Annotated in this window: 51 protein-coding genes (1 of these 51 cut by a window edge); 26 read left to right on the top strand and 25 right to left on the bottom strand. The window is 69.8% G+C overall.

What is annotated here, in order from left to right; all coding sequences use genetic code 11:
* A partial coding sequence (locus ASG80_RS07880) for a substrate-binding domain-containing protein (RefSeq protein WP_235508236.1) occupies positions 1 to 1,777 on the bottom strand: 1,777 nt, incomplete at its 3' end.
* A gap of 337 nt (positions 1,778 to 2,114) precedes the next feature.
* Between ASG80_RS07880 and ASG80_RS07875 the strand changes: the two genes are divergently transcribed.
* Positions 2,115 to 2,480: a metalloregulator ArsR/SmtB family transcription factor gene (locus ASG80_RS07875; RefSeq protein ID WP_056729619.1), complete on the top strand. Its 366-nt coding sequence runs from the start codon at positions 2,115 to 2,117 to the stop codon at positions 2,478 to 2,480.
* On the opposite strand, the gene ASG80_RS24410 is transcribed toward ASG80_RS07875, so the two are convergent.
* Positions 2,450 to 2,599, bottom strand: coding sequence for a hypothetical protein (locus ASG80_RS24410; RefSeq protein ID WP_235508235.1), 150 nt, complete (start codon positions 2,597 to 2,599; stop codon positions 2,450 to 2,452). The two genes, ASG80_RS07875 and ASG80_RS24410, sit on opposite strands and share 31 nt — an antisense overlap.
* Positions 2,600 to 2,635: 36 nt before the next feature.
* On the opposite strand from ASG80_RS24410, the gene ASG80_RS07870 reads away from it, so the two are divergent.
* Positions 2,636 to 3,613, top strand: a complete 978-nt coding sequence (locus ASG80_RS07870) for a cation diffusion facilitator family transporter (protein ID WP_235508234.1) — start codon at positions 2,636 to 2,638, stop codon at positions 3,611 to 3,613.
* Positions 3,614 to 3,689: 76 nt separating this feature from the next.
* On the opposite strand, the gene ASG80_RS07865 is transcribed toward ASG80_RS07870, so the two are convergent.
* Both ASG80_RS07865 and ASG80_RS07860 read right to left on the bottom strand, forming a co-directional pair.
* Positions 3,690 to 5,501, bottom strand: coding sequence for a substrate-binding domain-containing protein (locus ASG80_RS07865; RefSeq protein WP_235508233.1), 1,812 nt, complete (start codon positions 5,499 to 5,501; stop codon positions 3,690 to 3,692).
* A gap of 326 nt (positions 5,502 to 5,827) precedes the next feature.
* On the bottom strand, positions 5,828 to 6,376 hold the full coding sequence (locus tag ASG80_RS07860) for a hypothetical protein (protein ID WP_235508232.1): 549 nt from the start codon (positions 6,374 to 6,376) through the stop codon (positions 5,828 to 5,830).
* Positions 6,377 to 6,486: 110 nt separating this feature from the next.
* Here ASG80_RS07860 and ASG80_RS07855 point away from each other — a divergent pair, with 110 nt between their 5' ends.
* The gene (locus ASG80_RS07855) at positions 6,487 to 7,092 is read left to right on the top strand and encodes a nucleoside deaminase (protein ID WP_056729615.1); all 606 of its coding nucleotides are present in this window, start codon (positions 6,487 to 6,489) and stop codon (positions 7,090 to 7,092) included.
* On the opposite strand, the gene ASG80_RS07850 is transcribed toward ASG80_RS07855, so the two are convergent.
* Positions 7,062 to 7,532, bottom strand: a complete 471-nt coding sequence (locus ASG80_RS07850; protein WP_056729614.1) for a hypothetical protein — start codon at positions 7,530 to 7,532, stop codon at positions 7,062 to 7,064. The genes ASG80_RS07855 and ASG80_RS07850 overlap by 31 nt on opposite strands.
* Positions 7,533 to 7,599: 67 nt before the next feature.
* Between ASG80_RS07850 and ASG80_RS22850 the strand changes: the two genes are divergently transcribed.
* Positions 7,600 to 8,112: a MarR family winged helix-turn-helix transcriptional regulator gene (locus tag ASG80_RS22850; protein ID WP_235508231.1), complete on the top strand. Its 513-nt coding sequence runs from the start codon at positions 7,600 to 7,602 to the stop codon at positions 8,110 to 8,112.
* A 9-nt stretch (positions 8,113 to 8,121) separates the two neighbouring features.
* Here ASG80_RS22850 and ASG80_RS07840 read toward each other — a convergent pair whose 3' ends face one another.
* The 6 genes from ASG80_RS07840 to ASG80_RS07815 form a co-directional block, all read right to left on the bottom strand.
* Positions 8,122 to 9,228, bottom strand: a complete 1,107-nt coding sequence (locus ASG80_RS07840; RefSeq protein WP_056729613.1) for an ABC transporter ATP-binding protein — start codon at positions 9,226 to 9,228, stop codon at positions 8,122 to 8,124.
* Positions 9,225 to 10,256, bottom strand: coding sequence for an ABC transporter permease (locus ASG80_RS07835; protein WP_082589916.1), 1,032 nt, complete (start codon positions 10,254 to 10,256; stop codon positions 9,225 to 9,227). The genes ASG80_RS07840 and ASG80_RS07835 overlap by 4 nt, the downstream gene beginning before the upstream one ends.
* Before the next feature lies 1 nt (position 10,257).
* Complete coding sequence (locus ASG80_RS07830) at positions 10,258 to 11,238, bottom strand: ABC transporter permease (protein ID WP_056729612.1); 981 nt, start codon at positions 11,236 to 11,238, stop codon at positions 10,258 to 10,260.
* Complete coding sequence (locus tag ASG80_RS07825) at positions 11,235 to 12,263, bottom strand: ABC transporter ATP-binding protein (RefSeq protein WP_056729632.1); 1,029 nt, start codon at positions 12,261 to 12,263, stop codon at positions 11,235 to 11,237. Before ASG80_RS07825 ends, ASG80_RS07830 begins: the two co-directional genes overlap by 4 nt.
* A 65-nt stretch (positions 12,264 to 12,328) precedes the next feature.
* The gene (locus ASG80_RS07820) at positions 12,329 to 13,987 is read right to left on the bottom strand and encodes an ABC transporter substrate-binding protein (protein ID WP_056729611.1); all 1,659 of its coding nucleotides are present in this window, start codon (positions 13,985 to 13,987) and stop codon (positions 12,329 to 12,331) included.
* Positions 13,988 to 14,041: 54 nt separating this feature from the next.
* On the bottom strand, positions 14,042 to 16,606 hold the full coding sequence (locus tag ASG80_RS07815) for a beta-glucosidase (protein WP_235508230.1): 2,565 nt from the start codon (positions 16,604 to 16,606) through the stop codon (positions 14,042 to 14,044).
* Positions 16,607 to 16,825: 219 nt separating this feature from the next.
* Between ASG80_RS07815 and ASG80_RS07810 the strand changes: the two genes are divergently transcribed.
* Entirely contained in the window at positions 16,826 to 17,461 is a 636-nt protein-coding gene (locus ASG80_RS07810; RefSeq protein ID WP_056729610.1) for a TetR/AcrR family transcriptional regulator, read from the top strand.
* Between the two features lie 24 nt (positions 17,462 to 17,485).
* Here ASG80_RS07810 and ASG80_RS07805 read toward each other — a convergent pair whose 3' ends face one another.
* Entirely contained in the window at positions 17,486 to 18,913 is a 1,428-nt protein-coding gene (locus ASG80_RS07805) for an MFS transporter (protein ID WP_056729609.1), read from the bottom strand.
* 102 nt (positions 18,914 to 19,015) lie between these two features.
* Here ASG80_RS07805 and ASG80_RS07800 point away from each other — a divergent pair, with 102 nt between their 5' ends.
* Together ASG80_RS07800 and ASG80_RS07795 are read left to right on the top strand one after the other, a co-directional pair.
* The gene (locus tag ASG80_RS07800; protein ID WP_082589911.1) at positions 19,016 to 19,471 is read left to right on the top strand and encodes a DUF2255 family protein; all 456 of its coding nucleotides are present in this window, start codon (positions 19,016 to 19,018) and stop codon (positions 19,469 to 19,471) included.
* A 114-nt stretch (positions 19,472 to 19,585) separates the two neighbouring features.
* Positions 19,586 to 20,581, top strand: coding sequence for an IS481 family transposase (locus ASG80_RS07795; RefSeq protein WP_082589909.1), 996 nt, complete (start codon positions 19,586 to 19,588; stop codon positions 20,579 to 20,581).
* A 51-nt stretch (positions 20,582 to 20,632) separates the two neighbouring features.
* Here ASG80_RS07795 and ASG80_RS07790 read toward each other — a convergent pair whose 3' ends face one another.
* Positions 20,633 to 21,505 (bottom strand): serine protein kinase RIO, encoded by an 873-nt coding sequence (locus ASG80_RS07790; protein ID WP_082589907.1) that lies wholly within the window; start codon positions 21,503 to 21,505, stop codon positions 20,633 to 20,635.
* Between the two features lie 262 nt (positions 21,506 to 21,767).
* Here ASG80_RS07790 and ASG80_RS07785 point away from each other — a divergent pair, with 262 nt between their 5' ends.
* Complete coding sequence (locus ASG80_RS07785) at positions 21,768 to 23,351, top strand: MFS transporter (protein WP_056729606.1); 1,584 nt, start codon at positions 21,768 to 21,770, stop codon at positions 23,349 to 23,351.
* Positions 23,352 to 23,435: 84 nt separating this feature from the next.
* Entirely contained in the window at positions 23,436 to 24,026 is a 591-nt protein-coding gene (locus tag ASG80_RS07780; RefSeq protein ID WP_056729605.1) for a TOPRIM nucleotidyl transferase/hydrolase domain-containing protein, read from the top strand.
* Between the two features lie 119 nt (positions 24,027 to 24,145).
* Here the strand turns inward: ASG80_RS07780 and ASG80_RS07775 are convergent, their stop codons facing one another.
* Positions 24,146 to 24,412 carry a hypothetical protein gene (locus tag ASG80_RS07775; RefSeq protein WP_056729604.1) on the bottom strand — a complete coding sequence of 89 codons (267 nt, stop codon included), beginning with the start codon at positions 24,410 to 24,412 and terminating at the stop codon, positions 24,146 to 24,148.
* A 109-nt stretch (positions 24,413 to 24,521) separates the two neighbouring features.
* Positions 24,522 to 25,073: a hypothetical protein gene (locus ASG80_RS07770; RefSeq protein WP_056729603.1), complete on the bottom strand. Its 552-nt coding sequence runs from the start codon at positions 25,071 to 25,073 to the stop codon at positions 24,522 to 24,524.
* A 305-nt stretch (positions 25,074 to 25,378) separates the two neighbouring features.
* On the opposite strand from ASG80_RS07770, the gene dnaK reads away from it, so the two are divergent.
* The 4 genes from dnaK (at position 25,379) to ASG80_RS07750 (ending at position 29,448) form a co-directional block, all read left to right on the top strand.
* Positions 25,379 to 27,277 carry a molecular chaperone DnaK gene (gene dnaK / locus ASG80_RS07765; protein ID WP_056729602.1) on the top strand — a complete coding sequence of 633 codons (1,899 nt, stop codon included), beginning with the start codon at positions 25,379 to 25,381 and terminating at the stop codon, positions 27,275 to 27,277.
* A gap of 3 nt (positions 27,278 to 27,280) precedes the next feature.
* On the top strand, positions 27,281 to 27,958 hold the full coding sequence (grpE, locus tag ASG80_RS07760; protein WP_056729601.1) for a nucleotide exchange factor GrpE: 678 nt from the start codon (positions 27,281 to 27,283) through the stop codon (positions 27,956 to 27,958).
* A 75-nt stretch (positions 27,959 to 28,033) separates the two neighbouring features.
* Complete coding sequence (locus ASG80_RS07755; RefSeq protein WP_056729629.1) at positions 28,034 to 29,029, top strand: DnaJ C-terminal domain-containing protein; 996 nt, start codon at positions 28,034 to 28,036, stop codon at positions 29,027 to 29,029.
* A 2-nt stretch (positions 29,030 to 29,031) separates the two neighbouring features.
* Positions 29,032 to 29,448, top strand: a complete 417-nt coding sequence (locus ASG80_RS07750; RefSeq protein WP_056729600.1) for a heat shock protein transcriptional repressor HspR — start codon at positions 29,032 to 29,034, stop codon at positions 29,446 to 29,448.
* 43 nt (positions 29,449 to 29,491) lie between these two features.
* Here ASG80_RS07750 and ASG80_RS07745 read toward each other — a convergent pair whose 3' ends face one another.
* The gene (locus tag ASG80_RS07745; protein ID WP_235508229.1) at positions 29,492 to 30,220 is read right to left on the bottom strand and encodes a hypothetical protein; all 729 of its coding nucleotides are present in this window, start codon (positions 30,218 to 30,220) and stop codon (positions 29,492 to 29,494) included.
* 69 nt (positions 30,221 to 30,289) lie between these two features.
* Here ASG80_RS07745 and ASG80_RS07740 point away from each other — a divergent pair, with 69 nt between their 5' ends.
* The 3 genes from ASG80_RS07740 (at position 30,290) to ASG80_RS07730 (ending at position 32,316) form a co-directional block, all read left to right on the top strand.
* Positions 30,290 to 31,468: a class I SAM-dependent methyltransferase gene (locus ASG80_RS07740; RefSeq protein ID WP_056729598.1), complete on the top strand. Its 1,179-nt coding sequence runs from the start codon at positions 30,290 to 30,292 to the stop codon at positions 31,466 to 31,468.
* A gap of 66 nt (positions 31,469 to 31,534) precedes the next feature.
* A complete protein-coding gene (clpS, locus tag ASG80_RS07735) occupies positions 31,535 to 31,825 on the top strand; it encodes an ATP-dependent Clp protease adapter ClpS (RefSeq protein WP_056729597.1) in 291 nt (96 codons plus the stop codon).
* A complete protein-coding gene (locus ASG80_RS07730; RefSeq protein WP_056729596.1) occupies positions 31,822 to 32,316 on the top strand; it encodes a DUF2017 family protein in 495 nt (164 codons plus the stop codon). Before clpS ends, ASG80_RS07730 begins: the two co-directional genes overlap by 4 nt.
* Positions 32,317 to 32,420: 104 nt before the next feature.
* Here the strand turns inward: ASG80_RS07730 and ASG80_RS07725 are convergent, their stop codons facing one another.
* Complete coding sequence (locus ASG80_RS07725) at positions 32,421 to 32,822, bottom strand: SHOCT domain-containing protein (protein ID WP_056729595.1); 402 nt, start codon at positions 32,820 to 32,822, stop codon at positions 32,421 to 32,423.
* 122 nt (positions 32,823 to 32,944) lie between these two features.
* Between ASG80_RS07725 and ASG80_RS07720 the strand changes: the two genes are divergently transcribed.
* The 8 genes from ASG80_RS07720 (at position 32,945) to ASG80_RS07685 (ending at position 39,988) form a co-directional block, all read left to right on the top strand.
* Entirely contained in the window at positions 32,945 to 34,240 is a 1,296-nt protein-coding gene (locus ASG80_RS07720; RefSeq protein WP_056729594.1) for an ion channel protein, read from the top strand.
* Between the two features lie 45 nt (positions 34,241 to 34,285).
* The gene (locus ASG80_RS07715) at positions 34,286 to 34,957 is read left to right on the top strand and encodes a GAP family protein (RefSeq protein WP_056729593.1); all 672 of its coding nucleotides are present in this window, start codon (positions 34,286 to 34,288) and stop codon (positions 34,955 to 34,957) included.
* A 2-nt stretch (positions 34,958 to 34,959) separates the two neighbouring features.
* Positions 34,960 to 36,039 (top strand): AI-2E family transporter, encoded by a 1,080-nt coding sequence (locus tag ASG80_RS07710; RefSeq protein WP_056729592.1) that lies wholly within the window; start codon positions 34,960 to 34,962, stop codon positions 36,037 to 36,039.
* A gap of 129 nt (positions 36,040 to 36,168) precedes the next feature.
* Complete coding sequence (locus tag ASG80_RS07705; RefSeq protein ID WP_056729591.1) at positions 36,169 to 36,597, top strand: DUF6325 family protein; 429 nt, start codon at positions 36,169 to 36,171, stop codon at positions 36,595 to 36,597.
* 3 nt (positions 36,598 to 36,600) lie between these two features.
* Positions 36,601 to 36,957 (top strand): SHOCT domain-containing protein, encoded by a 357-nt coding sequence (locus tag ASG80_RS07700; RefSeq protein WP_056729590.1) that lies wholly within the window; start codon positions 36,601 to 36,603, stop codon positions 36,955 to 36,957.
* Entirely contained in the window at positions 36,954 to 38,096 is a 1,143-nt protein-coding gene (locus ASG80_RS07695) for a type III polyketide synthase (protein WP_056729589.1), read from the top strand. The genes ASG80_RS07700 and ASG80_RS07695 overlap by 4 nt, the downstream gene beginning before the upstream one ends.
* 4 nt (positions 38,097 to 38,100) lie before the next feature.
* Entirely contained in the window at positions 38,101 to 38,838 is a 738-nt protein-coding gene (locus ASG80_RS07690) for a methyltransferase domain-containing protein (RefSeq protein WP_056729628.1), read from the top strand.
* Complete coding sequence (locus ASG80_RS07685) at positions 38,831 to 39,988, top strand: NAD(P)/FAD-dependent oxidoreductase (protein ID WP_056729588.1); 1,158 nt, start codon at positions 38,831 to 38,833, stop codon at positions 39,986 to 39,988. The genes ASG80_RS07690 and ASG80_RS07685 overlap by 8 nt, the downstream gene beginning before the upstream one ends.
* Before the next feature lie 7 nt (positions 39,989 to 39,995).
* Here the strand turns inward: ASG80_RS07685 and ASG80_RS07680 are convergent, their stop codons facing one another.
* Together ASG80_RS07680 and ASG80_RS07675 are read right to left on the bottom strand one after the other, a co-directional pair.
* On the bottom strand, positions 39,996 to 40,436 hold the full coding sequence (locus ASG80_RS07680) for a nitroreductase family deazaflavin-dependent oxidoreductase (protein WP_056729587.1): 441 nt from the start codon (positions 40,434 to 40,436) through the stop codon (positions 39,996 to 39,998).
* Between the two features lie 77 nt (positions 40,437 to 40,513).
* Entirely contained in the window at positions 40,514 to 41,209 is a 696-nt protein-coding gene (locus ASG80_RS07675; RefSeq protein WP_056729586.1) for a YceI family protein, read from the bottom strand.
* Positions 41,210 to 41,454: 245 nt separating this feature from the next.
* Here ASG80_RS07675 and ASG80_RS07670 point away from each other — a divergent pair, with 245 nt between their 5' ends.
* On the top strand, positions 41,455 to 43,680 hold the full coding sequence (locus ASG80_RS07670) for an ATP-dependent Clp protease ATP-binding subunit (RefSeq protein WP_082589928.1): 2,226 nt from the start codon (positions 41,455 to 41,457) through the stop codon (positions 43,678 to 43,680).
* Between the two features lie 9 nt (positions 43,681 to 43,689).
* Here ASG80_RS07670 and ASG80_RS07665 read toward each other — a convergent pair whose 3' ends face one another.
* The 4 genes from ASG80_RS07665 to ASG80_RS23890 form a co-directional block, all read right to left on the bottom strand.
* Complete coding sequence (locus ASG80_RS07665) at positions 43,690 to 44,958, bottom strand: MFS transporter (protein ID WP_235508228.1); 1,269 nt, start codon at positions 44,956 to 44,958, stop codon at positions 43,690 to 43,692.
* Positions 44,959 to 45,082: 124 nt separating this feature from the next.
* Positions 45,083 to 45,685: a hypothetical protein gene (locus tag ASG80_RS07660; RefSeq protein ID WP_056729585.1), complete on the bottom strand. Its 603-nt coding sequence runs from the start codon at positions 45,683 to 45,685 to the stop codon at positions 45,083 to 45,085.
* A gap of 169 nt (positions 45,686 to 45,854) precedes the next feature.
* Positions 45,855 to 46,268, bottom strand: coding sequence for a PIN domain-containing protein (locus tag ASG80_RS07655; protein ID WP_235508227.1), 414 nt, complete (start codon positions 46,266 to 46,268; stop codon positions 45,855 to 45,857).
* Entirely contained in the window at positions 46,250 to 46,528 is a 279-nt protein-coding gene (locus tag ASG80_RS23890) for a type II toxin-antitoxin system Phd/YefM family antitoxin (RefSeq protein ID WP_056729583.1), read from the bottom strand. The genes ASG80_RS07655 and ASG80_RS23890 overlap by 19 nt, the downstream gene beginning before the upstream one ends.
* Before the next feature lie 90 nt (positions 46,529 to 46,618).
* Between ASG80_RS23890 and ASG80_RS07645 the strand changes: the two genes are divergently transcribed.
* Positions 46,619 to 48,190: a carboxylesterase/lipase family protein gene (locus ASG80_RS07645; protein WP_056729582.1), complete on the top strand. Its 1,572-nt coding sequence runs from the start codon at positions 46,619 to 46,621 to the stop codon at positions 48,188 to 48,190.
* 11 nt (positions 48,191 to 48,201) lie between these two features.
* Here ASG80_RS07645 and ASG80_RS07640 read toward each other — a convergent pair whose 3' ends face one another.
* The gene (locus ASG80_RS07640) at positions 48,202 to 48,789 is read right to left on the bottom strand and encodes a hypothetical protein (RefSeq protein ID WP_056729581.1); all 588 of its coding nucleotides are present in this window, start codon (positions 48,787 to 48,789) and stop codon (positions 48,202 to 48,204) included.
* Between the two features lie 215 nt (positions 48,790 to 49,004).
* Positions 49,005 to 50,193, bottom strand: the 3' portion of a protein-coding gene (locus ASG80_RS07635) for a Fic family protein (RefSeq protein WP_082589903.1). Its footprint extends 2 nt past the window's final position; 1,189 of the gene's 1,191 nt are visible here — the last part of the coding sequence; the start codon is cut by the window's right edge — 1 of its three bases falls inside, at position 50,193; its stop codon occupies positions 49,005 to 49,007.

Here is a 50,193-nt window from a genome sequence, read left to right as displayed (position 1 = left end):
TCGGGTCGGTCGCGTCGTAGAAGTGTGCGCCGGTGGCGCTCGAGATCGACTGGAGGGCCGCGACATCCGCGTCGGCGCCGTAGGCGAGCGTGAAGATGAGCACCGGGTTGTGGTGGTGCATCTCGCCGAGGTTCGCGACCATCTGTTCCGCGGTGATCGTTGGCGTCATGGTCTCGTTCTTCCCGTCGCTCAACACCACGATCGCGTTGATGCGGTCGGCTTGCCAGTCGGCGGCGCGCTCGCGGGCGAACGTGTCGACCGCGGCGTAGAGCGGCGTGAATTCGACGGGACGCAGCGCGCCGAGGGCGTCGAGGAAGTCGGTGCGGCTGCTCCCGACGTCGGCGACCGGGCTCACCAGGCCCGGGGTGATCGGGCCGTCGTCGACCGACGAGAAGCCGGCAAGGCCGACGTTGTCGCCGGGGGTGAAGTGACCGAGCGCCTCGGTGATCGCATCCTTCGCCGCGGCCAGCTTCGTCTTGCCGCTCGGGATCGTCTCCTGCATCGACCCTGAGACGTCGAGGAGGAACAGCACCTCGGCGCGCTTGCGCACGCCGGGGAACACGTTCTGGGTCGCGCGGATCACGCTCGCACCGGGGAAGGGCAGTGCGCCCGGCTCCTCGGCGGCGAGCTGGCCGACCTCGGCGACGAGCGGGTCGAGCTCGCCGTTCAGGTCGCGATACCCGGACTCGCGCACGATCTGCTGGCCCTGCTTGGTCCCGGTGTAGCGCACGAAGTCCTGGGCGGCCGCGTTCTCGGCGTCATCGACCCAACGGCCGGTGAGCACGTGCGCGGGATTGTCGGAAACGTAGAAGCCGTCGCTGGGATAGATCGGCACGAGCTTCTCCTCGGGCGGCGCGCTCTCGATCCGGTTGATGCCGTCGCGGCTCGTGATGCCGCGGTTGTAGTCCCACACCGACTTCTCGTCGACGATCACTGCAGAGAGGAAGTCGGCCACGGAGCCCTTGTCCTCGGACTGGCGGGCGTGCCAGAGGAAGTGCTCGGGCGTGGCCATGTAGTGGCTCGTCGCGAGCTCGTTCTCCCGCACCTGGGCGGTGACGTCCTCGTCGGCGATCTGATCGACCGTCAGGTCGCTCACGGACCCCGCGGCCGAGCCGTAGGAGGCGAGCAACGCGGCCTCGCCCGAGCTGGCGATGAGCGGACTCGTCTTGCCGAGCTTGAACGTGCCCCACTCCGGATGGCCGAGATCGGTCCAGGCGTTCTGGTCGGCTGCGGCTGCGAACACGTCATCCCAGGTCGGGGGCTCTGCGTCCCAGCCGATAGCGGCCGCGAGAGTGTCGGGCATGGCGAGCACGATGTTGGAAGACCCGATGCTCGTTCCCCCCGCAGGAACGCTCCCACCCCCGCCGGTGGCGCGCACGAACGGGATCCACGAACTCGCGTCGGGAATCCACACGGTCGGGCGCTTGTCCTCGGGCAGGTTCGAGAAGCTGTGCGTCGCGTCCTCTGCGGCGAGGCCCGACTTGTCTTTCGTCGCCACCACGGTCACGCAATTGCCGTCGACGTCACGCGGCTGGGCGTTGTAGCCGGCGACGAGCCGCGAGACCATCTCCGCGTTCTCGAGCGAGGAGAGCACCGTCACCGTCGTGCAGGGCTTGGCGCCGGCAGCGGCGGCCGGCTCGTCTTCGGGGAACACGATCGGCTCCGAAGCGGCCGCGACGTCCGTCTCGGGGGCCTCGCTCGCATCGACCGACGAACCCTGCCCATTGAGCATCACGGCCGTCGCCGTTCCGCCCGCCGCGAGGATCACGACTGCCACCGCCCCCGCGATCACGGCCCATCGGGTACGCGACCGGCGCTGCTGCTCGCGCAGACGGCGCTGTTCACGCCGAGGCGCCGGACCTCCGGCGCTCAACGGACGGTTCCAATGGTCACGTCACGACCGGCGCCGGAGTCGCCGAGAACGGCCTGCGGCCGTGCCGTTCCCGGCGCGCGAACGACGAATGCGTCGGGCATCGTTCTGTCCTCGGATGAGGGTATAGACCCTCGGATGGGGGGTTAGGGGCGATGGCGAGCATATATCGAGGACCCGCGCAGACCCAAGGGATCGTCACACACATGACGAGGAGCCGTACGGCCTGTGTAATAATCTGCGTATGGACGCAGATAAGCAGATGTTTGACCGGGAGCCTGACAGCCAGTTCGTCGAGTTGGCCGTCGAGGTCTTCTCGATGCTTGCCGATGCCACTCGGGTCCGGATCATCCTCGCGCTCCGTGATCACGAGCTCTCGGTCAACCATCTGGCGGACATCGTCGAGAAATCACCAGCGGCCGTGTCGCAGCATCTGGCGAAGCTGCGTCTTGCCCGGATCGTCTCCACTCGCCAGGACGGCCAGCGGGTGTTCTACCGACTCGAGAACGAGCACGCCAGCCAGCTCGTCTCCGACGCCATCTTCCAGGCAGAGCACTCGCTGGGCGTCACCCCCCGCCATCACCACGCCGCGGATGAGGCAACCCAGTGAGCGGCCCCAAACACGGAGGTCATGCTCACGGTCAGCACCATCACGACCACGACCACGAGCACGAGCACGACGACGACCACGCCCACGACCACGACCACGACCACGGTCCAGGGGGTCATTCGCACCCGACGGGGATTAAGGGGTTCGTCCACGGGTTGTTCGTCCCGCACAGCCACGACACCGCCGATTCGATCGATGACGCCCTCGAGTCGAGCAAGGAAGGGGTTCGAGCGCTGAAGATCAGCCTGTTCATCCTCCTCGCCACCACGGTCCTCCAACTCGGCGTGGTCCTCATCAGCGGTTCCGTCGCGCTCCTCGCCGACACGATCCACAACTTCTCCGACGCCCTCACGGCCGTCCCGCTCTGGATCGCCTTCATCCTCGGACGCCGCGGAGCCACCCGCCGGTACACCTTCGGCTACGGCCGCGCCGAAGACCTCGCCGGCCTGTTCATCGTCGCCGTGGTCGCCCTGTCCGCGATCGTGGCCGCCTGGCAGTCCATCGACCGCCTCGTCAACCCGCAGCCACTCCAGAATCTGGGATGGGTGCTCGCCGCCGGTGTGATCGGGTTCCTCGGCAACGAAGCCGTCGCGATCTACCGCATTCGCGTCGGACAGAGGATCGGCTCGGCGGCGCTCGTCGCGGATGGCGTGCATGCACGCACCGACGGGTTCACCTCCCTCGCGGTGGTCTTCGGCGCGATCGGCGTGATGCTCGGGTTCCCCCTCGCCGACCCCATCGTCGGCCTCGTCATCTCCGCAGCGATCATCGTCCTACTGTGGGCCACGATGCGCAGCATCGGGCGTCGCCTCATGGACGGAATCGAACCCGAACTCGTGGACCGCGCCAGAGCCGCCATCATCACCACCCCCGGCGTCCTCGCGGTTCCGCGGCTGCAGTTGCGCTGGGTCGGCCATCGACTCCAGGGTGCCGCCGTGCTCAAGGTCGCCGATACGGCGTTGTCCGACGCCGAGAAGATCGTGCACGAAGCCGAACACCGCCTCGCGAAGGCGCTGCCCAACCTCGACGACTTGGCGATTCGCACGGTGACCACCGACACGGTGCCGACACCGCACTCTCACGAACACGGGACGTCGGCGCCCAACGTCCCCCTGCTGATACGGCGGGAGTGACGTGATGGTTCCGGAGATCGGCTGCGGTGACGACGCCATCGTCGTCGCCGCAGCGCACCGACTCGCGGCTCGCGGCTCAGAAGCTCGTGACGAGGTCGCCGAGGACGTCGCTGACCTTCGCGTCGTAGAAGTGTGCGCCGGTGGCGCTCGAGATCGACTGGAGGGCCGCGACATCCGCGTCGGCGCCGTAGGCGAGCGTGAAGATGAGCACCGGGGTGGAATGGTGCAGCTCGCCGAGGTTCGCGACCATCTGCTCCGCGGTGATCGTGGGCGTCGCGGTCTCGTTCTTCCCGTCGCTGAGCACCACGATCGCGTTGATGCGGTCGGCCTGCCAGTCCGCGGCGCGCTCGCGGGCGAACGTGTCCACCGCCGCGAAGAGTGGCGTGAACTCGATCGGCCGCAGGGCGCCGAGGGCGTCGAGGAAGTCGGTGCGGGTGTCGCCGATGTCGGCGACCGGGCTCACGAGACCCGGCGTGATCGGGCCGTCGTCGACCGAAGAGAACGCGGCGAGGCCGACGTTGTCGCCGGGGGTGAAGTGACCGAGCGCCTGGGTGATCGCGTCCTTCGCCGCGGCCAGCTTCGTCTTGCCGCTCGGGATCGTCTCTTCCATCGACCCCGAGACGTCGACGAGGAACAGCACCTCGGCGCGCTTGCGCACGTCGCGGAACGCGTCGTGGGCGGCGCGGATCACCTTCGAACCGGGGAAGGGCAGGGCACCGGGCTCGTCGGCAAGCTGGCCGACCTCGGCGGCGAGCGGGTCGAGCTCGCCGTTCAGGTCGCGGTATCCCGACTCGCGAACGATCTGCTGGCCCTGCTTGGTGCCGGCGTAGCGCAGGAAGTCCTGGCCGGCGGCCGCCTCGGTCTCGTCGACCCACGCGCCGTTGAGCACGACGGCTGGGTTGTCGGACACGTAGTAGCCGTCGCTCGGATAGATGGGCACGAGCTTCTCCTCGGGCGGCGTGCCCTCGGTGCGCGTGATGCCGTCGCGACTCGTGATGCCGCGGTTGTAATCCCACACCGACTTCTCGTCGACGATCACCGCGGAGAGGAAGTCGGCCACGGAGCCCTTGTCCTCGGACTGCCGGGCGTGCCAGAGGAAGTGCTCGGGTGTGGCCATGTAGTGGCTCGTCGCGAGCTCGTTCTCGCGCACCTCGGCGGTCACCGCTTCGTCGGTGATCTGGTCGGCGGTCAGCTCGCTCACGGACCCCGCGGCGGAGCCGTAGGACGCGAGCAGGGCCGCCTGACCTGAGCTCGCGATGAGCGGACTCGTCTTGCCGAGCTTGAAGGTGCCCCACTCCGGGTGGCCGAGATCGGTCCAGGCGTTCTCGTCGCCGGCGGCGGCGAACACCTCATCCCAGGTCGGGCGCTCTGTGTCCCAGCCGATTGCGGCCGCAAGGCTGCCGGGCATGGCGAGCACGATGTCGGATGCCCCGAGGCTCGTGCCCTCGTCGGGAACGCTCACGCCGCCACCCGTGTTGCGGGCGATGTCGATCCACGAACCCGAGTCGGGCGCCCACACGGTGGGGCGCTGGTCCTCGGGAAGGTTCTTGAAGCTCTCGGCTGCGTCCTCTGCGGCCAGCCCAGACTTGTCCTTCTTCGCGACGACGGTCACGCAGGTGCCGTCGACGTCGCGCGGTTGTGCGTTGTATCCGGCGGCGAGCCGGGAGACCATCTCGGAGTTCTCGAGCGAGGAGAGCACCGTCACCGTAGTGCAGGGCTGGGCGCCGGCCGCGGCGGCCGGCTCGTCCTCGGGGAAGACGATCGGCTCGGCCGCGACGTCCGTCTCGGGAGCGTCGCTCGCCTCGCCCGCCGAACCCTGCCCGTTGAGGATCATGGCCGTCGCCGTTCCGCCGGCCACGAGGATCAGCACCACTGCGCCCGCGATCACGGCCCAGCGGGTACGCGACCGTCGGCGCCGCTGCTCGCGCATACGGCGCTGTTCACGCCGAGGCGCCGGACCCCCGGCGCTCAAGCGCCCACTCCCATCCGCGTGGAACGACGTCCGGGGTCGCCGAGCACATGGTCGTGCGATGCCGATATCGGCGCGCGAGCCACGAGTGCTTCGGCCAACGTTCTGTCCTCAAATGGGGGGTAGAGACGAAGCCGAGCCTATCTCGCTGACCTGAACGGGCCAAAGGGATCGCCTGAACGTACACCGTGAACGTGCCGTGCCGACGCTGGGAAGAGTCGGCCTCCGGGGCGCGTCCCAGTCGATCAGCTGGAGGAGTTCAGCATGCCGATGACGACGGCGGTCCACCATGCGAGCTGCGAGATCACCGCGCTCGAGATGAACCGGAAGCGCGCCATCCTCGGCAGGGAGCTGAAGCGCATCTTGCGTGGCATTCGCGCGAGGCGTGTGGTCCAGCGCGTGAGCGCGACGCCGTTGAGCGAGAGCACGAGCACCGCGCCGAGCTTGACGAGGGTCGCGGGCGACTCGAGGTCGGGCTGGAGCAGTGCCCCGCTCGCGAGCAGGCCCACGAGTCCGGCCCAGATCGGAATTCTCAGGGTGAGGTCGATCTGGCGGACGTCGCGCGCCGAGCGCCAGTCGGTCATCCAGAGGAGTCCGTACCACTCCACCATCAGCACCGCCCCGAATCCGATGATGAGCGACGCGAGGTGCACGAAGAGGGCGATCGAGTGCAGCCAGGGCGGCGCCGCGAGCAGGGTGCTGAGCCAGATCGAGGCCGCCCAGGCGGCCGCCACCGCCAGGTAAGCCAGCGCGCGGAGGCGCTGCCGACGCTGTTGTCTCGCCTTCAGGGTCATCGTCACGGGGTGACTGCCGGTCCTTCGCTCGTGGCCTGCGCTGGCGCGCACGCCGTCCCGCCGTCACACTACCGAACGCGGAGCACCCGAGGAGCGGCACAATGGGTGGCATGGACGTCGAACTCGCCTCCGCCTTCACCGCATCGTTGCCGCCGTGGCTCGTCGACGAGCTGCCCGCGCTCGCGGAGGCGCCGCCGCTCGCGGCGGCGGAGGAGCGCGTGCGACTCGTGAACCGCCTCGCCGACTGGAACTGGCGGGCGGGCAACGGCGGCCCGTTCGCGGCGATCGTGGTCGACGCGGCATCCGGCGCCCTCGTGTCGGTGGGCGTGAACGTGGTGCTCTCGACGAACCTCAGCTCCGTGCACGCCGAAGTCATGGCCCTGAGCCTCGCGCAGCGGCGCCTCGGCCACTGGGACCTCGGCGCGCACGGCGCGGACCTCGAGCTGGTCGTCAACTGGCGCCCCTGTGTGATGTGCTACGGCGCCACCATGTGGTCGGGCGTGCGCGCGCTCACGGTCGCCGGCGAGGGTGCCGAGCTCGAGGAGCTCACCGGGTTCGACGAGGGCCCGATGCCCGAGGACTGGAGCGGCGAGTTCGAGCGGCGCGGCATCCGGGTGTCGGTCGGCGTGGGGCACGACGACGCGGTCGAGGTGTTCCGCGCGTACGGCGCATCGGATGCGGTCGTCTACAACGCGCGCGGGGCCAGCGAGGGGTAGTCGGCACGGCCTCGCGGCATTCGCTCGTCCTCGGTCCACCCGAGGGTGCGGGCGATGGCCTCGAGCGACGCGAGCGTGATCGCGAAGTCCTCGGGGCTCACGGCGCCCGCGACCTCGCCGCGGAGCGCGGAGACGCGCTCGAGCAGCGACGCGCGCGCGGCCTCGCCTGCCTCGGTGAGGGTGAGGGCGCCTGCGTCGCCGTCGACCCAGCCGCGGTCGACGAGCGGGGCGACCTTCTCGGGCCCGGCGGCCAGCCGCTCGGACAGGCGCGCGTCGTCGACTGCCCCGCCGATGAGGTTGAGGCGCTGCCAGTCGCGGCGGGTGATGCCCTCGGTGGCGAAGAGCTCGCGCATGCGGTCGTCGAGGCGGTGGTCGATGACACGCAGCCAATAGCCGATCGGGCGGGGGCTCGTGGGGATGGGGTTCGTGTCGGTGGTCATGGTGGTCGCTTCCTCGATCACTCGGACGATTGCATGCACTGTGACATGTATATGTACAATGACATGCATGAGCGACGCTCGTCAAGACCCCGTGACCGCCATCGAGGCCGCGCTCGTGACGATGCGTCGCGATCAGGGGCGCCGTCGCCTGCAGCGTCGCGCGGCCGGGCTCGAGACCGGCTGGAAAGGGGAGGGTCCGCGGCGCCCCGACGACCGCGGTCCTCGGGGCGGCCAGGGGCTCGCCGATGCCGCGCGGTTCCGGCTGCTCGACGCGCTCGAGGGAGCGGAGCGGCCGCCGTCGGTGAGCGAGCTCGCCGACGTGATCGCGGTCGACCAGCCGCGCGCGAGCCGGCTCGTGCAGGCGGCCGTCGAGGCGGGGCACGTCCGACGCGAGGTGGACTCGTCGGATGCGCGGCGCAGTGCGATCGTCCTCACCGCGTCGGGTCGTGCGATCCTCGATTCGGCACGCGAGAACCGCCGCAGCGCGGTGGAAACCGCCCTTGCAGGTTTCACGTCGGAGGAGACGGCGGACTTCGCCCGGCTGCTCGCGCGCTTCGTCGCGGAGTGGCCGCGCGGCTGAATCCCCGGCTCAGCGCGCCGACAGCTCAGCGGGAACGGGCAGCGGCTCCTCGCCGACCGCGCGCACCGCGGCGGGATCATGCCTCAGGCAGGCGACCGAGCGGCGCGGGTCGTCGCCCGGCACGTTCGGGAACACGAGCTCGGGGTTCACCTTCGCGCAGGCGTCGAACGCGAACGCGCACCGGTCGCGGAAGGGGCAACCGGCGCCGAGCCTCGACAGGTCGGGCGGCGAGCCCGGGATCCCGGTGAGCTCGCGTCGCGGCCCGCGCAGGGGTGGAAACGAGTGCAGCAGCGCTGACGAGTACGGATGCCGAGGCCGCTGGTACACGTCGAGCGCGGCGGCATCCTCCACGATCTCGCCCGCGTACATGATCGCGATGCGGTCGGCGATCTCGATGAGCAGCGACACGTCGTGCGTGATGAAGATCACCGAGAACCCGAGGCGCTCGCGCAGCTCGGCGATCTGCTCGACGATCTGCCGCTGCATCACGACGTCGAGCGCGGTCGTCGGCTCGTCCATGATGAGCACCTGCGGGTCGAGCGCGAGCGCCATGGCGATCATCACCCGCTGCCGCATCCCGCCCGAGAGCTGGTGCGGGTACGAGCGGAGGCGGTCGGGCGAGATGCCGACGAGCTCGAGGAGCTCGGCCGAGCGTTCGAGCGCCTCCTTCTGCGACACCTCGGGGCGATGTGCCCGGATGCCGTCGGCGATCTGCCGACCGATGCGGAACACCGGGTTCAGCGAGTTCATGGCGCCCTGGAACACGATCGCGAGGTCCTGCCAGCGCGAGGCCCGCAGCTGGGCGTCGTTCAGGCGCAGGATGTCGGTCGTGCGCCCGTCGCGGTCGGTGAAGTGCACCTCGCCGCCCGTGATGAGTCCGGGCGGCGGCAGGAGGCGGGTCGCCGCGTACGCCAGCGTGGACTTGCCGCACCCGGACTCGCCGGCGAGGCCGAGCACCTCGCCCCGGCCGAGCGTGAGCGACACCTGCCGCAGCACGTGCACGGGATCGTCGTCGTAGCCGTAGCCGTAGTCGACCGAGAGGTTCTTGATCTCGAGCACCGGGTCGCTCGCGGACGTCAGCTTCTGCGTGTGGCCGAGGGGGCTGGTGAGGGTCATGAGCGGTCCTCCTTCGCCTCGTACACGACCGGCGTGAAGCCGATGCGAGGTCGGATGCCGCGCTTGCGGAGCGACTTCGCATTGAGGCCGGTCGAACGCAGGCGCGGGTTCACGAACTCGTCGATGCCGAAGTTGATGAGCGTGAGCGACATCCCGAGCAGGGCGATGCAGAGGCCCGCCGGCACGAACCACCACCACGCCCCGCGCTGGAGCGCGAGCTGCGACTGCGCCTGGTAGAGCACGGTGCCCCAGTTCCATTCGCCAGTGATGCCGATGCCGATGAACGAGAGCGTGATGAGCGACAGCACCGCGAACGCGACGGTGCCGACGAAGCCCGCAGCGATGATCGCGGTGAGGTTCGGCAGGATCTCGGCGGTGATGATGCGCCACGTGCGCTCGCCGTTCGCCCGCGCCGCCTCCACGAAGTCGCGACGACGAAGTGACAGCGTCTGGGCGCGCAGCACGCGGGCGCCCCATGCCCAGCCGGTGATGGCGATGACGAGGGCGACGGTCACGCCGCCGACGGTGGGCAGCTGGCCCGCGATGAGGATGATGAGCGGCAGCTGAGGGATGACGAGGAACACGTTCGCGAGCACCGAGAGGCTCTCGTCGCCGAGCCCGCCGACATAGCCCGCGGTGACGCCGACGATCACCCCGATCGTCGTCGCGAGGATGCCCGCGACGAAGCCGACCACGATGACGCCCCGCGTGCCGACCAGGATCTGCGAGAACACGTCCTGGCCGAGGTGCGTGGTGCCGAACCAGTGCTCCCACGACGGCGGCTGCAGGATGTCGTCGCTGCGGGCGCTCGGATCGTAGGGGGCGATGTACGGCCCGATCACCGCGATGAGGAGGAAGAACCCGAGGATGGCCATGCCGGTGATCGCCTTCGAGTTCCGCAGGAAGAGGAACTTGCGCGGACCGCGCGACGACCTCCTGGGAGCGGCCGTCACCACGCCCGTGGCCGGCGCCTGCGAGGGTCGGGCGAGCTCCTCGCCCTCCTCGACGATGCTCGTGTCGATCGTCATGTCAACCCTCCTGACGGGTGCGCGGGTCGAGCACCCCGTAGACGAAGTCCGCCACGATGTTCGCGAACAGCACCGCGAGCGTGATGACGAGGAAGATGCCCTGCATGAGCGGGTAGTCCTTCGCGGCGACCGCCGTGAAGAGGAAGTAGCCGATGCCCTGGTATGAGAAGACGATCTCCATCACGAGGGTGCCGCCCACGATGAACCCGAGCGACAGCGCGAAGCTCGACACCTGCGGCAGGACCGCGTTGCGCGCCGCGTAGCCGAACATCACGGCGCGCTCCGAGAGCCCCTTCGCCTGGGCGACCGTGACGTAGTCCTCCGACGAGACGGTGACCATCATGTTGCGCATGCCGAGGATCCAGCCGGCGATCGAGGAGATCACGATCGTCATCGCCGGGAGGAACCCGTAGTAGATCACCGAGCCGATGAACTCCCACGACCACGTGGGGACGAGCGACCGGTCGTAGCTGCCGCTTGCGGGGAACCAGCCGAGGGTCACCGAGAAGACCGAGATCGCGATGAGGGCGAGCCAGAAGTACGGCACCGACGAGAAGAACGTGGAGATCGGCAGGAGCGAGTCGGCCCAGGTGCCGCGCCGCCAGCCGATGCCGGTGCCGATGAGCATGCCGATCGTGAAGCTCAGGATCGTCGCGATGCCCACGAGCCCGATCGTCCATGGCAGCGCCTGCTGGATGACCTCCGTCACCGGGGTCGGGAAGTACGTGAAGGAGATGCCGAGTTCGCCGCGGAGGAGGAGCGCCCAGTAGTCGACGTATTGCTGCCAGAGCGACACGTCCTGGTCGAGGCCGAACAGCGTGCGCAGCGCCTCGATCGCGTCGGTCGAGATGCGCCCCTGGTTCATGGCGATCAGGGCGCTCACGGGGTCGCCCGGCAGGAGACGCGGGATGAGGAAGTTGATCGTGACGGCCGCCCAGAACGTGATCGCGTAGAACGCGAACCTGCGCAGGAAGAACCTCATGCGATCGCCCCCGATTCAGCCGATCCGTCCAGCACCGGGCGGTCGGGGCGGTCCGAGTACCCCCAGCACGCGGCTTCCCGGCCCTCGCCGACCTGCATGAGCGGTGGGACCTCGATGCGGCACAGCTCCGTGGCGAACGGACAGCGCGGGTTGAAGCGGCATCCGCTCGGGGGCCGAACCAGGCTGGGCGCCTCGCCGCGCGCGCCGTGCGCCCGCGCCTCGAGGTCGTCGGGATCGGGAGCCGAGCGCACGAGCAGCTGCGTGTACGGATGCTTCGGGTCCTGCGTGACCGACTCGGAGTCGCCGCTCTCGACGATGCGGCCGGCGTACATGACCATCGTGCGGTCGGCGAAGTAGCGCGCCGACGCGATGTCGTGCGTGATGTAGAGGATCGCGAGGTGCAGGCGATCGCGGAGGTCCTGCAGCAGGTTCAGGATGCCGAGGCGGATGGACACGTCGAGCATCGAGATCGGCTCGTCGGCGAGGAGCACCTCCGGGTCGGCCGCGAGGGCGCGCGCGATGGCGACGCGCTGGCGCTGGCCGCCCGAGAGCTCGTGGGGGAACTTGTCGATGTAGCGCTCGGCCGGTGCGAGGTGGACCCGGTCGAGGAGCTCGATGAGCGCGCCCTCGAGGGCGGCGCCGCGCAGTCGCCCGCGGTGGATCCGCAGGCTGCGGGTCAGCGTGTACCGCACGGGATGCACGGGGTTCAGCGAGCCGAACGGGTCCTGGAAGATCATCTGCACCCGCCCGACGTACCGGCGGAACGCCCGGCGTCCGCGCGCCGTGGCGTCCTCGCCGTGGAGCAGGAGTCGTCCGCCGGTCGTGGGCACGAGCTGCGCGAGCAGTCGGGCGATGGTCGACTTGCCCGAGCCGGACTCGCCGACGAGCGCGAGCACGTGGCCCCGTCGGAGTTCGAGGTTCACGTCGTCGACGGCGTGCACGACGTCACGTGAGCCGACGCCGCGGAGCCTGAAGTGCTTCTGGAGGTCGACGGCCTGCAGCACGGGAGTCTCGGGTCGGGTCATCGTCACGTCCTCGTGAGTCGGGAGCCGGTGCGGCGCAGTATGCACCGCACCGGCTCAGGAGCGTACTACTCGGTGGGGGTGAGCTTCGAGAGGATGAGCGCCGCCTGCGGACCCGTGGGCTGCGGGTTCGCGTAGGGGTCCTCGGCCGTCGGGAAGCCCGTGTAGTTCACCGTGGAGTACTGGGCCACTGCCGGGCGCGACCAGATGATGATGCCCGGCACGTCCTCGACGAAGCGCTGCTCCACGATGTCGAGGGCCGCCTGGCGCTCCTCGTCGGAGGTCGCGGCCTTGTAGGTCGCGAGTGCCTGGGTGACCTCGTCGTCGTCGTAGCGACCGAAGTTCCAGTTCGCCGTCTCGCCGAGCGGCACGTAGGACGCGCCGTCCATGATATTCGAGTACATGTTCCATGGGGTCGATCCGCCGTCGGTCCAGTGCAGCGAGGCCTGGAAGTTGCCGAACGGGATGGTGTCGTTGAACCAGGTGTCCTGCACGATCGGCTCCACCGTCGCCTCGGCGCCGATCGACTCCGCACCCTCGGCGATGATGCCGAGCGCGTCGAGGTAGTCGGTCCAGCCGCTCGGGTTCGTGAGGGTGAATGTAACGGCCTCGCCGTCGGGGTCGATGAGCTTGTCGCCCTGGTAGGTGTACCCGGCGTCGGTGAGCACCTTCTTCGCGCCCTCGACGTCGACCGAGAGCTCCTGGCCCTGGTACGCATCCGAGATGAACGCGTCGCCAGAGGGCTGCGGGAGGCCGGTGACGCTCGTGATCTCGGGCCACACGCCGTAGCCGGCGGTCTGCGAGATGTCGCCCCGATCCACGACCATGTTCAGCGCGGTGCGGAAGGCGACGTTGTCGAACGGCTTCGTCTCGTTGTTGAGGTAGAGCACGTCGACGCCGAACCCGCCGCCGGCGACCTGGGCGTAGTGCTCCGGATCCTTGGCGATGAACGTGGTCTCGTAGTCGGGGATGAACGTCCAGCCCCACTGCGCCTCGCCGGTGGTGAGCGCGGTGGTCAGGCCGGCGTTGTCGTTGAACGCGTCGTACCGGAGTTGCCCGACCTTGGGCTTCTCGCCCCAGTAGTCCTCGTTCGGCACCAGCGTCACGGCCTGCGGCGTGAACGACTTCAGGGTGAAGGGGCCGGTGCCGATCATCTCGTCGTCGGTCCAGTTCACCGGGTCCTGGTCGGCCCAGAGGTGCTCGGGCACGATGAGGAGCTTGTAGAGCTTCACCTGGTTGACGTACTGGCCGGTCGTGAAGTCCACCGTGACCTGGTTGCCGTCGACGGTGATGTCGCCGTACTGGTCGGGGAAGTCGATGTTCAGCTCTGGGGTGTCCTTGCGCAGCTGGATCGAGAAGGCGATGTCCTCTGCGGTGAAGTCCTCGCCGTCCGACCACTTCACGCCGTCGCGGGCGGTGATGACCGCCTGCGTGGAGTCGGCGTTCCACTCCACCGACTCGGCGAGCCACGGGGTGGGGTCCTGGGTCGGGTCGATCTCGTTCACCTGCATGAGCGACTCGTACACCGCGTAGGCGTAGCCGAGCGACAGCGACGCCGATCCGGTGGCGAGCGGGTTCTGGTTCGGCTGCTGCGGGCCGTTCGGCATGCCGACCGTCAGCACCTTGCCGCTCGCGTCACCGCCCCCGCCGCCGCCTGCGCTGCACCCAGTGAAAGCCAAGCCGGCGGCGACCAGTAGGGCGCCTGTGGCGAGGATGCTCTTTCGCATTTCCATGCCTCCTTGCATTTCGTGTGTGTGGGTTGGTGCGTGGTTCTGTGGTGCTCAGCCGGAGACCGTGTGCGTGGTCTCGAGGCGGAGGTCTCGTGAGGAGCGGCCGACCTGTACGCGGTACGTCTCGGCGCGGAGGGTCCAGCCTGCGGCATCCGTCGACCAGGTCTCGAACGAACGGCGCGCGAGGGGGATGTCGACGGTGGCGGTATCGCCGGCGGGCACGTCGGCCACGGTGAAGCCGGCGAGCCAGCGTACGGGGCGTGAGGGGTCGTCGGTGGCGGAGAGGTAGAGCTGCACGACCTCGCGGCCGTCGCGGGCGCCGACGTTGGCGACCGTCACGCGGGCGACGGCGAGCGGCGCGGCGGTCGAGGCGCCGGATGCCGCGTCGACGAGCTCGAGCGAGCGGTACTCCCACTCGGCGTACCCCAGTCCGAAGCCGAACTCGCGGGCGGGGGTGCGGCCGCGGCGGTCCCAGCCGCGGTGGCCGACGTCGAGCCCCTCGGCGTAGTCGATGACGCCGTCGACGGGGATGCCGTGCGGCACCGGCACGTCCTGCTCGCGGGCGGGGAGGGTCCAGGGCAGGCGCCCGCTCGGCTCGATGGCGCCGCTCAGCACCGCCGCGAGCGAGCGGCCGGCCTCCTGCCCCGGCAGCCACCACCAGAGCACGGCCGGCACCTCGTCGAGCCACGGCAGCAGCACCGGCGCGCCGGCGTTCACGACCACGACCGTGCGTGGGTTCGCCGCGGCGACCCGGCGCACGAGTTCGTTCTGCCGGCCGGGCAGGTCGAGGTTCGGGCGATCCCAGCCCTCCGACTCGGTCTCGGGGTTGGTGCCGACGACGATCACTGCCAGGTCGGATGCCGCAGCCGCCGCCACGGCCTCGTCGAGCTCCTCGTCGACCGTGGGGCCCGGGGCGCGGTAGCGGAAGTGCAGGCGCACGAACCGACCGTACGACTCGCCGTCGATGACCTGCACCTCGGCGTCGACGCGCACGGTGCGCGGGCCGTCGGCCTCGATGACGGCCTCGACGCTCCCCGGATTGCTGTAGCTGGAGTTCAGCACCACCTCGACGCCCACGTGGCGCACGGATTCCGAGCGCAGCTCGCCGTCGATGGTGATGCGGTGGGCGCCGACGGGACCGAGCTCCACGACGTGGCGACCGGCCTGCTCCAGCGCGACGTCGGTCGTCACCCGCACGGATGCCACGGCGTCGTCGTCGATCGGGAACCACAGACTCGCGGCATCCGGAAGCCGCACGGCGCCGATGACCGTGCCATCGGCGTCGAGGTGCTCGATGCGGATGCCGGGCTCGCCGTCGGGGGTGGTGAGCAGGTCTGCCGGGGTGAGCGGCGCGCCGAGCGTCGTGGCGCCGCCGCGGTGGAGTTCGACCTCGGCGTCGGGGAAGGCGGCGCGCACTGCGTCGATGGGGGCGCTCACGTGCGGGGGCGTGACGAATGCGCTGCCGCCGCCCTGCGTGAACGGCTCGACGGCATTGTGGCCGATGAGGGCGATGCGGCCGCGGATGGCGCGATCGACGGGCAGCAGCCCGTCGACGTTGCGCAGTACCACCGTCGATCGGGCGGCCGCCTCGGTGAGGAGGGCGACCACGTCGTCGTCGGCGGGGTGCTCGGTGGCGCCGCTCGCGTCGTACGGGAGCGTCTCACCCGCGAGGCCGCTGAGCGCACCGACGCGCTCGGCGAGGCGGAGGATTCGCGCGACCTTGTCGTCGATGACCGACTCGGACACGCGGCCGTCGTGCACCGCTGCGAGCAACCCCTCCGCCCACGGGCCGCCGGGACCCGGCATGACGAGGTCGAGGCCGCCGAGCGCGGGCTCGACGGCGGTCTTGGTGGCGAGCCAGTCGCTGACGACGATGCCGTCGAAGCCCCACTCGCCCTTGAGGATCTCGTTGAGGAGCGGCCCGTGCGCCGTGGCAGGCGCGTCGACGCCGTCGCGGGTGAGGCCGTTGTAGGCGGCCATGATCGTCCACGCGCCGGCGTCGACCACCGCCTCGAACGGTGCGAGGTACACCTCGCGCAGGGTGCGCTCGTCGATGCGCGAGAGGTATTCGGTGCGGTCGGTCTCGGTCTCGTTGCCCACGAGGTGCTTGACGCAGGCGGCGATGCCCTGCCCCTGGATCGCGTCGACGAACGCGACCGCGAGGCGGGCAGTGAGGAACGGGTCTTCTGAGAGGCACTCGAAGTGGCGACCGCCCACGGGGCTGCGCTGCAGGTTCACCACGGGCGCGAGGATCACGTCGACGGCCTTGCGGCGCGCCTCGGCGGCCATGAGCGCGCCGAGGCGGGCCTGGAGGTCGACGTCCCACGTCGCGGCGGTGGCCGATGGCGCGGGCAGCTGCGCGGAGGGCAGCCCGTCCTCGCCGGTGCCACGCACGCCGATCGGTCCGTCGGAGACCGTCATGGTGCGCAGGCCGATCGCGGGGATCGAACGGAGCGTCCATGTGGCCGCGCCGGTGAGCAGCGCGACCTTCTCGTCGAGGGGGAGCGAGCCGGCGACGGCGATGGGGTCGAAATCGGCCGAGGGGGCGATCGTCTCGGCGTCGGCCACGGACTCATTCGAGTTGAGGGCGCCGGTGGCGGTCGTCGTTGAGCTCACGCCTACTCCATTCACATCTCGTCGTTGAGTGATGGGGGACATGCTGGCACACTTACTGACTTGTAAGTAAGTTGGAGGACATCACAGTTCGGTAACGTCGTGCCCGGGCCCGTATCATGCCCGCGTCACGAGTGCTGCACTCGACTCGCGGACTCCGGCGGGGCATCCAGAAGGGCAGCGGATGCCGCGGCGGSGAGCCGCACAGAAAGGGAAACCGTGGTGGACACAGCGCGAGACGACCCGCGCGGCAGGCCGGCTGCCGAGCGCGTGCAGCGCCCACAGGCCAGGACGACCGAGCGGCGCGAAGCCGTGCTGAAGGCGGCGATGAACGTGTTCGGCGCGCGCGGCTACAACAAGGGCGCGCTCGTCGAGGTGGCCGAGCAGGCCGGCATGACCCACGCGGGCGTGCTGCACCACTTCGGCAGCAAGGAGGGCCTGCTCGTCGCGATGCTGAAGTACCGCGACGGCGAGGAGGTCGCCGGCGTCCCCGCCCGCGCACAGACCGAGGGCCCCGCGTTCCTGCAGCACCTCGTCGACACCGTCGAGGAGAACACGCACCGGCGTGGCGTCGTACAGGCGTACACGGTGCTCTCCGGCGAGTCCGTGACCGACGGGCACCCGGCCCACGACTACTTCCAGGGCCGCTTCCACGGGCTTCGCGCGAAGATCGCCGGCGTGCTCGGCGAGGTGTCGGGCAACACCGACGAGCGGGAGCTCGCCGACGCGGCATCCGCCCTCATCGCGATCATGGACGGGCTGCAGGTGCAGTGGCTGCTCGAACCCGATGCCATCGACATGCCGCGCATCCTGAGCCGCACGATCGACGAACTCGTGGATCGGCTGAGGCGCCCCTGAGGCTCCGGGAGCAGCAGCGCTTCGTCAGCGCTCGGGCAGCCGCACGAACAGCATCAGCACGAGACCGGCCGCGAGCACGATCACGATGCCGAGGATGCCCCAGTACGTCGCACCGAACACGGCGATGAAGCTCGCCCAGAGCAGCGGCGAGAGGAAGCTCGCCGCGCGCCCGGTCGTCGCGTACAGGCCGAAGATCTCGCTCTCGCGACCGGCGGGCGTGACCCGGGCGAGGAACGACCGCGAGGCCGCCTGAGCGGGCCCGACGAAGAGCGTGAGCACGAGGCCGAAGACCCAGAACACGAGCTTGCCCGAGTCGTGCAGGAAGAAGACCAGGAGTCCGGCGGCGACCAGTCCGCCGAGCGCCGTGAGGATGACGGCGCGCGGCCCGAAGCGGTCGTCGAAGCGGCCCGCGAGGATCGTCGAGAACCCCGCGAGCAGGTTCGCCGCGATCCCGAAGATCAGGACCTCGTCCCTCGAGAAGTGGAACGCCACCGCCGCGATCACGGCGCCGAACGCGAACACGCCGGCGAGCCCGTCGCGGAACACGGCGCTCGCGAGCAGGAACCAGAACGTCGGCCGCGAGCCGCGCCACAGCGCGATGACGTCCTGGACGAGCACGACGTAGCCGCGCCAGAACGACACGCGCTCGCGTCGCGGCGCCGGCGGCGCCTCGGGCACGTACACGAGCACCGGCCAGGCGAAGAGGAGCGTCCACACGGCGCAGCCGAGGGCGATCACCCGGAAGGCGAGCCCGTCGTCGGTCGGCATCCCCCACCAGTCGAACCTCGTGGCCACGACGACGAGCACGAGTGCGACGATGCCGCCGATGTACCCGAGCCCCCAGCCGAGTCCCGAGACCTTGCCGACCGTCTTCGGCGTCGACACCTGCACGAGCATCGCGTTGTAGTTCACGCCGGCGATCTCGCTGAACACCGTGCCCGCGGCGATGAGCGAGATGCCGAGCACGAAGTACGGAGGTGCACCCTGGACGAAGAACAGCGCGAACATGCACAGCACGAGGGCGGCGGTCGCGCCGCCGAGCCAGAGCTTGCGCCGGCCTGCGACATCCGCTCTCTGGCCGAGCACCGGGGCGAGCACCGCGATGAGGACGCCCGCGATCGTGATCGCCCAGCCGAGCCCGCTCGCCAGCTCGGCGAGCCCGCGCTCGTACGCCGGATCGCTCTCGCCGAGCGTGGCGACCGCAGGATCGAGGAAGGTGTCGCTCGTGAGGTACAGCGCGGTGAACACGAACGTGAGGATGACCGAGTTGAACGGCTGCGTCGCCCAGTCCCACAGGGCCCACGAGAACACCTGTCGTCGGGGGATGACACGCCCCTCCTGCAGCTGCAGGCCCATCACCCTGATGGCGCCGCTGTCGGCCTTCGGCGGAGGGGTGGGCACGCCGCCGCCCTCGGCGGAGGCTTCGGTGGGCGGCCCAGGGGGAACGGTCATGATGCAAGCCTCGTTCGGTCGGGTGAACGGAAGATGTCGTGCCCGTGGGGCCTGGCATCCCGGTGGATCGGCGCTGATCTCGGCACACTGTAACGCCAGCGGATGCCGCGACGGAAGCGGCCCGCGCAGGACACGGGGGCTCGTGGCATCCCCGCCCGCCTGCTTCACTGGAGCATGGGCACCGACGACGACCTCACCGAGTTCCTGCGCGTCACCGACGTGGTGCGCATCGTCACCACGACCCGCGACGGCCGCACGATCGCGACCCCGATCTGGGTGGTCGACGTCGACGGCGTGAGCTTCATCCGTTCGGAGTTCGGGCACGACTCGAAGTGGTTCCGCCGGGCGACGAGGAATCCCGGCGTCGGGTTCGAGACGCCCGCCGGTCGCCGGGCCGTCGAACTCGAGGCGATCGATGAGACCGACCCGCTCGAGGCGGCCGTCGACGACGCACTGCACGCGAAGTACGGGCACCGGAGGAGCTCCCTCGCCGCGATGCTCACCCCGCTCGCGCATGGCACGACGCAGCGCGTCGTGCCGCTCGGCCGCCCCCTCTAGATGTGATGTCCAGGGACGTTGTTTCGTGACACGGAGTTGATCTGCTGGTAGGCGAAGGCCTCCGGTTGTGAAGTGGAGCTGTCTAGTTCACCGCTTCACTCCCAGGAGGCCTTCGTGTCCCACGCTAATGCTGCTCTGACTCCGCGAGCCCGGTTGAGGCTGGCGAAACTGATCGTCGAGGATGGCTGGAAGCCGGCGCTCGCGGCGCGGATGTTCATGGTCTCGACCGTGACCGCCCGCAAGTGGGCGGCCCGGTTCCGGGCCGAGGGGCCGGCCGGGATGGTGGACCGATCAAGCCGACCGCACTCGAGCCCGCACCGAACACCGGAGCACCTCAAGCGCCAGATCGTGCGGCTGCGTTGGCGTCGCCGGCTGGGCCCGGTGCAGATCGGCGGTGAGCTCGGCGTCCCTTCGTCCACCGTCCACGCGGTGCTGGTGCGCTGCCGGATCAACCGGCTCAGTCAGATCGACCGGGTCACCGGTGAGCCGATCCGCCGCTACGAGCACCCGCATCCGGGATCATTGATCCACGTCGACGTCACCAAATTCGGCAACATCCCCGACGGCGGCGGCTGGCGCTACGTCGGCAAGCAGCAGGGCGACCGCAACCGGGAAGCGACCGCCAAACGCACCGGCGAGCGGCACGCGCGCTATGCACCCCATGTCGGCACGGCGTTCCTGCACACCGTCGTCGATGACCACTCCCGGGTCGCCTACATCGAGATCTGTGCAGACGAGAAGGCCATCACGGCCATCGGCGTGCTCCACCGGGCGATCGAGTGGTTCACCGAGCGAGGCGTCACCATCGAGCGAGTGCTGTCCGACAACGGATCCGCGTACAAGTCGCACGCCTGGCGCGAAGCGTGTGCCGCACTCGGCGTCACGCACAAGCGAACCCGCCCCTACCGGCCACAGACCAACGGCAAAATCGAGCGGTTCCATCGGACCCTAGCCGACGGCTGGGCCTACGCCCGCTTCTACGGTTCAGAGACCGAACGACGCGAAGCCCTCCCGGCCTGGATCCACTTCTACAATCATCACCGAACCCACTCCGCCATCGGCGGCCCGCCCATCAGCAGACTCAACAACCTGCCTGGACATCACATCTAGACGCGGGATTCAACGCAACAGCTCGATGGTCGCGCGGGGCCCGCGATCCGCTCAGAACCCGACCTCGCCCACGAGCTCGCCGAAGAGCTCCTCGGCGTCGCACTCGAGCCGTCGCCGGGTGAACCAGTCGCAGACGTTCACGCAGTCGCGGTGCAGCAGGTCGAAGCCCTGCGGATTCGACACGAGGTCGACGACCTGTGGCAGGTCGATCGCGACGATCCGGCCGTGATGCACGAGCAGGTTGTACGGCGACAGGTCGCCGTGCGCGAGCCCCGCCCGGGCGAGGGTGCGCATGAAGTCGGCGACCTGGTGGAACAGCTCGCGCAGCGTCGCGGCATCCGCCCGCTGCTGGGCGAGGCGCGGCGCAGCGACGCGGCCGTCGCCGATGAACTCCATGAGCACCTCGGTCTCGTGCACCTGCACCGGGTACGGCACGGATGCCCCGAGCGCGGTGAGCCGGCTCAGCGCGTCGAACTCGGCGTACGCCCATTGCACGCGCGCAACGGCGCGACCGAACGACGTGCCCTTCGCGACGGCGCGCACGTCGCGGGTGCGGCGCAGGCCGCGGCCCTCGGTGTAGATCGCGGAGCGATGGAAGTCCGAGTGCTCGCTCGTGCGATAACGCTTGGCCGCGAGCAGCACGCGGTTGCCGGGCACGTCGGCCGCGGCATCCGCGATCGCCCGCTCGATGAGGTGCAGGTCGGCCTCCTTGCCGGTCTTCACGACGCCGAGCTCGGTGTCGATCGCCGCGGCGGAGGTCACGAGCCAGTCGGGGCGGGGCTCGGGGCCGCGCTCGCTGGGGATGGTCGCCGGCCAGGTCGACCAGCGTTGGCCCTCGCCGGGCTCTGCGGCCTGGAACACGAGGGCGGTCGGCGCGCCGAACGGCGCAGCAGAAGAGTCGTCAAGCGACGAGAGAAAGGTCACGGTGGTTCTCCGAGGTTGCGGAGGCCACCGAACGCAATCTAGCGGGCGGCCTCACAGGGAAGGGTGTCTGCGATGCGCGCGACAATGACGGTGTTCATCGTTCTCTCCCTTCGTCTCGGTCGGCGGATGCCGCGTGGCGCGGTCCGCAGGCGAGCATACGCCCGGTACGGCAACGGTGTCCACCACCCGGATGCATCTGCCGCCCGTCAGGGCAGGCGCTGGGCCCTTCCCATCCGACCACGAGGTGTGGTTGGGTGAGCCCATGGACTCGGGCGAGGTCGCCACGAAGCCGTTCAACGGACGGCTCGCGATCCTCCTCGCGATGGCGATGTTCGTGCTCGTCTTCGACACCTCCCTCATGAACGTGTCGATCTCCGCGGTCGTGCACGACCTCGACACCACGGTGAGCGGCGTGCAGGGCGCCATCGCCCTCGAGGCGCTCGTGTCGGCCGCGTTCATCCTCATCGGCGGCAAGACCGGCGACCTCATCGGGCGCAAGCTCGCCTACATCCTCGGACTGCTCGGCTACGCGATCGGCGCGATCGCGATGGTGTTCGCGCAGGACCTCGGCGCGATCATCCTGTTCTGGGCCATCATCGGCGGCATCGGCGCGTCGCTGCTGCTGCCGGCGATGCAGTCGCTCATCCACGGCAACTTCGAGGGTGCCCATCAGAAACGGGTCTACGCGCTCGTCGGCGCTTCGGCGGCCATCGCGGCGGCGGTCGGGCCGCTGCTCGGCGGGTTCATCACGACGTTCCTGTCGTGGCGGGTCGGCTTCGCGCTCGAGGCCGTGATCATCGCCGTCGTGCTGGCCGGCATCGGCCTCGTGAAGGACGTGCCCTATCACGGCGACCGGTCGATCGACTTCGTCGGTGCGCTGCTGTCGATCGTCGGCATGGGCGGCGTCGTGACCGGCATCCTGGTGTGGCAGGAGGGCGGCGGTTACGTCGGGCTGATCATCGGCATCGGCGTGCTCGCGCTCGGCCTCTTCGTGTTCTGGCTGCGCAGCCGCAAGCGCCGCGGCAAGCCCACGCTGCTCGACCCCGCGCTCTTCGACTCCAAGATGTTCCGAGCCGGGGCGAGCGGCCAGTTGCTGCAGCAGATCGCCCTCGGCGGCACGATGATCGTGCTCCCGATCTACCTGCAGATGGTGTTCGAGTACAACGCGCTGCAGGCCGGCCTCTCGATCGCGCCGCTCTCGCTGAGCATGTTCGGCGTCGCAGTGCTCGCCGGCCGCGGCCTCAAGCGGCGTCCCGCAAGCGTCATCCTGTGGGGGTTCGTGCTCGTGGTGGCCGGTCTCGCGGTGCTCGTCCCCATCGTGCCCATCGCCGACTCGGGCTGGTACCTCACCGTGCCGCTCATCATCTCGGGCTGCGGCCTCGGCCTGCTCGTCTCGCAGCTGAACAACTACACCCTCTCCCCGATCTCCGATGAGCGGGTCAGCGAGGCGGCCGGCGTGAACTCGGCCGCGGGCTCGTTCGGCCTCTCGTTCGGCCTCGCGTTCGCCGGGGCGATCATGCTCGCGACCCTCGCGTTCACGTTCACCGCGGACGCCGATGCGAGCACCGTGCTCTCGCCCGAGGAGCAGCAGCAGGTCTCGGCGGTGCTCGAGGAGGACGCCGAGATCATGTCCGACACCGGGCTCGAGGAGCTCCTCGTCGATGAGCCGCCAGAGGTGCAGGCCGAGATCCTGCGCATCAACACCGAGTCCCGTGTCATCGCGCTGCAGGTGGCCCTCTTCGTGCCGATCCTCGCGGGCCTCCTCGGTATCCTGAACGGGTTCCGGATGCGGCGGCTGCCCGATCCCAAGGCGTCTGCGGCCGCCGAGGGGACGACGTTCGGCTAGGGGGGAATCAGCGCGAGTCCATCCGGGACAGCCTGATTCGGAGTCATCGCGGCGGCATGTCCGCCCGGCGGGTAGGGTCGCCATATGGGCGAAGTCGTGTCCGCGGAGGCATCCGCGGTGGTGCTCGTCGAAGGCGAAAGCGACCGCCTCGCGGTCGAGGCCCTCGCCGAGCGACTTCAGTTCGACCTCATCGCCGCCGGCGCGACGGTCGTGCCGATGGGTGGAGTCACCAACCTCCGTCACCACCTCGCGGCCTTGGCTGCGTCCTCCGGCGCGACCCGCGTGCTCGGGCTCTTCGACCTCGGCGAGGTCGCCCATGTGCGGCGCGCCGTCACGGACGCGGGCATCGCTGCCGCCGCCGACAGCGGGCTCGACCTGGCGTCGTTCGGGTTCTTCGCCTGCGACCCCGACCTCGAAGGCGAGCTCATCCGCGCCGTCGGCAGCGAGCGGGTGGAAGAGCTGCTGGGCGAACACGGCGAACTCGGCCGCTTCCGCACGTTCCAGCAGCAGCCGGCGCAGCGGGCCAAGACGACCGAGGCACAACTTCGGCGGTTCATGGGCACGCACAGCGGCCGCAAGGCGCGTTTCGCGCCCATCCTCGTGCGGGCGATCGAGGAGCCGCGCATCCCCGCCGCGCTCTCCTCGTTGCTCACTGCGGCCGTGGGTTCCGCTTGAGCTCGTCGTAGGGCCTCCGCCTGATCGAGGAGAGCCTGAGCGAGCGGTGACCGCCCGATGGCGTCGAGCGCCGAGCGCCGAGCGCCGCGCGCACTCGGGCGCGCCGCGGCATCCGGGGCTCAGCGGCCGTGGTCGGCCAGGATCTGGTCGACGTCGATCTGCGCGAGGAGGCGCTGCCAGTCGAGGTTCCGGGCGATTTCGGCGACGTCGGGATCGGCGAAGGCCTTGCCGTTGCGGTGCACGACCACGCCGGCGGGCACGAGTTCGTTCAACCGGGCGAGGATCGCGTCGTCGACCGCCTCCGTGTCGAAGTCCGCGCCGATCCCCGCATAGGTTTCGGCGGAGAGCGTGTACGAGACGAGTCCGACCTCGATGGGTTCGGGCATGGTGTGTCCTCCTGCCTCGGGGGCGTGGTCGTCTCCCAGTCTGGCAGTCGGGGTGTGCTTCCGCAGGTCGAGGGCCGGGCGCCGGCCGCCGCCGACCCTCGGCTCCCGGCTACGTCGACGGGGCGAGCATCGTTGCGAACGTCGGGGCACTGACGAACGTGAGCGCCCCGCCGGCGAGCACGGCCACCGGGCTGATGCCGCTGCCGGGATCGATCGGGCCGGTGAACGACCCGGCCACGGGCTGACCGCTCTCGACGTAGCCGAGCTCCGCGAGCGTCGATCGCCATGCGGCCTCGTCCGCGGAACCGAGCGGCACCTGCACGACGGTGAGCGCGATGTCGGTCTGCGGCTTCCCCCAGGCGCACGACAGTCCTCCGGCCTCGGCCATCCGCTCGGCCAGCGGATACCCGACGCCGACTGCCGTCGGTGCGAGGCCGTCATCGGCGAGCTTCTGGTATGCCTCGGCTTCGAGCACGGTGTCGCACGTCGCGGCGGGTGCGGCGTCGGGTGTCGCGGTCGGTGCCGGCTGCTGCGTCGAGGTCGGTGTCGGTGACGGCGTCGGAACCGTGGCGGCGTTGCCGTCGGTGGACGTGCATCCGCTGAGCAGGACGATGGCGAGCGCGGCGAGGAGGGAGCCGCAGATGGGAGGGCGTCGGGTCATGATCCGGAGCCTAAGGATCCCGGCGTCGAGTGTCCATCAGGGCAGTCCCCGATGCGTGCAGGGCGCGCGTTCGGCATCGACCTGCCGGCGGGAATGCTGGGCGTTCGCCGTGAGTTGAGTCAAGCACACTCAAGTCTTGGGGCGCGGACTTGACACGCTCGAGTCGCGCTGCGACGCTTGAGTCGTCGGGACTCAAGTTCCGGCGATTCTGACTTCGGTCGCAGGCCAGGAAGGCCGGACCGACCGCCATGGAGGGCACGCGGCATCCGCTCGTGAACACTCCCGGCAGAAGGAGAAACAACACAATGTCACGTGCAGTAGGTATCGACCTCGGCACCACGAACTCCGTGGTGAGCGTCCTCGAGGGTGGCGAGCCCACCGTCATCGCGAACGCCGAGGGTTTCCGCACCACCCCGTCGGTGGTCGCGTTCACGAAGGACGGAGAGGTGCTCGTCGGCGAGACAGCCAAGCGCCAGGCCGTCACCAACGTCGATCGCACCACCTCGTCGGTCAAGCGCCACATGGGCACCGACTGGAAGGTCGAGATCGACGCGAAGAACTACACCGCGCAGGAGATCTCGGCGCGCATCCTTCAGAAGCTGCGTCGCGACGCCGAGCAGTACCTCGGCGACACCGTCACCGACGCGGTCGTCACCGTGCCGGCGTACTTCAACGACGCCCAGCGCCAGGCCACGAAGGAGGCCGGCGAGATCGCGGGCCTCAACGTGCTGCGCATCATCAACGAGCCCACCGCGGCCGCGCTCGCGTACGGCCTCGACAAGGGCAAGGAGGACGAGCTCATCCTGGTGTTCGACCTCGGTGGCGGCACGTTCGACGTCTCGCTCCTCGAGGTGGGCAAGGACGAGGACTTCTCGACCATCCAGGTCCGCGCAACCGCGGGCGACAACCACCTCGGCGGCGACGACTGGGACCAGCGCGTCGTCGAATGGCTGATCAAGCGGTTCAAGGACTCGACCGGCGTCGACGTCTCGAAGGACAAGATCGCCCTTCAGCGCCTCAAGGAGGCATCGGAGCAGGCCAAGAAGGAGCTGAGCTCCTCGATGAGCACCAGCATCCAGCTCCCGTACCTCTCGCTCACCGAGAACGGCCCCGCGAACCTCGACGAGACGCTCACCCGCGCCCAGTTCGAGAACATGACGAGCGACCTGCTCGACCGCACCAAGCAGCCCTTCGCGGACGTGATCCGCGACGCGGGCATCAAGGTGTCCGACATCGCGCACGTCGTGCTCGTCGGCGGCTCGACCCGCATGCCCGCCGTCTCCGAGCTCGTGAAGCAGGAGACCGGCGGCAAGGAGCCCAACAAGGGCGTGAACCCCGACGAGGTCGTCGCCGTGGGCGCGGCGCTCCAGGCGGGCGTCCTCAAGGGCGAGCGCAAGGACGTGCTGCTCATCGACGTCACCCCGCTGAGTCTCGGCATCGAGACCAAGGGCGGCATCATGACCAAGCTCATCGAGCGCAACACGGCCATCCCCACCAAGCGCAGCGAGACCTTCACCACCGCCGACGACAACCAGCCGTCGGTCGCGATCCAGGTCTTCCAGGGCGAGCGCGAGTTCACGCGCGACAACAAGCCGCTCGGTACGTTCGAGCTCACCGGCATCGCGCCGGCGCCCCGCGGCATCCCGCAGATCGAGGTCACGTTCGACATCGACGCGAACGGCATCGTGCACGTGTCCGCCAGGGACAAGGGCACCGGCAAGGAGCAGTCGATGACGATCTCCGGCGGCTCCGCGCTGCCGAAGGAGGACGTCGAGCGCATGGTGCGCGACGCCGAGGAGCACGCGGCCGAGGACAAGAAGCGCCGGGAGTCCGCCGAGACCCGCAACCAGGCCGAGCAGCTCGTCTACCAGATCGAGAAGCTCATCAGGGACAACGACGACAAGCTCCCGGCCGACGTCAAGTCCGAGGTCCAGGGCGACGTCGACGCGCTGAAGTCGGCCCTCGCGGGCGACGACGACGCGGCGGTGAAGTCCGCCTTCGAGAAGCTCTCGCAGTCGCAGGGCAAGCTCGGCGAGGCGATCTACGCCCAGCAGTCGCAGCCGACCGCCGATGCCTCCGCCAACCCCGGCGAGGACGCGAACCCGTCGGGCGCGGCCGGCGACCAGACGTCCGATGAGGACGTGGTCGACGCCGAGGTCATCGACGACGAGGACCCCTCGACGAGCTCAGGGCAGGCCAGGTAACCCATGAGCGACGAGAACCAGGACCACGAAGAGCCGGTCATCCGCGACAAGCGGCGGATCGACCCCGAGACGGGCGAGGTTCGCAAGCTCGACGCTGAGGGGGCGCCCGTCGAGGGCGCCCCCGAGGCGGATGTCGAGGGCGCCCCCGAGGCGGATGCCGAAGCGGTCGAAGCGACGGATGCTGCGGCATCCGAGCCTGCGGAGTACGACGAGGACGTACTCACGGTCGACGACATCCTGAAGGCGGCGAACCTCGAGGTGCGGGAGCCGAGCGACGAGCACCTCGCCGACCTCAAGCGGGTCACGGCCGAGTACGCGAACTACCGCAAGCGCACTGAGGCGAACCGCGAGGTCGAGCGCGAGCGCGCCGTCGGCGCCGCCGTCGCCGTGCTGCTCCCCGTGCTCGACGACCTCGACCGGGCCGAGAAGCACGGTGACCTCGAGGGCGACGCCCCGTTCGCGACGATCGCGGCGAAGCTCCGCGCGGCCGTCGAGAAGCTCGGGCTCACGCCCTTCGGCGAGGTCGGCGAGCCGTTCGACCCGCAGCACCACGAGGCGATCTTCCAGCAGCCGTCCGACGAGGTCGAGACCGACACGGTCGCCGAGGTCGTCGAGACGGGCTACACGCTGGGCGGCACACTGTTGCGTGCGGCGAAGGTCGTCGTGAAGACGCCGCAGTAACCCCATCGCCGCGGGTCGAGGAGCCTGGTGCTCCTCGACCCGCAGCACACGAGTATTTCGAGTGAGGAGGTGCCGATGGCCAGCCAGGATTGGTTCGACAAGGACTTCTACCAGGTGCTCGGCGTCTCCAAGGATGCGAACGACGCCGACATCAAGAAGGCGTATCGCAAGCTCGCGCGCAAGTACCACCCCGATCAGAACCCGGGTGACGCCGCCTCCGAGGCGAAGTTCAAGGAGATCAGCGAGGCCCACTCGGTGCTCGCCGACCCCGAGGAGCGCAAGGAGTACGACGCGATCCGTGCCATGGGCTCAGGGGCGCGGTTCACCGCGCCCGGCGGCGCCGGCGCGGCGGGCGGCTTCGAGGACGTCTTCGGCACCATGTTCGGCGGCCCCGGTGGCCGAACGTCGTACACGTTCCAGCAGGGCGGCGACTACGACGACCTGCTCGGCGGGCTCTTCGGCGGCGGCCGGTTCGGCCAGCCAAGCGGCGGGTACCGCGGCTTCGGCGGTCCGACGAAGGGCCGCGACGTCGTCGCGTCGACCACGCTCGACTTCGTCACCGCCACCAAGGGCGACCAGATCACCCTGGAGACCTCCGACGGGAAGCCCATCACCGTGCGCATCCCCGCCGGCGTCGCCGACGGGCAGAAGATCCGGCTGCGCGGCAAGGGCCACCCGTCGCCCGACGGCGGCGAACCCGGCGACATCGTGCTCACCGTGAAGGTGCGCAAGCACCCGGTGTTCGAACGCGACGGCCTCAACCTGCGAGTCACCGTGCCGGTCACCTTCGCGGAGGCCACGCTCGGCGCGACGATCCAGGTGCCCACCCTCGGCGGCGAGCCCGTGAAGCTCCGGGTCGCACCCGGCACTCCCAGCGGGCGCGTGCTGCGCGTGAAGGGCCGCGGCGTCGAGACGTCGAAGGGAACGGGCGATCTCCTCGCCGAGGTGCAGGTGGCGGTGCCCTCGCACCTCTCGAAGGACGCCGAGGAGAAGCTCAAGGAGTTCGCGGCGCACCTTCCCGACGAGAACCCGCGTGAGGAGTTGCTCGCGAAGGCGAGGAGCCAGCGATGAGCATGGACGAGACGAGCCCGCTCTTCGTGATCTCGATCGCGGCGGAGCTCGCGGGCATGCATCCGCAGACCCTCCGGCAGTACGACCGCATCGGCCTCGTCTCGCCGCGCCGCACCGCGGGAAAGTCTCGCCGCTACTCGATGCGCGACGTCGTGCAGCTGCGGCTGATCGCGCAGCTGTCGAGCGAGGGCGTGAGCCTCGAGGGCATCCGCCGCGTGCTCGAGCTGGAGGACGAGGTGGGGAGCCTCCGGGAGCGCGTGCGCGAGCTCGAGGCCATGCTCGCCGACGAGATGCTGAACCGCCCCGGCCGGCGTGTCTTCGCTGCGGGATCGGCCGGAGAGGTCGTCTCGCTTCGCGCGGGCACCCGTGTGCGCCGCGAGAACGCCGTCGTCGTGTGGCGCCCGCTCGACCGGGAGTGACGTTCTGCGGGTTGAGGAGCCTCCTCAACCCGCAGACGCGCCGCTACCAGGCCGACGCCGGTGCCTGCACGATCTCGGCGGGCCGCGTGCTCCAGTGCGCTCCGTCGGCGTAATGGCTCGACGCCCACGGTGAGGCCCAGATCGCGCGAGCCGTGGCATCTGCGTCGTCACCGGCCTCGAGCGCGGCCTCGATGCCGTCATAGTGGTCGAAATGGCGCAGCGCACCAGCGCAATACTCGGCGGCCGTCACGAGGCTGTCGTAGCTGCCGAGGCCGCTGCCGCCGCCCGATCCGTACCCGTTGTTCAGCGGGTTGTTTCGATTCCACCAGTTGTCTGCGCCGTTCTCCTGGCGCATCCACCGCAGCATGACCGTGATGTTCGCCTCGGTCACCGGGAAGTCGCCGTCGATGAGCACGAGCTTCGCCCAGTCCTCGTTCGTGCCCGACGCGATGAGCGTCTCGGGGCCGGTGGTGCTCGTGTACGACTCGTGCGACACGGCGGGTGCCGCGACATCCGCGGCGACGTTCAGCGTCTGCGTATCGCCGGTGAACGCCCCGTCCGCGGTCGGCGCGGTGACCGCGGCGGGCTGCGGGGCGAGCGCGAACGTCAGCCCGAGCGCGAGCACGGCGACGGATGCCGCGAGCGGCGCGGCTCGGCGAGCGGCTCGTGCAGGAGTCGCGCGGGCTTCCGCGCGGGCAGGACTGACGCGGCTCGCGACCCCATGTCGTGCCGCGCGCCGTGCTCCGTGAACCTGCCGCCCTGCGTCCCGCATGCGGGCACGAGAGTACCAAACCGACCGGGGAGCCGCATCCGGCCGTCTGCCGCCGCGTAGCCTTGGGCCATGCCGTTCGACTTCGCCGCGCTGCGCCGGCACCCCGATGTCGAGGGCGACGGGCTCGAGGCGTCGGATGCCGCGGACCGCCTGATCCTCGACGAGGCCGCCGCGCTCGCCGCGGGCGTTGGACCCGACGAACTCGTCGTGGTCGACGATGCGTACGGCGCGCTGACGCTGGGATCGGCCGCAACGGGGGCTCTCGGCATCCGGGTCCACCAGGACCTCGTGACGGGCGAGCGCGCCCTCGCCGCGAACGCCGAGCGCGCCGGGCTCGCGGGCGAGGTGCGCTCGCTCCCACTGGGTGCCGAGCTGCTCGCCGGCGCGCGGCTCGTGCTCTTGCGGCTGCCGCGCTCGCTCGACCGCCTCGACGAGCTCGCGGGGCTCGTGACGCAGCACGCCGCATCCGACGTCGTCGTGGCCGCGGGGGGCCGGATCAAGCACATGTCCCTCGCGATGAACGAGGTGCTGGGCGCGTGGTTCGAACGCGTCGACGTCTCGCACGCGCGCCAGAAGTCGCGGGTGCTCATCGCCAGCGAGCCGCGTGAGCAGCGCCGGCCGCCGGCGCTCGGCTGGCCACGCGGCGAGCGGCACGACGACCTCGGCGTCACCGTCGTGGCGCACGGCGGGGTCTTCGCTGGCACGGGCGTCGACATCGGCACACGATTCCTCCTCGAGCACCTCGCCGACGCGGTCCCGGATGCCGCGACCGCCGTCGACCTGGCGTGCGGCTCGGGCGTCGTGGCCGCGTGGCTCGCGCGCACGCGCCCCGCGCTGCGGGTCACGGCGACCGACCGGTCGGCGGCGGCCGCGGCATCCGCTCGCGAGACCGCGGAGGTCAATGGCGTCGCCGGCCGCATCGCCGTGACGCGAGCCGACGCACTCGAGGGGCTCCCCGAAGCGAGCGAACCGCTGATCGTGCTGAATCCCCCGTTCCACTCGGATGCCGCGCTGCACACCGGCATCGCCGCCCACCTCTTCGAGGACGCCGCCCGAGTGCTCGCCCCGGGCGGCGAGCTCTGGTGCGTGTGGAACTCGCACCTGCGCTACCGCCAGCTGCTGGAGCGCACCGTCGGCCCGACCCGCCAGGTCGCCCGCAACCCGAAGTTCACCGTCACGGCATCGGAGCGTCGGGCTCGAATGGCCGGCGATGACGACCCCGACGGAGACGCGGCCGGCGATCGCTGACGAGTCGATGGCGGGTGTCGCGTCATCCGGGTTCCGTCGGGCCGACGCTCGTGTCAGGCTGGAGAGGTGACCTCCACACTCGAGCAGCTCGACGCCGACACGACCATCCGAGTCGTCTCGGAGGAGCCGTGGCGCACGATCGTGTGGGACGACCCGGTGAACCTCATGACCTACGTGAGCTACGTGTTCCGCACCTACTTCGGGTACCCGCGCGACGAGGCCGAGCGCTTGATGATGCGGGTGCACAACGAGGGGAGGGCGGTCGTCGCGACCGGCAACCGCGAGGCGATGGAGCGGCACGTTCAGGCGATGCACGGCTACGGGTTGCAGGCCACGGTGTCGAGGGCCGAGTCGTGATCGTCGCGGGCCGCAGCGGCGGCGAGGGCGTGCGCATCGTGCTCGAGGTCGAGGAGGCGATGCTCCTGTCCGAGCTCGCCGACCAGGTCGACTCGGTGCTGCTGCTCGGCGAGGCCGACGACCCGGCGCTCGGGCGCCTGCTGCCGAACGCCTACCCCGACGACGCCCCGGCGGGCCGCGAGTTCGCCCGGTATACGCGCGACAGCCTCGTCGACGGCAAGCGCCAGGCCGCCCAGCGCGTGCGCGACGCGACCGCCGTGGACGACGGCGACGACGGCGTCGTGCAGATCGAACTCGACCAGTCCGAGGCGTGGGGCTGGCTCACCTTCCTCACCGACCTCCGTCTGATCCTCGCCGAGCGCGTGGGCATCATCGAAGAGGGCGATGAGGCGGCCGACGAGACCCGCGACGACTACCTCCGGGCCGCCTACGAATGGGCGGGCTTCGTGCAGGGCTCCATGCTCGAGGTGCTCGACCCCACCGACTCCTGAGCGCAGCGGTTGTTGCGGCATCCGCTCGCCTCCGCGCCGCGCGGACATGACGACGGGGCCGGATGCCGCGGCATCCGACCCCATCCCGTCGCGGGCTGAGCGCTCTACGCGGAGTGCGTGAGCGCCTTCGCCTTCAACTGGTCGTACTCCTGTTGGCTGATGGTGCCGGCATCGAGCAGCGCCTTCGCCTTCGCGATCTCGTCGGAGGGGCTCGCAGCAGAGCCGGCGGTTTGACGGATGTACGCGTCGGTGGCCGCTTGGTACTGCTTCGCCTCCTTCTGCGAACGCTCGGCCATGCCCTGGCCGCGCGCGATCAGGTAGATGAGCGCGGTGAGGAACGGAACGAAGATCAGGAAGATGACCCAGACCGCCTTCCACCAGCCGCTCAGCTTGTGATCGCGGAACAGGTCGCCGATGATCGCGAACAGCGCCATCAGGTATGCGACGAAGACGAAGACCCAGAGGAACCACCAGATGATGTCCCAGAAACTGTTCCAGAAATTCATGTGCAGCCTTCCGATCGAAATCAGAGCGCCCCCCAGTGAGCGCCGCTGAGGCGAACTTATCGCGTGGCGAGTCGGGCCGTCCACTGGTGCCGGGCGCTACGCTCATCGCGGGGAGGTCGAGCATGAGCCTTGCGCGAACGCCGGTGGAGTCCGGCACGTCACCACGTCGGCTGCTGCTGCTCTCGATCCCCGCGATCGTCGTCGGCATCGTCGCCGCCCTGATTCTCTGGTCCCTCGAACAGGTCGCCGGGCTGCTCGAGGGCGTGCTCTGGGACACCCTGCCCGACGCCCTCGGCGTCGACCCGAACGGCTGGTGGATCGTCCTGGTGCTCACGCTCACGGGGCTCGCGGTCGGGATCTGCCTGCGGTACCTGCCAGGGCACGGCGGGCCCGACTCGGCGACCACCGAACTCGTGTCGCCGCCGCTGCGCCTCCGCGTGCTCCCGGGCCTCGCGGTCGTGACGATCCTCGCTCTCGCGGGCGGCGTGAGCCTCGGCCCCGAGAACCCGATCATCGCGATCAACGTGGCGCTCGTCGTCGCCGTGTTCGCGCGGCTGCTGCCCCAGGTCCCGGCGCAGATCTCGATCCTCCTCGCGGCATCCGCGACGGTGGGCGCACTGTTCGGCACGCCGGTCGCGGCGGCCCTGCTCTTCACGGGAATCGTCGCAGCCGCGAAGGGTGGCGGATCGCTGTGGGATCGCCTGTTCCTGCCTGTGGCCGCGGCGGGGGCGGGCGCGATCACGATGCACCTGCTCGGAGCCCCGCCGCTCTCGTTCGATGTGCCCGAGTACGGCAGTCCGCAGGCGATCGACCTGCTCACGGGCTCGCTCGTCGCGTGCGGGGCGGTCGTCATCGGCCTCGCCGCGCTCGCCGCGTTCCCGATCGTCTATCGCGCACTCCATGCGCTGCGGCACCCCATCCTCATCCCGCTCGCCGGCGGGTTCGTGCTCGGCATCCTCGGCCTCATCGGCGGCCCGATCACGTTGTTCAAGGGCCTCGAGCAGATCGGCGAACTGCTGCAGGATCCCGGGCAGTACGACGGCACCCAGCTCGCCGTGATCGCCGGGATCAAGATCCTGGCGCTCGTGGTCGCCGCGAGTGCCCTCTTCCGCGGCGGCCGGATCTTCCCGGCCACGTTCATCGGCGTGGCGCTCGGGATGCTCGGCCACGTGCTCATCCCCGGCATCCCGCTCGGGCTGGCCGTGGCCTGCGGTGTGCTCGGCGTCGTCCTCGTCGTCGCCCGCGACGGGTGGCTCGCGCTGTTCCTCGCTGTCGCGATCCCCGACGACATCACGCTGCTGCCCGTGTTGTGCCTGATCGTGCTCCCGGCATGGTTGCTCGTGTCACGGGCGCCGGAGTTCCGCATCATCCCGGCAGAATCCGCGCCGACCACTTCCGGCGAGGCCGCCGCTCGCTGACGTCGCGCCTGACGCGGCGGCCGCCGCAGGGAAGGGGAACCAGACATGGGATCCGTCATCGGGGACATCCTCCCCCTCGCACTCGGCGTCGCGATCAGCCCGATCCCGATCATCGCCGCGATCCTCATGCTCCTGTCGCCGAAGGCGAAGGGCACGAGCGTCGGGTTCCTGATCGGCTGGGTGCTCGGCATCGTCGTCGCCGTCACGCTGTTCACGTTGCTCGCCTCGGTCATCCCCGAGCAGGATCCGGATGCCTCCAAGCCGATCTCGGGCGTCATCAAGATCCTCCTCGGCGTCGCCCTGCTCTTCCTCGCAGTGCGGGAGTGGCGCAGCCGCCCGAAGCCCGGCGAGGAGCCCGCGCTGCCGAAGTGGATGGCCGCCATCGACGAGATGACCGCGGGCCGCGGATTCGTGCTCGGCTTCCTGCTCTCGGCGGTGAACCCGAAGAACCTGCTGATGGCGGCGGGCGCGGGCGTGATCATCGGCACGGGCGGCCTCACCGTGGGCGAGGCGGCGCTCGCGATCCTCGTCTTCGTGCTCATCGCCGCGTGCACGGTGGGCGTGCCGGTGATCGCCTACCTCGTCGCGTCGAAGCGGATGGCGGGCCCGCTCGAGTCGCTGCGCGGATGGCTCGTGCACAACAACGCGACGGTCATGGCGCTGGTCCTGCTCGTCATCGGCGTCGTGGTCATCGGCAAGGGCCTCGGGAGCTTCTGAACATGACCGAGGAGTCGCCGCGAGCGGTCGACGTGACGCGCACCGCCGACCCGGCACGTCCGGCCGGGCTCGCACGCGGCACGCGGGTGCTGATCACCGTCGCGGCCGCGGTCGTCGTCTTCGTTGGGGTCTGGTTCGCGCGGGACATCCTGGCGCCCGTGGCCGTCGCGGCGGTCGTCGTGATCATCGCGCATCCGGTGCGCCGGCCACTCGTGCGCCGAGGGTGGCCGGGCTGGCTGGCCACGACCATGGTCGTCGCCGTGGCGTACGCGATCCTCGCGGTGCTCGGGGTGCTGCTCGTCGTGGCATCCGCCCAGTTCGTCGGAATGCTGCCCGACTACGCGGACGAGCTGCAGGCGACCGCGGCGGGGTTGCTCGCCTGGCTGGAGTCGCTCGGCTTCTCGAGCGATGTCGCGACCTCGGCGGCTTCGGCGATCGACCCCGAGCAGCTGCTGTCGTTCGCGGCCGGCGTCGCCGACGCGGTGCTCGGCGCCGCCGCGGCGTTCTTCTTCGTGCTCGCGTACGTCATCTTCATGGCGGCGGATGCCTCGCGCTTCTCCCGCGGCTCGACCGTGTTCGGCACCGGCGGTGACGCCATCGGCTCGCGGTACTTCTCAGGTGTGCGCCGCTACTACGTGGTGAGCGCCAGCTTCGGCGCGATCGTCGCCGTGCTCGACGGCCTGCTGCTGTGGGCGCTCGGCATACCGGTGCCGGTCACCTGGGCCATCCTCGCCTTCGTCACGAACTTCATCCCGAACATCGGCTTCGTGATCGGGCTGATCCCGCCGGCCTTGCTCGCGCTGGTGGTGGGCGGCTGGCCGCTCGCCCTCGTCGTGGTGCTCGCCTACAGCCTCATCAACGTCGTGCTCCAGGTGCTCGTGCAGCCGAAGTTCGTGAGCGTCGCCGTGGGGCTGAGCCTCACGCTCACGTTCTTCTCGGTGGTGTTCTGGACGCTCGTGATCGGGCCGATCGGGGCGATCCTGTGCATCCCGCTGACGCTGCTCGTGCGGGCGCTCCTGCTTGAGCCCGACGAGGGGGCGCGCGTGCTCCGACGCCTATCGGGCGACCCGCAGGCGCGCTGATGGACGGCTCCCACCGCGCCTCCGACCGTGTGCAGGCGGCCGATCCGGGGTGTTCGCCGGGGATTCACGCGTGGCTCTGGCGCCCGTTCTGGCGCGGGTCTAGTCTGCAAACACGGTGAAGGGGGAATCATGGCGGATTTCGAATACGGCCCGGTCGAGCTCTACCTCGTCGGCTTCGAGGGGGATCACCCCGATGAGGGGACGCTCGAGGCGATCCGCGATCTGGTCGAGGGCGGCACGATCCGCCTGATCGACTTCCTCGTGATCTCACGCGAGGAGGACGGCTCGGTGCTGATCACCGACTTCGAGGAGGTCAGCGACGAGTACGGGTTCGGCGACGTCGAACTCGCGGCCATCGGCCTCGTCGCCGAAGAGGATGCGCAGGAGCTCGCGGAGGGCATCGCGCCGGGCACGTCAGGGGCGTTGCTCGCGATCGAGCTCCTGTGGGCCAAGGACCTCGCGTCGAGGTTCGCTGCGTCGGGCGGCATCGTGCTGCAGACCGAGCGCATCCCGGCGCCCGTCGTGAACGCCGTGCTGGCCGAGGCCGAGGAGGAATAGAAGATGCCACTCAGGAGAATGGGACGACCGGGACTGATCGGGATGGCGGCCCGCACGGCCGTCGTCGCCGGCACCGCCACCGCCGTTGCGGGCGGCGTGCGCGGTCACCAGCAGGCGAAGGCCGACCAGCAGTACGAGGCGCAGCAGTACGAGGCGCAGCAGCAGCAGGCGCAGATGGATGCCGCCGCCCAGCAGGCCGTGGCGCAGCAGCAGGCGGCGGCCGCCGCGGCGGCCCCTGCGGCGGCTCCGGCGGGCGGCGTCGACCTCGTTGCCGAGTTGCAGAAGCTCAGCGCGCTCAAGGATCAGGGGATCCTGAGCGACGCCGAGTTCGCGGCGGCGAAGGCGAAGCTCCTCGGGTGACGGTCGCACTCCGGGCGATCTCGACGGCGGTGCCGTCGACCGTGCTCGTACAGGAGGAGGTGCGCGACGTGTTCGCCGAGCAGCCGGGGCTCAACCGGCTCGCGCAACGGATCGTGGCGACCTCGTTCAACGTCTCGGGCATCGAGACGCGCTACACCGTGCTCGAGGAGCTCAGCCGCGACGCGCATCCCGAGGAGCCCGTGTTCTTCGACATCGACCGCCGTGAACTCCTGCTGCCGGGCACGAAGGCGCGCAACGAGATCTATGCGGAGCACGCGACGAGACTGTACGTCGATGCAGGGCGGGCCGCCATCGAGGCCTGCCCGGGCGTCGAGGCATCCGACATCACGCATGTCGTGACCGTCTCGTGCACTGGGTTCTATGCGCCCGGCCCCGACTTCATGGTCGCCCGCGAGCTCGGACTCGACGCCGGCGTCGAACGGTACCACCTCGGTTTCATGGGGTGTTACGCGTCGATCCCTGCGCTCCGCCTCGCACGGCAATTGTGCGAGGCGGATGCCGCGGCCGTCGTGCTCGTCATCAGCGTCGAGCTCTGCACGCTGCACCTGCGCTCGTCGAACGACCCCGACACCATCGTCGCCTCGTCGCTCTTCGCGGACGGCGCCGCGGCGTGCATCGTGACGGCGCGCTCGCCGGAGCCGGGCGAACGGGCCTTCGACCTCGATCGCTTCGCGACCCGCATCACGCCCACGGGGGAGGGCGACATGGCGTGGAAGATCGGCGATCACGGATTCGAGATGGTGCTCTCGAACGCGATCCCGGCGATCATCGACGAGCACATCACGGGGGCGATCGAGCCGCTCGTCGACCACGATCCCGCGCTCGCCGAGGCGCTCGCCACGGATGCCGCGAGCGGGGCGATCGAGCACTGGGCGATCCACCCCGGCGGGCGCAGCATCCTCGACAAGGTGGAATCCCGGCTGCGGCTCACCGAGGCGCAGCTGGTGCCCGCCCGCGAGACCCTCCGCGACTACGGCAACATGTCGAGCGCGACCGTGCTCTTCGTGCTCCGCAACATCATCGAGTCGGATGCCGCCGCCGACGGCGACCGCGTCGTGGCGATGGCGTTCGGCCCGGGGCTCACGGTGGAGTCCGCGCTCATGACGGTGCGCGCCTGACGTGATGTCGCGGCCCGGCTTCCTCGATCGCGGGTTCCTGCTGCAGCGCGACGACGAAGTCACCGAGCTCATGGACGATCCCGACGCGGATGTCGCGACCCTCGAGCGCACCTATGCGCGGTTCCGCCTCGTGAACCTGTTCGTGTCCAACCAGCGGGCGGTGTACCGGCGCTGGATCCGCCCGAGCCTCTCGCCCACCGAGACGCGGCGTGTGCTCGACATCGGCACGGGCGGCGCCGACGTGCCGCGGGCGCTGCTGCGCTGGGCGCGCCGGGACGGGCTCCGCCTCGAGGTCACGGCCATCGACCCCGACTCCCGGGCGCTCGACTGGGCCCAGCGGCAGCCGCGGGAGCCGGGCCTGGTGCTGCGAAGGGAGACGAGTGCGGAGCTGGCCGCGGCAGGCGAGCGGTTCGAGATCGTCACGTCGAACCACGTGCTGCACCATCTCGACGGCCGTGCGTTCGGCGCGCTCCTCGCGGACTCCGAGCGCCTGGCGGCCGAGGGCGGCATCGCCGTGCACGTCGACCTCCGGCGGTCCCGGTTCGGGTACGCCGCGTTCGCCATCGGAACCCTGCCGTTCGAACGCAACCTGCTGGCGGGCTCCTACATCCGTGCCGACGGCCTCACGTCGATCCGTCGGAGTCACACGGTACCGGAGCTCGCCGCAATCCTGCCGCCGGGCTGGCACGCTCGCCGCGGCTTCCCCGCGCGGCTCGAGGTGATCTGGGGAGCGGATGACTGAACCCGACGTCGTGCACCACCAGCCACGGCATGACGTGGTGATCGTCGGGGGCGGGCCCGTCGGGCTCCTGCTCGCCTGCCTCCTCGCGAAGCGCCGGCTCGACGTCGTCGTGCTGGAGCGGCGCACGGGCCGGTCGGGCCGATCGAGGGCGATCGGCATCCACCCACCAGGGCTCCGGGCGCTCGCCCGCGCGGGCGTCGACGCCCAGGTGCGGGCCGAGGCCGTCGAGATCCACGGCGGCCGGGTGACGTGCGAGGGCCGCACCCTCGGTGTCATGACGTTCGCCCGGGCCGGCGCGGTGCTCTCGTTGCCGCAACTCGAGACCGAGGACCTGCTCGAGCGTCAGCTCGACTCGCTACGCCCGGGGAGCCTGCGCCGGGGCGTCGACGTGCGCGCCGTGCACGACCGCGGCACCCACGTGCACGTCGAGGGCGTCGCGGGCGACCAGCCGGTGACCGTGACGGCGTGGTACGCGGTCGCCGCCGACGGCGTGCGCAGCGGCATCCGCGAGGCCCTCGGCATCGCCTGGCGGCAGCGCCCCGGCCGTGCGCACTACGTGATGGGCGACACCCGCGACGACACCGGCGAACGGGACCAGGCGTTGCTCCATTTCGAGCCGTCGGGGGTCGTGGAGTCGTTCCCCATGCCCGGCGGCATGCGCCGCTGGGTGGCCTGGGTGCGACGCCCGCCCGCGACGCCCACGGCCAGCCAGCTCGGCACCATCGTGCGCTCGCGCGTCGGCGGCGCCTTCGATGCGGATGCCGCAGGGGAGCCGAGCACGTTCGAGGCACGTCAGCACGTCGCCGAGCGGTTGGCGCTCGGGCGCGTCGCGCTCGTCGGCGACGCCGCCCACGAGGTCAGCCCGATCGGCGGCCAGGGCATGAACCTCGGGTGGCTCGACGCGGTGCGGCTCGACCACGACCTCGCCGCGGCGCTGGCGGTCGGCGCCCCGTACGAGGCGTTCGACGCCTACGATCGCGTGCGTCGGTCGGCGGCGGGCCGCGCCGTCCGCCAGGCCGCGTTCAACATGGCGATGGGTGCGCCGGCGTCGGGCGTGCGGCTGCGGGTGCGCAACGCCTCGGTGCGGGTGCTCGGCATCCCGCCGTTCCGTGCGCTGCTCGCCCGCGCGTTCACGATGCGCTGGTTGTGACGCCGAGCTACACGACGATGCGCGTGAGCACGAACACCGGGATGAGGCGGTCGGTCTTCTTCTGGTATCCGGCGTAGGCGGGCCACACCTCGAGCGCCCGCGCCCACCAGGCGTCGCGATCCGCTCCGGACACCTCGCGCGCCGCGTAGTCATGCTTCTCCGCGCCGTCCTGCAGCTCGACATGCGGATGGGCACGTACGTTGAAGACCCAGCGCGGATGCTTGATCGACCCGCCCTTCGAGCCGACGACGGCATACTCGCCGTCGTGCTCGACGCGCATGAGCGCGGTCTTCCGGAGCTTGCCCGACGTGGCGCCGACGGTGGTGAGCACGATGATCGGCTTGCCCTGCAGCATGTTGGCCTTCGCGCCGCTCGTCGCCTCGAACGTCTCGGCCTGCCTGCGCGCCCACGCCGACGTGCTCGGTGCGTACTCTCCCTCGAGCGGCATGCGCCCTCCTGTCGCGTCGTGTGCTCTCATCACAACACGGATCGCCCCGGCCTGCATTCCGCCGCGGATCGTCGGCGTCAGGCGGGGGCGATTACGAGCGAGAACTCCACGAACCCCTCGGGTTCCACCGAGACGAACCCGAGGCTCGGCGCTTCCACGCCGAAGTCCGCGAACGTGACCGGGATGCTGCCGGCGATCTGGCCACTGCCGTCGTTCAGCACGGCCTCGAGCTCCACCGTCATCGTGCGGGTGACGCCGGCGATGGTGAGATCGCCCGTGGCGGTGAGCGTCTGCACCTCGCCGACGGCGGGCGCGGATGCCGCGGTCACGGGGCCGGTGAGGACGAACGTGGCGGTCGGGTACTCCGAGACCCGCAGCGCGTTGTCGCGGAAGTACCCGTCGCGCGCGGTCGAGTCCGTGGTGATCGAGGCGAGGTCGACCGTGATCTCGGCGGCGGTGAGTGTGAGGTCGTCGACCGTGAACGAGCCCGTCACCTCCTCGGTGCGGCCCACGACCGTGACATCCGTGTCGTTCAGCACCTCGTCGACCCGGTAGCCGGCAAAGGAGCCGTCGGCGACGACCCAGGAGCCCGACAGCTCGGCGGCATCGATCGTCGACGCCGAGGCGCTCGGCGCGGCCGTCACGGTGGGCGCCGCCTCCGCCTCACCCACGATCAGGTCGCGGTACACGATCGGCCCCGCGACGGCGGCCGTGCCGCCGAGGAGGACGACGCCGGCGATGATCGAGATGGTGACGATGGTGCGGCGCTTCACATGGAATCCTGTCGGTCGGGGGCTTGTGATTCCGAGCCTGCCGCGCCCACCCTTGAGGCGGCTGTGGATCCGCTATCGGTGAGGTGAACGACGGGTGGCGGGCGGTTCGGCGGTGGCGGGCCCGGTGCATCCGGGGCTAGCGTGAAGAACGGGCGACTTCCGGCGGGCTCGCCGGAATTTTGACTCTCTCGCCAGACTTGAGCCTACTAGACTCAAGTCTGAGAAGGGAAGCGACCGTGGCCAACATGCAGGGCGCGCCGAGCTCGCAGGAGGAGCAGCAGTCGGCGCTCGAACAGTTCGGCGTGAATCTCACCGACCTCGCCCGGCAGGGCAAGCTCGACCCGGTGATCGGGCGCGACGCCGAGATCCGGCGGGTCAGCCAGGTGCTCACGCGACGTACGAAGAACAACCCCGTGCTCATCGGCGAGCCCGGCGTCGGCAAGACGGCGGTGGTCGAGGGCCTCGCCCAGCGCATCGTCGCCGGCGACGTGGCCGAATCGCTCAAGGACAAGCAGCTCGTCGCGCTCGACATCTCCGCGCTCGTCGCGGGCGCCATGTACCGTGGCCAGTTCGAGGAGCGCCTGAAGGCCGTGCTCAAGGAGATCAACGAGGCCGAGGGCGGCATCATCACCTTCGTCGATGAGCTGCACCTGCTCATGGGTGCGGGCGGCGGCGAGGGATCGGTTGCGGCATCCAACATGCTGAAGCCGATGCTCGCCCGCGGCGAGCTGCACCTCATCGGTGCCACGACCCTCAACGAGTACCGCGAGTACATCGAGAAGGACGCCGCGCTCGAGCGCCGATTCCAGCAGGTGTATGTCGGCGAGCCCTCGGTGGAGGACACCATCGCGATCCTCCGCGGGCTCAAGGGTCGCTACGAGGCCCACCACGGGGTCACCATCACGGATGCCGCGCTCGTCGCCGCGGCATCGCTCTCGCACCGCTACATCACGGCGCGGCAACTGCCCGACAAGGCGATCGACCTCATCGACGAGGCCATGTCGCGGCTGAAGATGGAGATCGACTCGAGCCCCGTCGAGATCGACCAGCTGAAGCGCGAGGTCGACCGCCTGAAGCTCGAGGAGCTCGCGCTCAAGAAGGAGAAGGACGAGGCGTCGAAGGAGCGCCTCGCGAAGCTCCGCGAGACATTGTCCGGGAAGGAGCGAGAGCTCGCCGAGCTCGAGGCGCGATGGGCGCGGGAGCGCCAGGGGCTCAACCGGGTGGGCGACCTCAAGAAGAAGCTCGACGAGGCCCTCACCGAACGCGACCGTGCCATGCGCGAGGCCGACTACGAGAAGGCATCGCGCCTCGAGTACGAGACGATCAAGCGGCTCGAGCGCGACCTCGCCGAGGCCGAGCAGGCCGAGGACGCCACCGACGAGCCGCGCATGGTGAACGAGCAGGTCACCGAGGAGGACATCGCCGCGGTGATCTCGGCGTGGACCGGCATCCCGGTCGGCAAGCTCATGCAGGGCGAGACCGAGAAGCTGATGAACCTCGAGACCGAGCTCGGCAGGCGGATCATCGGGCAGAAGCGCGCGGTCGCGGCCGTCGGCGACGCCGTGCGCCGCTCGCGTGCCGGCCTCAGCGACCCGAACCGGCCGACGGGCTCGTTCCTGTTCCTCGGCCCGACGGGCGTCGGCAAGACCGAGCTCGCGAAGGCGCTCGCCGAGTTCCTCTTCGATGACGACCACGCGATGGTGCGCATCGACATGTCGGAGTACGGCGAGAAGTTCTCGGTCTCACGGCTCGTCGGCGCCCCTCCGGGGTACATCGGCTACGAGCAGGGCGGGCAGCTCACCGAGGCCGTGCGTCGTCGCCCATACTCCGTGATCCTGCTCGACGAGATCGAGAAGGCACACCCCGAGGTGTTCGACGTGCTGCTGCAGGTGCTCGACGACGGCCGCCTCACCGATGGGCAGGGTCGCACGGTCGACTTCCGCAACGTCATCCTCATCCTCACGTCGAACCTCGGCTCGCAGTACCTGATCGATCCCGGCCTGAGCTGGGAGGAGAAGGAGCAGGGCGTGCTGCAGATGGTCCGGCAGGCGTTCAAGCCGGAGTTCGTGAACCGGCTCGACGACATCGTGGTGTTCTCGGCGCTGTCGGAGGAAGAGCTCGCCGAGATCGTCAACCTCTACATCGACCGGCTCTCGGTGCGGCTGCACGATCGTCGGCTGGAGCTCGGCGTCACTCCCGATGCGCGGGCCTGGCTCGCCGAGCGCGGCTACGACCCGCTCTACGGCGCGCGGCCGCTGCGCCGCCTCATGCAGCACGAGATCGACGACAAGCTCGCCCGGGCGCTGCTCGCCGGCGAGATCCACGACGGCGACTCGGTCGTCGTCGACCTCGCGTCCGACGGCGAGTCGCTCACCGTGTCCCGCGCCGACGTGCCGGTGGCAGCGGGCGGCGAACCGGACGATGGCGACGATGAGGTCATCGACGCCGAGATCATCGACGACGAGCTGTAGCGCGCGGCGTCAGTCGCTGACGGGCTCGTGCTCGGGCTCGGGCACACCATTCGCACTCGCCGGGATGCGGCGTTCGAGTACAGCAGCGAGCATGCCGATGCCGACGCAGCCGACGACCATGATGACGATGTACAACACCTGCAGGCCCTGGTCGAGCAGCAACCCGGCGGCGATCGGCCCGGTGATCGCACCACCCTGGAACGCCGCCGAGTTGATGGCGTTGTAGCGGCCGCGGTTGTGGTCGGAGGCGAGGTCGTTGTACACCGCGGGCACCGTCGGTTGCAGCAGGGTCTCACCGAACGCGAACACGCCCATGAACGCCAGGACGCCGATCGCGGCCGCCAGCGTGTTGGGCAGGAGTCCAGCGGCGCCCAGGATCAGCCATGAGCACGCCCACACCGCGGCCATCACCATCATCACGCGGGTACGCCGCCGGCCGCTGATGCGCCGCAACACGGTGAACTGCAGGAGCACGATCACTGCCGTGTTGACTGCGAATGCGAGGCCGATCACGCGAGTCGACACCTCGGCCACCTGCCGCGCGTAGGCCGGGAACCCGGCCTCCATCTGGCCGTAGCCGATGAACATCGCGAGGAAGGTCAGCAGGGTGAGCCACAGGACCGCCGGCTGCCGGAGGATCTCGCGGTAGCCGCCGGATGACGGCGCGTCGTCGGACGGCTCGGACTGGGTGCGCACGTGACGGAGCGGCCCGAGCAGCAGCGCCATCGGGATCAGGCTGCAGGCGGCGTCGACGAGGAAGATCGCGGTGAACGTGTCGGGCGAATCGACATCGACGTAGAACCCGCCGAGGATGCCGCCGATGCCGATCCCGAGGTTGACGAGTGCGAAGTTGACGCCGAAGTACTGCTGCCGGAGGTCGCCCGTGACCACCGCCGCGATGAGGGCGTTGAACCCGGGCCAGGAGACGCCGAAGTTCACGCCGATCAGCACCAGAGCGACGGCCGCGACCGCGGGATGGGTCGCGAACGCGAGCAGCGTGCAGCCGGCGATCATCGCGATCAGCCCGGCGATCAGCACGGCCCGCGCGCCGAAGCGGTCGATGAGCGTGCCGCCCGGACCGGTGACGATCAGCCCGACGATCGCGATCAGGCTCATCAGCGCGCCGGACAGCCCGAGGTCGAAGCCGCGCACCTCGTGCAGGTAGATGATCGTGAACGGCAGGGTCAGCCCCCGGCCGAGCGTCTGGATCGCAACCGTGGACAGCAGCCAACGGCCTTCGGTGGGGAGCGCGCTCCAAAAGCTTCTGATGCCGATCACTGCAACATCCTGTCGGACACCACCGACATTGCTCACCGAGAGAGAGGTCATCGACGCCGAGATCATCGAGTAGGCGCGCCGGCGCGGCATCCGAATCGGGTGAGCGGATGCCGCGTCGCGGCCGTCAGCTGAGGAACTCGACGATGTCGGCGCAAAAGTCGCGGTCGTGGGTGTCGAAGCGGCCGTGCTCCGGACCGAACCCGAGGAATCCGTCGGCCACGTCGGTGTCGTCGGACGGGTCATCGGGTGTGCCGCCGTGATCGACCAGGAACCCGAACGAGTATTGGCCGCGGTCGTGGAACAGACTCGTGCCGTCGGGCCCGAAGTACTCCTCGCTGCCGACGGACTTGATCGTGAGGGTGAGTGTGCCGTCGCCGTTGTCGACCACCTTGGCATCCTGTTCGCTGCCACGGAACACGAACGTGTAGGTCTTCGCGTTCTCGACGTTGGTGTAGACCTCGGTGCGCTGATACGAGGACCCGCCGTACCAGAGTCCGCTGCCGCGCTGCCCGAAGTGGAAGGTGCCGACGGTTTCGGCGTGGTACGCCACGTCGAACTGGACGACGCCGGCGCACCACTCGGGGAACCGCTCCTGCGCGATGAAGTCCTCGACCTCGACGAAGTGGTCGATCACGGGCGGCCCCTCAGCGACCGCTGGAGCGGCCGTGCCGAGCAGCAGGACGGCGGACGTCGCCGCGACCGCGGCGGGGAGTGTTGTGCGCTTCATCGGATCCCCCCTGATCGTGTGCGTGCACGGGCGTGCATCACCTCGGACGCTATGCCGCATCGGGCCCGCAGCACATGCGTGGCACCACGGATCGGTCGCATAGCGCGGAAGGTGCGTATCGACACCTCGTGCCCGCGCTCGAACTGCGTCGCCCTGCGACCGCCGCCCCTCATCCGCCCGCGGGGCCGGGATCGACGATGCGCACGAGGTGACTGATCGGCGCGAAGTCCGGGGTGTTGCGCGTGAGGAGTGGGACGCCGAGGTGGTACGCCTGCGCGGCGATGAAGGTGTCGGTCTTGCGGGTGCGCACCTTGGCGCCGTCGCGGTGCATTGCGGCGGCGAGGTATCCGTATGCCCGGGACGCGCCGATATCGAACGGAAGCCACTCGATCAAGTTGTCGAGTGCGGCCAGGTACTCCGCGCGGGCGAGGCCGATCGAGTCGTTCCGCGCGGTCTTGATGCCGAACTCGAGCTCTGCCCGGCTGAGGATGCTGGCACCGAGGGCCTCACCATCGACCCGCTCGTCGCTCGGCAGGTCGATGAGCACGTTCGTGTCGAGGAGGATCACTCGACGTCGTCCCACGGATCGCGCAGCGGCTCGGTATCGCGCAACGCATCGAGATCGCGAAGAAGTTCCTCGACATTCTGCCTTGGGAGGCGCGGCAAGGCGGCGCGGAGTTCGGATGCCGGAACCCACTGCCGCGGACCCGGGGAGTCGGGAACCAGCTTGACCCCGACGCTGCGGCCGTGGGAGGTGATGAGATGTTCCTCACCGCTCGCGAGCACGCGCCGGTAAACCTCGTTCGGGTTCTGCTTGAGTTCGCGGGAGGTGATGGTCTGCATCGCTTCATCATTCCACCGTTGTAGACGCGCGTCTACATCGGGCGAATTCCCGCCAGCCGCGCGTTCACTCCGGGGGCGTATGCTCGCGTCATGCTGCTCCGCGACGGCGTCCGCACCGCCGGAGACCTCGTCGCCGAGGTCGACACGGGTGCCGTGCGGGGGATGCGTCGCGCCGGCGTACGCGTCTGGCGTGGCATCCCGTACGCATCCTCGACGGCGGGAGAGCATCGCTTCCGCGCACCGCGGCAGGCCCCCGGCTGGGACGGCGTGCTCGATGCGATGCGATTCGGCCCGGTGGCGCCGCAGCACCGCAAGGGACAGTTCATCGGCGCGGCCAACCACCTGCCGCGCAGCGAGGACTGCCTCACGGTCAACGTGCTCGCGCCCGACGAGGGCGTGACGGATACTCCGGGGCGCGGCCGCCCCGTCATGGTCTTCATCCACGGCGGGGCGTACAGCGTCGGGTCGGCGCAGGAGTACCCGCGGCAGGGCGAGCGGCTCGTGCGGCAGTACGGCGTGGTCTACGTGAGCCTCAACTACCGTCTGGGCGCGCTCGGGTGGCTCGACTTCCGCGCGTACTCGTCGCAGGGGCATCCGTTCAACGTGAACCTCGGGCTGCGCGACCAGGTGGCGGCGCTCGAGTGGGTGCAGCGCAACATCCGCTCGTTCGGTGGCGACCCCGGCCGGGTGACGCTCTTCGGCGAGTCGGCCGGCGCCAACTCGGTGACGACGCTGATGGCCGTGCCCGCCGCCGAGGGACTGTTCTCGCGGGCCATCGCGCAGAGCGCGCCCGTGAACGCGGTCTACCTGCCCGAGGTCGCGGCGACCTGGGCGCGCGAGTATGTGGGGATCCTCAGCGGCATCGTCGACGACGACGACCTGGACAGCCAGTCGACGGACGCCGCCGCTGCGATGCTGCGCGCGGTCGACCCCATGGTGCTCGCCCAGGCCACGACCGCGCTCACGATCCGCACGCCCGACGAATACCCCGGCACGATCGCCCTCGCGCCCGTGATCGACGGGGAGTTCCTTCCGCACCGCCCACTCGACGCGTTCCGCGACGGGCTGGCGCACCGCGTGCCGCTCCTCATCGGCACGAACGACCGCGAGGGGTCGCTGTTCGAGGGGCGCATCGACATCCTGCCGACGACGAAGCCGCGGATCCGTGCGATCTTCGCGAACACCAGGAAGAAGGCGCGCAAGGCGATCAAGGCGCAGTATCCGGGGCTGCCCGAGCGACGGCCGGCCGCCGACTTCAGCGGTGACTTCACGTTCTGGTTCCCGACCGTGAAGGCCGGCGAGCGGCACTCGCGCTTCGCCGACGTGTACTTCTACCGCTTCGACGCGGCGCCGCGCACCGCCCGGCTCCTCGGCCTCGACGCCACCCACGGGCTCGAGCTCTTCGCGCTCTTCGATCGGTCCGACACCCTCGTCGGCGGCGCGCTCACCGTGCTCGGCGGCCGGCGGATGTTCCGCGAGGTCGGGCGGCGGATGCAGCGGCACTGGGCGTCATTCGCGGCATCCGGCGCACCCGGGGCGGAGTGGCCCCGCTACGACGACGCCGCGCGCCGCACGCTCATCTTCGACCGCGCGGATCGGGTCGAACTCGATCCACGGCGCGCGAAGCGGCTCGCGTGGCAGGAGTTCGTGCCGCACGTGTAGCAGGCGCTGCGTCACTCGCCGAGGAACTCGGCGATGTCCTCGCAGAAATCGCGACCGTCGGTGTCGAACCGGCCGTGCACGTCGGCTTCCTCGACCGGTCCGAGGAACTCGTCGTCATCGGGATTCGTCGGCGTGCCGTTGTGATCGATGAGGTCCGCGCCCTCGACGAGCCCGGAGTCATGGAACATGAACACCCCGTCGAGCCAGGCCGTCGACAGGACCGAGCCCTTGAACCAGATCGTGAGCGTGCCGTCGCCGTTGTCGGCGATCTTGTGGTCGCGGAAGTTCCCCTGGGAATCGATAACGAAGCTCTTGCCGTTCGCGCTGTACGTGGTCACCGACTGGAATGTGCCTGCGAAGCGGATGAGGCCGTCGCGCTGTGTGGTGATGCGGTCGATGCCGCTCCCCTCGAAGCTCTCGGTGACCTCGAAGTCGACGACGTCGGGCGGGCACCAGAACTCCTCGCCGACCTCGTGCACTTCGGTGAAGGAATCCTCCCACGGGATGATCTGCACCGGGCTTGCGAACGCCGGAGCCGGCATGGCGAGCAGGAGGGCGGATGCCGCAGCGACCCCCGCGGCGATTCGTGTGAGTTTCATGGGGTCCCCGCAATGGGTCTGACGCCGCTCGGGATGGACGGCGCTCATGCGCAGGCTACTCCGATGCGCAGAGAACCGAGATTCCCTCATTCAGGGGGTGGGGGTGATGAGAATACGCTCGACGCGTGCGTGCGTGCGTGGCAGGCGTTCGCGCCGCACGTGTAGCGTCGCTGCGGGTTGAGGAGGCGCGCAGCGCCCGTCTCGTAACCCGCGGATCAGTCCGCAGGCAATCCGGATGAGCGCGCACTTCCGCCCGCGTCATCCTCCTTGAGGATGCGGGGAAGGTAGCCGAGCTCGTCGAGGCGTCGGACGATGAACGGCGAAAGCGGTCCGCGTGCAAGCGACACGCGGTAGAAACGCTGGCCGCGCTGATCATGGGTCAAGAGGGCTCGCTCAATGAGTCCTCTGATCGCGACTGAGCGCTGTGACGCCGTGCCAGGCAGAGCCGAGGCCAGATCCCCCGCTTTCACGACGTTCTTGGTGATCGCGATCTTCAACGCTGCACCCTCGACTGCGGTGGCGCCACCGCTCGCCATGAGCATGTTGATAGCGGGATGGACGAGATCCTCTCTCACGAAGGCGAAGTCCTGCATCTGCACGAGACGTTCCAGATCGTCGCGAAGCCCGCGGACGAAGAATTCGCACCACTTGAGAGTTCCATCACCAGAGAGGTCGTCCGCCGCTTCGAGCGCGGAGTAGTAGCCGTCACGATCGTTGCCGAAGACGGCGGTAGGGTTCACGGTGCGGTAACCCGGGCCGGAGTCGAAACCATTCCGGCGCAGCATTGCGTAGGTGAGGAGACGTGACACGCGACCGTTGCCGTTCCTGAACGGGTGGATCCAAACGAATCGGTGATGCGCAATCGCGACGTGCAGCATCTGCTCGTGCATCGGCACGTCCTGGTTGGCGAAGTCGAGTAACTCCGACATCTCTGCGTGGACGTACACGTGCGACGGCGGAATGTGCGACGAGTGGTTGATACCGACCTCTCGGACTCGATACTCACCCGGAGTCGGGTCGCCCTCGCGCCGCAAGCCATTCACCGTGATGCGATGGAGTTCCCGGACGAAGACCTGGGTCAGAGGGGTGGTCGGGTCAACGGAGTCGATGAAATCGATGCCCTTGAGGATGTTCATGATCTCGCGAAGGGAGTCGGCGCTTGCCGAACTCGGACGTGACCCTGGGCTCAACTCGCTCAACGCGTCGTAGACAGTCGTGTGGTTTCCTTCGATGCGCGCAGAGATGACGCTCATCACCACACGAAAGAGAGCGTGAAGCTCGTTCAACGTAGTGGCTGGTGTCGTTCCTGTACCGAGATCGCCGCGAAGCCGCTCGATCTCAAAGGCATAACGGACGAGATCCGACCCGAAGTCGGCCGGTGGCAGCGTGTACTTCTTGTCAATC

The sequence above is a fragment of the Agromyces sp. Soil535 genome, from assembly GCF_001428255.1.
GTDB lineage: Bacteria > Actinomycetota > Actinomycetes > Actinomycetales > Microbacteriaceae > Agromyces.
The sequence above is the reverse complement of the archived record's forward strand: the minus strand, read 5'-3'. Positions and strand labels throughout refer to the sequence as shown.

What these genes read in the sequence shown, in the direction of transcription:
- ASG80_RS07875 (WP_056729619.1), top strand. Translation starts at nt 2,115, where the DNA reads ATGGACGCAGATAAGCAGATGTTTGACCGGGAGCCTGACAGCCAGTTC.
- ASG80_RS24410 (WP_235508235.1), bottom strand. Translation starts at nt 2,599, where the DNA reads ATGACCCCCTGGACCGTGGTCGTGGTCGTGGTCGTGGGCGTGGTCGTC.
- ASG80_RS07860 (WP_235508232.1), bottom strand. Translation starts at nt 6,376, where the DNA reads ATGACCCTGAAGGCGAGACAACAGCGTCGGCAGCGCCTCCGCGCGCTG.
- ASG80_RS07855 (WP_056729615.1), top strand. Translation starts at nt 6,487, where the DNA reads ATGGACGTCGAACTCGCCTCCGCCTTCACCGCATCGTTGCCGCCGTGG.
- ASG80_RS07850 (WP_056729614.1), bottom strand. Translation starts at nt 7,532, where the DNA reads ATGACCACCGACACGAACCCCATCCCCACGAGCCCCCGCCCGATCGGC.
- ASG80_RS22850 (WP_235508231.1), top strand. Translation starts at nt 7,600, where the DNA reads ATGAGCGACGCTCGTCAAGACCCCGTGACCGCCATCGAGGCCGCGCTC.
- ASG80_RS07840 (WP_056729613.1), bottom strand. Translation starts at nt 9,228, where the DNA reads ATGACCCTCACCAGCCCCCTCGGCCACACGCAGAAGCTGACGTCCGCG.
- ASG80_RS07835 (WP_082589916.1), bottom strand. Translation starts at nt 10,256, where the DNA reads ATGACGATCGACACGAGCATCGTCGAGGAGGGCGAGGAGCTCGCCCGA.
- ASG80_RS07830 (WP_056729612.1), bottom strand. Translation starts at nt 11,238, where the DNA reads ATGAGGTTCTTCCTGCGCAGGTTCGCGTTCTACGCGATCACGTTCTGG.
- ASG80_RS07825 (WP_056729632.1), bottom strand. Translation starts at nt 12,263, where the DNA reads ATGACCCGACCCGAGACTCCCGTGCTGCAGGCCGTCGACCTCCAGAAG.
- ASG80_RS07820 (WP_056729611.1), bottom strand. Translation starts at nt 13,987, where the DNA reads ATGCGAAAGAGCATCCTCGCCACAGGCGCCCTACTGGTCGCCGCCGGC.
- ASG80_RS07805 (WP_056729609.1), bottom strand. Translation starts at nt 18,913, where the DNA reads ATGACCGTTCCCCCTGGGCCGCCCACCGAAGCCTCCGCCGAGGGCGGC.
- ASG80_RS07800 (WP_082589911.1), top strand. Translation starts at nt 19,016, where the DNA reads ATGCCGCGACGGAAGCGGCCCGCGCAGGACACGGGGGCTCGTGGCATC.
- ASG80_RS07785 (WP_056729606.1), top strand. Translation starts at nt 21,768, where the DNA reads ATGGACTCGGGCGAGGTCGCCACGAAGCCGTTCAACGGACGGCTCGCG.
- ASG80_RS07780 (WP_056729605.1), top strand. Translation starts at nt 23,436, where the DNA reads ATGGGCGAAGTCGTGTCCGCGGAGGCATCCGCGGTGGTGCTCGTCGAA.
- ASG80_RS07775 (WP_056729604.1), bottom strand. Translation starts at nt 24,412, where the DNA reads ATGCCCGAACCCATCGAGGTCGGACTCGTCTCGTACACGCTCTCCGCC.
- ASG80_RS07770 (WP_056729603.1), bottom strand. Translation starts at nt 25,073, where the DNA reads ATGACCCGACGCCCTCCCATCTGCGGCTCCCTCCTCGCCGCGCTCGCC.
- dnaK (WP_056729602.1), top strand. Translation starts at nt 25,379, where the DNA reads ATGTCACGTGCAGTAGGTATCGACCTCGGCACCACGAACTCCGTGGTG.
- grpE (WP_056729601.1), top strand. Translation starts at nt 27,281, where the DNA reads ATGAGCGACGAGAACCAGGACCACGAAGAGCCGGTCATCCGCGACAAG.
- ASG80_RS07755 (WP_056729629.1), top strand. Translation starts at nt 28,034, where the DNA reads ATGGCCAGCCAGGATTGGTTCGACAAGGACTTCTACCAGGTGCTCGGC.
- ASG80_RS07750 (WP_056729600.1), top strand. Translation starts at nt 29,032, where the DNA reads ATGGACGAGACGAGCCCGCTCTTCGTGATCTCGATCGCGGCGGAGCTC.
- ASG80_RS07745 (WP_235508229.1), bottom strand. Translation starts at nt 30,220, where the DNA reads ATGCGGGACGCAGGGCGGCAGGTTCACGGAGCACGGCGCGCGGCACGA.
- ASG80_RS07740 (WP_056729598.1), top strand. Translation starts at nt 30,290, where the DNA reads ATGCCGTTCGACTTCGCCGCGCTGCGCCGGCACCCCGATGTCGAGGGC.
- ASG80_RS07725 (WP_056729595.1), bottom strand. Translation starts at nt 32,822, where the DNA reads ATGAATTTCTGGAACAGTTTCTGGGACATCATCTGGTGGTTCCTCTGG.
- ASG80_RS07720 (WP_056729594.1), top strand. Translation starts at nt 32,945, where the DNA reads ATGAGCCTTGCGCGAACGCCGGTGGAGTCCGGCACGTCACCACGTCGG.
- ASG80_RS07715 (WP_056729593.1), top strand. Translation starts at nt 34,286, where the DNA reads ATGGGATCCGTCATCGGGGACATCCTCCCCCTCGCACTCGGCGTCGCG.
- ASG80_RS07710 (WP_056729592.1), top strand. Translation starts at nt 34,960, where the DNA reads ATGACCGAGGAGTCGCCGCGAGCGGTCGACGTGACGCGCACCGCCGAC.
- ASG80_RS07705 (WP_056729591.1), top strand. Translation starts at nt 36,169, where the DNA reads ATGGCGGATTTCGAATACGGCCCGGTCGAGCTCTACCTCGTCGGCTTC.
- ASG80_RS07700 (WP_056729590.1), top strand. Translation starts at nt 36,601, where the DNA reads ATGCCACTCAGGAGAATGGGACGACCGGGACTGATCGGGATGGCGGCC.
- ASG80_RS07690 (WP_056729628.1), top strand. Translation starts at nt 38,101, where the DNA reads ATGTCGCGGCCCGGCTTCCTCGATCGCGGGTTCCTGCTGCAGCGCGAC.
- ASG80_RS07685 (WP_056729588.1), top strand. Translation starts at nt 38,831, where the DNA reads ATGACTGAACCCGACGTCGTGCACCACCAGCCACGGCATGACGTGGTG.
- ASG80_RS07680 (WP_056729587.1), bottom strand. Translation starts at nt 40,436, where the DNA reads ATGCCGCTCGAGGGAGAGTACGCACCGAGCACGTCGGCGTGGGCGCGC.
- ASG80_RS07670 (WP_082589928.1), top strand. Translation starts at nt 41,455, where the DNA reads ATGCAGGGCGCGCCGAGCTCGCAGGAGGAGCAGCAGTCGGCGCTCGAA.
- ASG80_RS07660 (WP_056729585.1), bottom strand. Translation starts at nt 45,685, where the DNA reads ATGAAGCGCACAACACTCCCCGCCGCGGTCGCGGCGACGTCCGCCGTC.
- ASG80_RS23890 (WP_056729583.1), bottom strand. Translation starts at nt 46,528, where the DNA reads ATGCAGACCATCACCTCCCGCGAACTCAAGCAGAACCCGAACGAGGTT.
- ASG80_RS07645 (WP_056729582.1), top strand. Translation starts at nt 46,619, where the DNA reads ATGCTGCTCCGCGACGGCGTCCGCACCGCCGGAGACCTCGTCGCCGAG.
- ASG80_RS07640 (WP_056729581.1), bottom strand. Translation starts at nt 48,789, where the DNA reads ATGAAACTCACACGAATCGCCGCGGGGGTCGCTGCGGCATCCGCCCTC.